We start from the raw sequence: 57,671 nt of genomic DNA on the forward strand, positions 1-57,671 counted from the left end.
TCTTACTCCATAGGTGAATTTTTTAGGGCTATCTTGCGCCAAACTTTTAAAGTATAATAAAGCCAAAAAGGGTAGAAGTAGTTTTGTTTTCATTAAATTAATTTTTGTTAAAAATATGATTTTATTTATTTCCTGATAAATTATTCTTTCAATCGCAATCCTTTTCATAAATTGTACATGTAAAAACAGCGTGGCTTGTTTATTGCTTAAATCCATCCAAAAAAAATCAAACAAGAAAGCATCAACTATAAAATTATTCATGGCAAAAAAAACTAAAGAAATAGATACAACAGAGGTTAAGAAAGAAGTAAAGAAAAAAGCACCTACTGTAAAGAAAAAAGCTGTAGTAGAAAGTGCAGGGGTAGAAAAAGTGAAAAAAACAGCTATAAAGAAAGTTGCTAAAGCCAGTGAAGAGTCATTACCATTTCATGACTTTCAAGTTAAATATTATTCAAAATTTACCGATTTTGATATTAGTTTATTTAGAGCGGGGAAGCATTTTAAGTTGTATGAAAAATTTGGCTCGCATGTTCTAGCGCTTGATGGTGTTGTAGGAACTTATTTTGCTGTTTGGGCTCCAAATGCACAATATGTATCGGTGACAGGTAATTTTAATGGTTGGGACAAAGGTTCGCATCCGTTGATGGTAAGATGGGATGGTTCTGGTATATGGGAAGGTTTTATCCCAAAAATTGGTAATGGCGAAATTTATAAATATTTCATCAGTTCTTTTAGTGGTGAGGAAATGGAAAAAGCTGATCCTTTTGCTTTAAGAAGTGAAGAAGCTCCAAAAACAGCATCTATAGTTTGGGATACTTGGTATGAGTGGAAAGACCAAAACTGGATGAAAAAAAGGCATCAACATAATGCGTTGAATAAACCTATGTCTGTTTATGAAGTTCATTTTGGCTCTTGGGCTCGTGGTCCAGAATCTCCTGATCAATTTCTTTCTTTCAGAGATATGGCACCAAAATTAGTAGCTCATGTTAAAGAAATGGGTTTTACGCATGTAGAATTTATGCCTTTGATGGAACATCCATTTTACCCGAGTTGGGGTTATCAAATAACGGGTTATTTTGCCGCTACTTCCCGTTACGGTACGCCACAAGATTTAATGTTCTTAATAGAAGAGTTTCATAAAAACGATATAGGCGTCATATTTGACTGGGTACCTTCTCATTTTCCTGGAGATGCCCATGGGTTATACAAATTTGATGGTACACACCTTTATGAGCATGCCGATGAACGGAAAGGCTTTCATCCAGATTGGAAATCATATATTTTTAACTATGGAAGAAATGAAGTAAGAGCTTTTCTTATTTCAAATGCCTTGTTTCTACTAGACCGTTTCCATACAGACGGTTTACGTGTTGATGCCGTAGCATCGATGCTATATTTAGATTACTCCAGAAAAGAAGGGGAATGGATTCCTAATGAATATGGTGGAAGAGAAAATCTGGAAGCTATCTCTTTTTTAAAAGATTTTAATGAGGCTGTTTATGCTCATTTTCCTGATGTACAAACCATTGCAGAAGAGTCAACATCTTTTGGTGGCGTAAGTCATCCTACTTTTACAGGTGGCTTAGGCTTTGGACAAAAATGGATGATGGGTTGGATGAATGATACCCTTAAGTATTTTAAAAAGGATCCAGCACATCGCAAATTTCATCATCAAGACTTAACATTTAGTACCGTTTACGCTTTTAGCGAAAACTTTATGTTACCACTTTCTCATGATGAAGTTGTACATGGTAAAGGTTCTTTGATTGATAAAATGCCGGGAGATGAGTGGCAAAAGTTTGCTAATCTAAGAACATTATACGGTTATATGTGGACACATCCGGGTACCAAGTTATTATTTATGGGTGGCGAGTTTGCCCAAACAAAAGAATGGAATCAGCAGTATTCTTTAGATTGGCATTTGTTAGAATATGCTCCGCACCAAGGCATCAAAAAATTAGTTACCGCACTTAATAAACTTTACAAAACAGAACCTGCCATGTATGAACGTTCTTTTACAGGTACAGGTTTCGAGTGGATTGTAAATGATGATGCTGAGAACTCCGTTTTGGTATACGCTAGAAAAGGTAATAATCCTAAAGACGATTTAATTGTGGTCGTAAATTTAACTCCCGTTCCTAGAAATCAGTACAGATTTGGTGTTACCAGACCAGGCAATTGGCATGAAATTTTTAATTCTGATGATGAACAATATTGGGGTAGTGGTTTAAAAAATCCTCATACAATAAGTGAAGCTCATGGTAGCCATTGGAAATCAAATTCAATAAAAGTTAATATACCGCCTTTAGCAGTTGTCGTATTTAAAGCTATTTAATAAAAAGAGGAGCTTGTTTTAAATTACTTTCATATAAATGAGTGCCAACCGCAAGAAGGTACTCGATAAGGTAATACGCTTTCAGGAAACAAGCTCCTTTTGTATTTTAAATCTAATGATAACAGCAAATTTACCCTTAACATTGGATGAGCCCATCTTAACAAAACCATTATTAAAAGTGTAAAAAAAGAGTAGCGCATTTTAATGTTACTAGCATGACTTTTTTAATCTTTTTTAATTTCCGCATTTAGTAAGAATTCATAATTTTGCACACTTATCAAATAGCTTAGATGAGCGACTCTATTAAACACGAATGCGGAATTGCATTCATCCGCCTACTCAAACCATTATCATTTTATCAGGAAAAGTATGGAACATCACTTTATGGCTTAAACAAGCTGTATTTATTGATGGAGAAACAGCATAACCGTGGACAAGATGGCGCTGGTATTGCCACCATCAAACTGGATATTAAGCCAGGAAATAGGTATATCAGCAGGTACAGGTCTATGGAGAAAAATGCTGTTCAAGATATTTTCTCTTACGTGATGAAGAAATTTGCTGCTGTAGAGAAAGAAAATCCAGCTTTACTGAAAGATGCGAATTGGTTAAAAGAAAATATCAGTTTTACCGGCGAAGTATTATTAGGACATTTGCGCTACGGTACACATGGTAATAACAGTGTTGAAGCTTGCCATCCTTTTCTTCGTCAAAATAACTGGATGACACGTAACCTTGTGATAGCTGGTAACTTTAATATGACAAATGTTGATGAATTATTGCAGCAATTGTATGACTTGGGCCAGCATCCAAAAGAACAAGCAGATACTGTTACCGTACTTGAAAAAATAGGTCACTTTTTAGATGATGAAAATCAGGAGCTTTTTGATCATTTCAAAAAAGATGGATATGATAATGCTGAAATTTCTCGATTAATAGCTCAGCATCTTGATGTAGGGAAAATTTTAAGAAAATCTGCTAAAACTTGGGATGGTGGTTATACCATTAGCGGTATTTTTGGTCATGGTGATGCTTTCATATTAAGAGACCCAGCAGGTATAAGACCAGCATTTTATTATCAGGATGATGAGATTGTTGTTGCAGCATCAGAAAGACCTGCATTACAAACGGCTTTCAATATCAAAATAGGTCAGGTTAAAGAAATACAACCAGGACACGCTTTAATTATTAAAAAAGATGGTACTGTAACAGAAGAAATGTTTACAGAGCCAGTAGAGAAAAAATCATGCTCTTTTGAGCGTATTTATTTTTCTAGAGGTAGCGATGCAGATATTTACAAAGAGCGTAAAAAACTAGGCCAGTTATTATGCGATAAAATTCTAGAACATGTTAACCACGATTTGGAACATACTGTATTTTCTTATATCCCCAATACTGCAGAAGTAGCTTTTTATGGTATGGTAGAAGGTTTACATACCTATAACCGTAAAATACAAAGAGATGCCTTGGTAAATAGCCGACATAATCTTACTGATGACGATTTAGATAGGATTTTAAAGACAACGCCAAGAGTAGAAAAGTTAGCAATCAAGGATGTAAAGATGCGTACTTTTATTACTCAAGATGCAGATAGAAGCGATATGGTTTCTCATGTTTATGATACCACTTATGGTTTAATTAAGCGTGATGTGGATACATTGGTAGCTTTAGATGATTCTATTGTAAGAGGCACAACACTAAAACAAAGTATCCTAAGAATTTTTGATAGACTTGGTCCGGTTAAGATTGTTATTGTTTCATCAGCACCGCAAATAAGATACCCTGATTGCTATGGTATTGATATGAGTAGGATGGGAGAGTTTGTGGCCTTTGAAGCAGCGATTAAACTCTTAAAAGAAAGAGGCATGGAGCAATTGATACATGATGTTTACGCAAAATGTAAAGCACAAGCCAATGCTCCTAAAGAAGAGGTTATCAATCATGTAAAAGAAATATATGCACCTTTTACACCAGAAGAAATCTCGGCTAAAATTGCCCAAATTATTACTCCACCAGAAATTGGTGCTAAAGTAGAAGTAATTTATCAAACCTTGGAAAACTTACACGAGGCTTGTCCTAACCATTTAGGCGATTGGTATTTCTCTGGAAATTATCCAACACCGGGAGGCAATAAAGTTGTAAACAGAGCTTTTATGAACTGGATGGAAGGCAAAAATGCAAGAGCATACGTATAGTTTTCTATAAACTTTTCAGGAGAAAGTCGGTTGGAGTAAAGCTCTAACCGACTTTTTTTATTGGCATACATTATGATTTTAAAGGGTATGATTTCATTAACCAAATTTTCGACTATAGTATTTTTTGTGCTGTTGTTTACTGCCTGCACAGAAAATAAACTCAGTCAAATTGATAAAGCAAAGTATGAATCGCTAATAAGAGAAAATGACAGCTTAAAAAAGCTTTTAAATGCTCGAGATAGCTTGATAAAAGTTCAAGAGCATACAAAAATCAAAGACACAATTAGCAAACAAACTTTAAAAGCCGGAAAACATCCTATTACTTTACAGTGGATAAGTTGGGATAAACCTGGTTATGTTGAGGTAACTCCTGTAGCAAATGGTTGGTATCTGATAGCAGGCACTCAAAACAATACAAATGGAGATTATCTTAAAATAGAAGGCAAAATAAGGCGCTTAAATGAAAAAGAACTTGAGTTTGAAGGTAAAATAGAAACTTTAGTAAGCAGTATCAACAATGGCGAGCCTTGTATAAAAGAAGGTAAACAAACCTTTTATGGGAAAGGAAATCGTAAATACTTTAGATTACAAAATATGACCAGCTGCGAAGGCGGTATGGTGGTAGATTATATTGATATCTATCCAGGAACAAGCAGCTTATAATTAAATTAAGGTTTCGGTAAATATCAGGTTATAAACCAATTTTAAAGCAAAGGTTATGATTAAAATACCTGCTATCCTGTTTACTTTTTGGATGGTTTGCTCTCTTATTTTATGCCTTAAACGATGAGCAAAATAGGCTTTTAAAGTATCCATCCCAAAAAGGGTAATTAAGATAGTTCCAAAAAATGGGATAATTTGTTCGCTTTTAAGCTCTCCGTTTAAAGAGTAAATGCCGCTGGTAACACTTATCCAATACAATAAAATAAAAGGATTGAAAATGCACATGAAAAATCCCTTAAGAAAATATCCGGCATTTTTCTTTGAAGAGGGAATATGTTCATAAGTGATTTTAACTTTTTTCAACAAATAATAAAGCCCAATTCCAAAAAGAATGGCACTTCCTAATATCCCGATAGGTAAACGATATTTGTTCTCAAAATTAAGTAAAGAAGAGCCAAATAAAGTTACAGCTACATAAACGGCATCAGAAATGACTACTCCTAAAGCTAAAGAAACGCCTGCATGAAATCCTTTCTCAATACTCGTTTTAATCAACGCAAAAAATACGGGTCCTGTTACAAAAGAGAGCACTATTCCTAATCCTATACCCGAAACAATTAATTCTAACATGTAATAAAGGTTCTTTATGTGATGCTATGATGCGAATATGCAATTTTATTGGTTAAAATTAACTGTAAAATTACATTCGTTACAATTCAAATAAATTTTAGAAGGATAAAAGTATAAGGCGAGTTTGATTATACCAAACTACATAATCTAAAAATTAACGTTAAAGCTTAAGGGTTATTACTATTTTAGCGCATCAAATAAATAAGCAGGAAACATTTAAGTATATATGAAACTAAGTTTTGATTCTATATTCATGAATTTAGCTTCTGATTTAGCAAGGCGTTCGCATTGTGTGAAAAATCAAGTAGGGGCGGTACTTACAAAAGATACACGTATTATATCTATAGGTTATAACGGCCCACCAGCAGGTACGCATAATTGCGATGAAGAATGGCCTCAAGACGGTTGCCCAAGAGATTCTAGAAATAGCTGCTCTTTAGCTTTGCATGCCGAGGAAAATGCTATTTTATACGCTGTTAAAAATGGTACACAAATACAAGATGCTACTTTGTACACCACTTTATCGCCTTGTATTGCTTGTGCTAGATTAATTTTATCATCAGGCATTAAGCATGTGTATTTTAGAGATTCTTATGCAGCTTATAAAGGTTTACCTTCTGATGAAGGCGTAGATTTTTTAAATAAGTTTGGTGTAGTTTGTGAAAAACTAAAAGAATAAAACAGGCAAGTTGTATGATAAACAACTTAACCTGCTTCTTTTGCGGGGTTTAAAGATTTTTATTTGATACTAGCAGGTAATGCAATATCTACATTTTGCAATTGTAAAGTAAAAGTCACAGCCGCACTGGTTGTAATTTTTCCTTTATCATCATAAGCTTTAGCAGTTATAGTATTAGAGCCAGCAACAAATGGAGCACCTTCAACATAAGTGGAATATCTTCTAGAATAATTTATAGCGGTGGTTTCAGTAGCTGAAATGGTTATACGGTCTTTAGAAAAGGATAATTTTCTGCTATCAGGAATAGTTTCTGTAGCTACTAAAGTAGTGCCTCTGTAAAATTCTACTTTAGCAATAGTTCCATCGTTATCATACGCTTCAGCTGTTATCTCAACATAAGGTTGAGAACCAACATAGGTATAAGTTGTGGTAGGTGAAATAATACTTACAACCGGGGCTTGGTTGTTGTCTTCGTCTTTTTTACAAGAAAATAAGCTTAATACTAAAGCTAAGGATAGTGTGGTTTTAAATAAGTTTTTAATCATAACGTTTTTGTTTAAAATGATAAGGCAAACTTATATAGTTAACAAACACGCTGTACTACCCGAAATGGGTAGGTTTTGTTAAATTTTATAAGCTAAAGCTAAAATTAAGCGGTTAGTTAATAATAATTATCATCTTTCATTTGTTAAGTTAAAAGTAATGGCAGCACTGGTAGTAACTTTACCTTTGTCATCATAAGCTTTTGCGGTTATGGTGTTAGGTCCTGTAACAAAAGGCGCACCTTCTATAAAAGTTGAATATCTCTTAGAATAGTCAATCTCTATTACACTTTTTGAAATAGTTATGCGATTTTTAGCTGAAAATGATTTTCTACTATCAGGAACTGTTTCTGTTGCTACTAAAGTGGTGCCTCTGTAAAATTCCACTTTAGCAATTGTTCCGTCATTATCATAAGCTTCTGCAACTATGTCAACATAAGGTAAAGTACTGTCATGATAATATGTATCAATAGGCGAAATAATACTTACAATAGGAGCTTGGTTGTTGTCCTCGTCTTTTTTACAAGAAAATAAGGTTAAAGCCAAAGCCAAAGACATGGCAATTTTTGATAAGTTTTTAATCATAATATTTTTGTTTTAATTAATTAAGCAAAAATATCATGAAGTATTAAACGCTGTACTACCCGAAATGGGTAGGTTTTTTTAATTATAATTTTTAATAAAATGATAATAGAACGTAATCCCTTTTTTAAATTCGGTTACTTTTATTCTTTCATTCACACCATGAAAACCCTCAGGATCTGTAAAAGGAGTAAACCTGAAAACTTGTGTAGTTAAATCGCCAAAGAACCTACTGTCTGTAGCACCCAATACCAAATAAGGTGTTACAACAATATCTTCTTGAAAAGCACTTATGGTTTTTTGTAAATAAGCAAAAGTTTTATCATCAACCTTAGCAATTTGTGCTGTGGCAGAGCTGCCTTGCCTTAAGGTAATTTCAATATCAGGGTTGTTAATTACTTTTTTTACATGATTGATGACTGCCAAAGTATCAACCCCAGGTAATGTTCTGAAATTTATAGTAGCACTAGCCTCACCTGGGATAAGATTTTCTTTTAAACCCGCATTAAAAATGGTAGTAGCTGTGGTTGTTCTTAAAGTAGCACTCCCGGCAGCGGTTTTTTCATAATTACTTTTAATGATAGATGAAAATAGCCAACGGTTGGCCATTGCCATTTTACTAACAAAAGGCATTTCAGGGCCAACATAATCCATAAAGAGATTGGTTACCGGACCTAACTCTAAAGGGAATTGGTTTTCTTTAAGCTTTACCACAGCTTTGGCAAGCTCATCAATAGCGGTTTGTTTTTCTGGCATAGAAGAGTGGCCACCAGCTATTCTTGCTTTTAAATCTACTGTAACATAACCTTTTTCTGCAATGCCAACAACAGCAGCTGGTTTATCTAAACCTGGTACTTTATAATGGGTAATAATACCGCCTTCATCCAAAACCATAGCAGGTTTTATCCCTCTTTGCTTAAATAATGATGCAATAACTTTTACACCTCTTTTGCCTGTAACTTCTTCATCGTGGCCAAACACAAAATAAATATCGTTTTCTGGGATAAAATTATCTTTCAAAAGTAGCTCAACACTTTCCAAAATGGCTATCAAGCTTCCTTTGTCATCAATAGTTCCTCTACCATAAATAAAATCATCTTTTAACGCACCAGAGAATGGGTCGGCATGCCAATTCTTTCTAGTAGCTTCTTCAACAGGTACAACATCTTGATGAGCCATTAAAATGATAGGTTGTAAGGCCTTGTTTTTACCTTGCCAATGTAATATCAGGCTTAAGCCGTTAATTTTTTCTAGTTTTAATTTAGAAAAAGTTAAAGGATAAACTTGCACCAAAAAAGTATGAAAATCTAAAAATGCAGCACTATCTATTAAGTCAGGACGATCATAAGAAATGGTTTTAAATTGAATAGCTTTCTGTAAATTTTGTATACAAGTTTGAGGTATATTTATAAATTCTGCGGGTTCAGTATTTATTTGCTTGCTTTTAAAAGTGAAAGTATTGATTAAAACTACTGCTCCTAGCAAGATAACACCCACAACAAGCATAGATGATAATTTTTTCATTCCATTTAGATTTTCTACAAAATAGGAAATTTTTATTACTATCAAATCAGATAAGGTTTTGGAAAAGCCCCAAATTATAGCTAAACTTATTTACCTTATTTACTAGTTACAAAGCTTTAAATTTTTACCTTTGCGCATGCAAGAGAAAATCCTCATTTTAGATTTCGGCTCGCAATATACCCAATTGATAGCCCGTAGGGTAAGAGAGCTAAATGTTTACTGCGAAATCCACCCCTTTAATAAGGTTCCAGCAATTGATGAATATACAAAAGGTGTTATCCTATCTGGGAGCCCATCTTCTGTAAGACAAGCCGATGCCCCACAAGTAGATTTCAAACAATTTCATGAGAAACTACCTTTGCTAGGTGTTTGTTATGGAGCACAATATATGGCACAACATTCTGGCGGACAAGTAGTAGCATCAGAAATTAGAGAATACGGAAGAGCAAATTTGGAGTACATTCATGCTAATAATCCTTTATTACATGGTATCCCTGCCAAATCACAAGTATGGATGTCTCATGGAGATACCATTAAAGAAATTCCTTCAAATTTTGAGGTTATTGCCAGTACAGATACCGTGAAAGTTGCTGCTTACCAAGTAAAAGGGACACAAACTTATGGTATACAATTTCATCCAGAGGTAACCCATTCTACTGATGGGAAGCAGTTATTGCAAAACTTCTTGGTAGATATTTGTGGCTGCTCACAAGATTGGACTCCACACGCTTTCGCGGATATTACCATAGATGATTTAAAAAATCAATTAGGTGATGATAAAGTGGTTTTAGGTTTATCTGGCGGGGTTGATTCATCTGTTGCGGCATTGCTTTTGCATAAAGCTATTGGCAAAAATTTACATTGTATTTTTGTTGATAATGGCTTATTACGTAAGAACGAGTTTGAATCTGTTTTAGAATCTTATAAAGATTTAGGTTTAAACGTAAAAGGTGTTAATGCTAAGCAGTTATTTTACGATGCACTAGCTGGTTTAACAGATCCTGAGCAGAAAAGAAAAGCCATAGGCCGAGTTTTTATTGAGGTTTTTGATGATGAAGCGCATCAAATTTCTGATGTAAAATGGTTAGCACAAGGTACCATTTATCCGGATGTGATAGAATCAGTATCGGTAAATGGTGGTCCATCTGCAACTATAAAATCTCACCATAATGTGGGTGGTTTGCCAGATTTTATGAAGCTTAAAATTGTTGAGCCTCTAAAATCATTATTTAAGGACGAAGTTAGAAGAGTTGGTAAAGCACTAGGTTTACCAGAGAATATCTTAAACAGACATCCTTTCCCGGGGCCAGGTTTAGGTATCAGAATATTAGGAGAAGTTACTCCAGAAAAAGTAGCTATCTTACAAGAAGCAGACTATATCTACATAGAAAACCTAAAAAAAGCAGGTTGGTATGATAGAGTTTGGCAAGCAGGAACTATTTATTTGCCTATACAATCTGTTGGGGTTATGGGAGACGAAAGAACTTACGAAAACGTTGTAAGTTTAAGAGCTGTAGAATCTGTAGATGGTATGACTGCCGATTGGAGCCATTTACCTTACGAGCTACTAGCTAAAATATCTAATGAAATTATCAATAATGTTAAAGGTATAAACCGGGTAGTGTATGATATCAGTTCTAAACCGCCTGCTACCATTGAGTGGGAGTAGGGTTTATGTATTACTATTTTTAGCTTTCTTGGCGGCTTGTTCGCCAAAAACCACTCCTAAAGTTGTAGAGCGTATAGAGCCCGCACCAGATAGAGAGATTAAATTAAAGCCAAAACTAGAAACAATACCCGAAGATAAACCAGCAGAAAAGCCAGAAATGGTGATTTCGCTGGTTCTTCCTTTTGAACTTTCCAGTATCAACCATCAAACAGCTGGTTTAAATGATATTGCCAAAGCAGAAATTGCGATAGATTTTTATCAAGGTTTTAAGATGGGTTTAGATTCTGTAGCAAACAATTTAGGGGGTAACTTTAAATTACAGGTTTACGATTCTAAAGATGATCCTGCTAATATTGCTATTCTAGCAGCTAAAGCAGGTATCAAAAATTCCGATTTAATTGTTGGACCTATTTTCCCTAACGGGATAAAAGCTTTTGCCACATACAGTAAAAATATGCAGAAACTGGTGGTTTCTCCCTTAGCAGCAACAGGTCCGGAGCAGTTTAACAATCCTTATTTAATTACCATTAACAATTCTTTAGAACAGCATACCTTAAGTGCTGTTAATTTTATAAAATCTGATTTAAAGCCTCGAAAAATCATCATGATAAGAAGTGGCCAAACAGATGAGTTTAAATTTGCAGTTCCGTTTAAGAAATATCGCGATAGCTTATTAAAACAAACTACTTTTTCTGAAATAGGTATAAAAGCTGTTGGTTACGAGAATGTTTTTAAGCATTTAAATCCAGTAGGTTTAAACGTTATTGTTTTGCCAGCTACGGATAGAAACTTCCTGCTTTCTATCACAAAAGAATTATTAAAACTAAGTACAAACTTTCAAATTGCAGTTATTGGGCATCCAGGTTGGGAAAAGTTACAGTTTCTAGATGCCATAACCATGCAAAAACTCAATACACACATTACTTCATCTTATAAAGTAGACTACAAAACCACTAGGGTAGAGCAATTTCTGTCAAAATACAGGGCAAGATATAGTTTAGAGCCTAGTGAGTATGCCATCAAAGGTTTTGATATTGCTTATTATTTTGCTTCTTTAATGAGTAAAAATGGTAAAGCTTTCGCTGATGACTTGATCAAAACATCGTTAGAAGGTTTACACAACCAACTCGATTTTGTGAAGGATGCTAAATTAGGCTACTATAACCAAAGCTTAATGATTTTAAAGTATCAGGATTATCAGCTTAAAAGGGTTAAATAAATGAAAGCTATTCACCAATTGGCTACGGTAGAGCAAATTTTAGCCCATTACCAACAAGACCAACCTTTGCATCGTTTTTTGGCTATATACTATCGTCAAAACAAGCAAATGGGGTCTAAAGACCGTAAAATAGCTAGTAGGTTGGTTTACAATTACTTTAGGCTTGGTCATGCACTTCATCAGGAAACTTTGCTTAACCGCTTAATTATTGCCGAGTTTCTTTGCAATACCATTAGCAATTCTTTTATTGCTTTTTACAAGCCAGAATGGGAAACTGCTGTTAATTTAACTCTTGAAGAAAAGCTTATTATAGTAAAACAAGAGTTTCCTGCTTTCGATGTTTTAGATATTTTTCCTTTTCATAAACATCTTTCAGAAGGGGTAGATTCAACTTTATTCTGTAGTAAAATTCTAGTACAGCCAGATTTATATATCAGAGTTAGAAAAGGCTCAGAAAAACGTTTTACCAGCACTTTATTAAATGCCGAGATTAATTTTCAGCATCTTGGAGGGCAAACCTACGCCTTAGCAAACGGCACAAAACTAGATCATTTATTTCCAGATAAAGGCTTATACGAAGTGCAAGATTTATCCTCTCAGCAAGTAGGACATTACTTTAAACCCCAAAAATGGGATAAGTGGTGGGATTGCTGTGCTGCATCTGGTGGTAAATCATTGCTCGTACATCAGCAGCAGCCAGATATTAAACTTTTAGTTTCTGATATTAGGGCTTCTATTTTAGATAATTTGGATGAACGCTTTTTACATGCAGGCATCGGAAGCTATCAGAAAAAAGTGCTGGATTTAACCTTAGACCAATCCTTATTCTTGCATGATTATGAGTTTGATGGTATCATCTTAGATGCACCTTGTAGTGGTTCTGGTACGTGGGGAAGAACGCCAGAAATGATCAGTCAATTTCAAGAACATACGATACAGTTTTTTCAAGATTTGCAGCGTAAAATTATCCGTAACGTTATATCTTACCTAAAACCAGGTAAGCCTCTTATTTACATCACCTGTTCGGTTTTTAAAGAAGAAAATGAGGCTCAGGTTGCTTGGATGCAAGAAGAGTTTAAATTACAAATAGAGAGTCAGGAACTTATCAAAGGTTATCAGCATAAAGCTGATACTATGTTTGTAGCTAGGTTAGTTAAATAGTTTTATTAATTTTAATAAGAAATTAATTGTTTCTTTTCGATAAGAAAATTAAACCTGCTAAATCATAATATCTCTAGGATAGCGAAAAATACTATGCAAAAAACCACCATGAAAAGAGAGCTAGGGCTGCTAGACTCTACAATGATTGTAGCCGGCTCTATGATAGGCTCTGGAATATTTTTAGTAAGCTCTGATATAGCCAGACAAGTTGGTTCTCCAGGTATTATCCTTTTAATTTGGCTTATTACAGGTGTTATTACCTTAATAGCAGCTTTAAGTTACGGAGAGTTAGCAGGTATGATGCCGCAAGCAGGTGGTCAATATGTTTATTTAAAAGAAGCCTACAATCCCATGATTGGTTTTCTTTTCGGATGGACGGTTTTTACCGTTATACAAACCGGAATTATTGCTGCTGTAGCCATTGCATTTGCTAAATATACCGCAGAGATTATCCCTTTTTTCGATCAAAAAAATATTTTATTCAGTTTAGGAGATTTTAGCTTAAATCATACACAACTGTTAGCTATCATTATGATATGCTTTCTAACCTTTATCAACCTACAAGGAGTGAAAAGTGCCAAGCTGGTACAAACAATTTTCACTATTGCGAAGCTATTGGCTTTATTAGGGCTTATTATAGCAGGTATTTATGTTGGTTTAAATAGCGAAGCTTTTTTTCTAATTTGGATAATTTTTGGGCTCCTTACCAAACTAAAGTGAACGAAGATGGAACAATTTCTACAGAGCTACTTGGAGGTGTTTTACTTTTTGGTGCCATGGGAGCTGCCATGGTGGGTTCTTTATTTTCATCAGATACTTGGAATAACATTACCTATATTGCCGGTGAGGTGAAAAATCCTGAAAAGAATATTCCACTGAGTTTATTGTTTGGAACTTTAATCGTAACCATACTTTATATCCTGGCCAATGTGGCTTATTTGATGCTATTGCCTGTAAGTGGTTTGCCAGATGGGGCTACGGTTTTAGAACGCGGAATCATGTTTGCCTCACAAGATCGGGTAGGTACGGCAGCGGCTTCAGTTATTTTTGGAAGTGCAGCAGCAGCTATCATGGCTTTATTGATTATGGTATCTACTTTTGGTTGCAATAATGGTTTAATACTTTCTGGGGCAAGGTTGTACTATGCCATGGCTCAAGATGGTGTGTTTTTCAAAAAAGCGGCAACTCTAAATAAAAAAGATGTACCAGGTTTTGCGCTTATCCTACAAGCTTTTTGGGCTGCTTTATTGTGTCTATCTGGTACTTATGGGCAGTTATTAGATTATAGTGTCTTCTCTGCTTTATTATTTTACATTATCACCATTGCTGGGATATTTGTGTTGAGGATAAAAAGACCAGATTGGAAAAGACCGTATAAAGCTTTTGGCTATCCTTTTTTACCAGCGCTATACATCTTGTTAGCTTCTGCTATTTGTATTGATTTACTCATTTACAAGCCAGATACTTGTGGCTGGGGTTTAGCTATTGTTGTTTTAGGAATTCCAGTTTATTATGTTTGGAAATATTTTGATAAAAAATAAACTCAATTTACCCTATGAAAAAACTTTTATTGATGTTGGTGATAGCTTTTGCTACAGCCAAAAGTTTTGCACAAACTGAAGCTCCGAAAATTGAAACACCTCCTGTTACTAGAGAGATTACTGTGGTAGATTCTACTGGTTTACCTTATTCTACAGAGTATTGGAATAAAGCAGTAAAATCAGGTAAATATAAATTAGAGCGTAGGTATGAAATGGGACAAAAGCCTGTTTTTTTGCTTAAAGAGCGTACAGAAGATGAGATTGATGCGCAATTAGCAAAAGCTCCAAGACCACGTTTAAGTACTTGTTTTAAAGATGGAGACACCTTTAAATATTCTAATTTAACAGATATTAAAGGTAAGAAAATAGCTGCTAAAGATTTGGTAGGGAAAATTTTAGTGATAAACTTTTGGTTTGTTTCTTGTCCGCCTTGTAGACAAGAAATACCAGAGTTGAATGATTTGGTTAAGAAATTTTCCAACGAAAAAGATGTGATTTTTGTAGCTATAGCCTTAGATCAAGCTGAAAGTGTAGAAAATTTCTTAAAGCTGTTTCCTTTTAATTATTCTCAAGTTCCTGATGGAAGGTATTATGCAGATAAATTTAGAGTTACCCAATATCCAACACATGTGATTATAGATAGAACCGCGAAAGTAAGTTTTCATTCCGTAGGTGGTGGTGCGGTTAATACTTATTGGTTAAAGAAAACCATCAAGAGCTTATTGTAATTCTCATCTTGATATCATCTATGATATAATCTCGTCATAATCCATACATAATTGTTAATTTTGCCGCCTGTTAATAATTTGTGGAATGAATAAAAATGTAAAAGTAGGTATAGTACAAATGTCTTGCACTTCAAACAAGCAAGAAAATCTAGATAAAGCCATCCAAAAAGTCAGAGAAGCAGCTGCAAAAGGTGCTCAAATCATTTGTTTACAAGAACTTTTTACTTCCTTATATTTTTGTGATGTAGAAGATTACGACAATTTTGCCTTAGCAGAATCTATTCCTGGTCCCTCTACAGATGCTTTACAATCACTAGCTAAAGAATTGGGAGTTGTGATTATTGCTTCACTTTTTGAGAAACGTACTGAAGGATTATACCATAATACTACCGCTGTTTTAGATGCTGATGGAGCTTATTTAGGGAAATATCGTAAAATGCATATTCCTGATGATCCTGGTTTTTACGAGAAGTTTTATTTTACTCCGGGTGATTTAGGCTATAAAGTATTCAAAACTAAGTTTGCCACTGTTGGAGTGTTAATCTGCTGGGATCAGTGGTATCCAGAAGCAGCAAGAATTACCGCTTTAATGGGAGCCGAAATTTTATTTTATCCAACAGCTATTGGTTGGGCAACCACGCAAGATGATGCAACTAATGAAGAACAACACAATGCTTGGCAAACCATCCAAAGTTCTCATGCAGTAGCTAATGGTATCCATGTAGTGGGAGTAAACAGAGTAGGAGTAGAAGCCGGAGTAAAATTTTGGGGAGGCTCATTTATTGCTAATCCATTTGGGAAATTATTATATAAAGGCTCTGTAGACCAAGAAGAAGTGCATGTGCAAGAAGTAGATTTAGCAAAATCCGATAGTTACAGAGTTCACTGGCCTTTCTTAAGAGATCGTAGAATTGATTCTTACCAGCCTATTGTTAAAAGATTTATTGATGAAGAGTAGATGTCCGAAGTCGGAGGAACGAAGACGGAAGTCTATAGCGTTTTAAGACTTAATATTATGGCTTTTAAATTTGAAGGGCTCAAAGTTTGGCAAAAAGCAATTGATTTATCATTTGATATTGATTTGCTCACAAAATCTTTTCCAAAAGATGAACTATATGTTTTGACTTCTCAGATTAAAAGAGCTTGTGATTCCATCTCTCTAAATATTGCAGAAGGAAGTACCGACCAATCTAATGCTGAATTTGCAAGATTTTTATCTTATTCAATTCGCTCAAATATTGAGGTAGTAAGTTGTTTGCATTTGGGCAAAAGAAGAAATATCATTAATCAAACTGATTTTGAAAAGCTCTATACAGAGTGTGAACAAATTCATTTTATGCTAGTTGCATTAAAGAAATCCTTAAAATAAATGAGTAAAGAAAATATAAATCAAACTTCATACTTTAGACTTCGGTCTTCGGACCTCAGTCTTCCGACTTCTTACTACTTCCCACCAGAGTGGGCGCCACATGAAGCAACATGGTTAACTTGGCCGCATAAAGAAGCTAGTTGGCCCGGTAAAATAGATAGTATTTATAAGCCCTATGCTCAATTTATCCAAATATTAAGTTTAACAGAAAAAGTTAGAATCAACGTAAGAGATGAGGAGATGAAGGCTTTTGCATTAAAACATATCGAGGCAGCTGGAGTTGATTTATCTCAAATAGAGTTTTATTTTAATCCTAGTAACGATGCTTGGTGCCGAGACCACGGGCCGGCTTTTTTGATTAACCCAAATGCAGAGCAAAAGAAAGTTATTGTAGATTGGAATTTTAATGCTTGGGGTGGTAAATATCCTCCTTTTGATTTGGATGATGTTATCCCAACTAAAATAGCCAAACATTTTAATATTCCCGTTTTTCATCCAGGAATCATTATGGAAGGTGGTTCTGTAGAATTTAATGGTGCTGGAACTATTTTAACATCTAGAAGTTGCTTGTTAAATGAAAATAGAAATCCACATTTAAATCAAGAACAAATAGAAGAATATCTTAAAACCTTTTACGGTCAGGAACAAGTACTTTGGGTGAGTGATGGCATCGTAGGAGATGATACAGACGGTCATATTGATGATACTGTAAGATTTGTGAATGAAAATACTGTTTTAACTGTAGTTGAGGATAATCCGGAAGATGAAAATTACGAACTCTTACAAACCAATTTAAGAGAGTTAAAAGAAATGCGTTTGTTAAATGGTGATGCGCTTAATATTATAGCATTACCCATGCCAGATGCTGTTATTTTTGAGGATACGCGTTTACCAGCTTCTTATGCTAATTTTTATATCAGTAATGGCCATGTAATTGTACCAACCTACCGTTGCGATAAAGATAAAATTGCATTGGACATTATAGCTAAATGTTTTCCAGACAGAGAAACTATCGGGATAGATTCAACAGATATTATTTGGGGATTAGGAAGTTTTCACTGTTTAAGTCAACAAGAACCTTTGGTATAAGATTAACTATAAAAAAGCCTCGAAATGGTGAATTTCGAGGCTTTTTTATGTTGTATCGTATTTTATTTTCTATAATAAGCTGCTGCTTCTGGCAGATATTTTTTAATATCATTGATTCTAGTAGCGTCACTAGGGTGAGTGCTTAAAAATTCAGGTGGTTTTTGACCGTTACTTTTGGCCGCCATTCTTTGCCAAAAATCTATAGCACTTGCAGGGTCATATCCGGCCATAGCCATAAAAGTTAAACCCAATCTATCTGCTTCTGATTCTTGTTTTCTGGAGTTTGGTAATAAAACCCCAGCTTGTGCACCAATACCAAAAACCTGTTGGAAAACACCATATCCAGCTTCTGATTTGGTTACCGCAGCACCAGCTAAAGTACCTAAGCCTTGCGCTATCATAGTTTGTGAGTAACGCTCGCTTGAATGTTTTGCAATAGCATGAGCAATTTCATGCCCCATAACTGTGGCTAAGCCAGCATCTGTTAAAGTTACAGGTAAGATGCCTGTATATACAGCAACTTTACCGCCCGGCATACACCAAGCATTAACATCAGGACTTTGAACCAAGTTAAATTCCCATTGAAAGCCAGCAATTTGATTTCCATAACCATTATCATTCATGTATCGGGTTACGGCTGCCGCTATTTTATTACCAATGTCTTTAACTTTTCTGCTTTCTGCTGTATTGTTAACAACTTTATTTTTTGGATCAGATAAGAACTCGCGGTAGCTTTGTGCCGCCATTTGGTTCATTTCGGTATCGCTTACTAAATTTGCTTGCCTTCTTCCTGTTAAAGGTACTGTAGAACAAGCTGTAAAAATAGCTGTAAATGCAGCTACTGATAAAATTTTGATGGTTTTGTTCATATATAATGAATAAAAATTATTTTTTCTTGAACAGATTTACTTTGGACTCTCGGCCTCGTAATAGTCTTTCTATGTTTTTCTGATGTGTAACCAATATCAAAACACAAATACACATCCCGTAAATAACAATAGCTTTTACTGAAACTTGGTATACGAAAATAACACTCAACGGAAAGGTAAAACCTGCCGAAATAGAGCTTAATGATACGTATTTACTCAATAAAAGTACAACTGTAAAAACCAGAACACAAAGCAATGCTGCTGGCAGGTGAACGGCTAAAATCATACCAAAGAGTGTTGCAATACCTTTACCCCCTCTAAAACCAGCAAAAACAGGAAAAAGATGTCCCATCACAGCAACTATACCTAAAGCTAATTGGTAATTTACGTATTGAACAGAGTGCTCTGGTCCGGTAACAGATAGTCCAATAAAATAGGCAAGATTAGTAGCGGTCCAACCTTTTAAGATATCGATAATCATCACAGGAATACCAGCTTTTTTACCTAATACCCTAAATGTATTGGTTGCTCCGGCATTACCACTACCATATTCTCTAACGTCTATCCCGTAAAAAGCTTGTCCTATCCAAACTGCTGATGGGATAGACCCCAAAAGATAAGCTAATAATATTGCTCCTAAAGAATATATTGATATCATGTATGTGCAATTATATTAAATAGCTTTTTCTTTCTTGTATAAAAATGAAAATCATTTTATGAAATTAAAGCTTTAAGACTCATATCCAGGCTTTTAACAGAATGTGTTAATGCGCCCATAGAGATGTAATCTACACCACAAAGGGCATAATCTATGGCGTTTTCTGGTGTAATACCGCCAGATGCTTCTGTTAAAACACTTTTATTCACCAACTTAACAGCGGTTTTTAAATCTTCAAAACCAAAATTATCTAATAAAATTCTGTCTATGCCGCCGCATGCTAAAACTTCTTCCAGTTCTTTAATATTTCTTACCTCAATCTCAATTTGTAATTTTTTTTGATGTTGTTTGATATAAGATTGTGCTGCTTGTATGGCATTTTTAATTCCTCCGGCATAATCCACATGATTATCTTTAATCAAAATCATATCATAAAGACCAAAACGGTGGTTAACGCCTCCTCCAATTTTAACAGCAAGTTTTTCTAGGTAACGTAAATTAGGAGTGGTTTTTCTGGTGTCTAAAACTTGGGTTGAGCTACCTTTTAATTTTTCTACAATTTGGCTAGTGGTTGTAGCTATACCACTCATTCTTTGCATGGTATTTAAAACCAATCTTTCCGCCATTAGAATAGAACGTACATGGCCACTCACAATTAATACAATATCACCATACTTAACTTTTTCTCCATCTTTAATAAAAACATCTATTATTAAATTTGCATCAACTTCTTTGAAAATTTCTAGGGCAATTTCAACACCAGCTACTATTCCTTCATCTTTAATCAAAAGCTTAGCTTTCCCTTGTGCATCTGCCGGTATGGTTGATAAAGAAGTATGATCTCCGTCTCCAATATCCTCAAATAGGGCTGTTTTTATAAATGTAGTAATGATTTCTTTATCCAGTTCCATAAAATTTTGAAAGCGCAAAAGTATAAAAATTTAAAACTGTTGCTAAGCTTTATTTTCTTCTATCCTGATTTGGTTAATTAAGAATTTACCGCCCATATTTTTAAGCTCATAGCTTACCCTAAAGTTACCTTTCGAAGTATTTAGAACTAACACTCCAAACTTATAATTTGCATTGGAAATTACTTTATGGATAATTTTAGAAGAAATTGGAGGATGTTTAAGAAAGAAATCTTTTAAAATAATTTCGGCTTGTGAGCCAGAGTATATTTCTTCCTCATTTAAGATACTTAATTCTATAGTAGAGGAAAAATACTTTGATAATTCTTTACTATTACCAGTTTTAAAAGCATTAGAAACTTCATCAATAACATCAAAAGAGAGCGCCGTTTTAAATAAAAAAAGTAACAAAATAGTGAATGCTGGTTTCATAAATGTTTGATTAATGAGTTAAAACTACATAAAAGATGCCATAAATATTGTTTCAATATAGCAATTTAAGGCATATATCACTTCCCTTAAAATTATATATTTGCATTGTGAAAAATAAAAAAGTTGCACTTATTATTCTTGACGGCTGGGGATACGGTCGGAAAGATACCTCAAACGCCATTAATGTGGCAAACACTCCTTTTTTTGATTCTTGTCTTCAAAAATACCCAAACAGTACTTTAGAAGCTTCTGGTTTAGCCGTAGGTTTACCCGAAGGGCAAATGGGTAACTCAGAAGTTGGCCACATGAACCTTGGTGCTGGGCGTGTAGTTTACCAAGAGTTAGGGCGTATCAACAAGGCAGTAACTGATAAAGAATTTACTTCTAACCAGGCTATCAAAAATGCTTTTGAGTATGCTAAAAAAGAAAATAAGGATGTTCATTTTATCGGATTAGTTTCTGATGGTGGTGTACATTCGCACATCAATCATTTAAAAGGATTATGTGACACAGCGCAAGATTTTGGTTTGGAGAATGTTTTTATTCACGCTTTTTTAGATGGTAGAGATACAGACCCAAATTCTGGCTTAGGTTTTATAACCGAGTTAAATGATCATTTGCAAAGTACATCAGCAAAATTGGCTTCTGCTATTGGTAGGTATTACGCTATGGATAGAGATAACCGTTGGGAACGTGTAAAACTAGCTTATGATTTATTGGTTAAAGCAGAAGGCAAAAAAGTAGATGCCATAACCAATGGTATTCAAGAATCTTACGAAGAAGGTGTTACCGATGAATTTATAAAACCTTTAGTAGTTTGCGATAAAGAGGGTAATCCTACTGCTACTATTAAAGATGGCGATGTGGTCATCTGTTTTAACTTTAGAACAGACCGTGGACGTGAAATAACGCTAGCCTTATCGCAAAAAGCATTTCCAGAGTATGATATGAAGCCTTTGGATTTGTACTATGTTACCATGACTAGCTACGATGAAACTTTCCAAAAAGTTAATGTAGCTTTTGGTAAAGATGATTTGGTGATGACCCTAGGCGAGGTTATAGAACAAGCAGGTAAAAATCAAATCAGAATTGCTGAAACAGAGAAATATCCGCATGTTACTTTCTTTTTTTCTGGTGGCAGAGAGAAAGAGTTTAAAAACGAAAAAAGATTGTTAATTCCTTCTCCTAAAGTAGCTACCTATGATTTACAGCCAGAAATGAGCGCTCATGGAATTACAGAAGCTATCATCCCTGAATTGGTTGCAGAATGGCCAGATTTTATTTGCTTAAACTTTGCTAACCCAGACATGGTTGGGCATACAGGTGTATTTGATGCCGTTGTTAAAGCAGTAGAAACTGTAGACCACTGTACAGAACAAGTTGTTAAAGCTGGTTTAGCACACGGCTATTCTTTCATCATCATTGCAGACCACGGTAATGCAGATTTTATGGTGAATGAAGACGGTTCTGCCAATACAGCTCATAGTACAAACTTAGTCCCTTGTATTTTAATTGATGAGGATTACAAGCAAGTTAAAAATGGTAAACTTGGAGATATAGCGCCAACTATACTAAAAATAATGAATATAAACATCCCAGCCGAAATGACTGGTGATGTATTGGTATAAATGATTAGGATACTATTGATCATATCCGCATTATGCTTAACAGCTTGTTCTTTTTCTGATAAAAAAAAGGAACAGGCTGTTAACTATTACAATCTGCAAAAATATTTTTTTGAAGAAGCAGGTAGATTAAATCAATCAAAACCAAAAGTTGTAAAAACAGTAAAGCACAATAATGTTTCTGAAACACAAAACATAAAAATTGAAGATTGGACTCAAGAACTTGCTCTTTTTATAGAATCAGATATTAATAAAGCTGCATGGAAAAATAGCTATCAAAAAGATAGTACCAGCACCAAAATCTCTTATATAGCTAAAGAAGAAAATTTAAGAACAAGAAAAATTGTTATTCTACTTAACGGTAATAAGCCAACAAAAATTAGCATTACCAACCAAACAAAAAACAACTTATATCATACCAAAGAAGAACTTACTTATATTCCAGATACGCTTTACCAAATAGAGAAATTTCAGGATGTAAAAGTTCTGGGTATAAATAACTATAAAGTTTCAGGTGTAATAAATTAATTTTTTATATTAATAAGTAGTTGTTTAGATTTTTCTATCTGAGAAACAATATCTTTCCTAGCAGCGTTTTCTGATAAAACTTTCTTTAAATCCGTGATAGAAGAGTTAGCAGCAGCAATAGCCACATTTTTATTGTAAATGTCATTTACTTTTTGACTTTTATAGGCACTGTACTCTTGGTACGCTAAGCCTCTATTCTGGTAGAACTTCATGTCGCTAGGCGTAAGCTCAATACCGCTAGAGAAATCTTTAATAGCACCAAGTAAAAGTTCTTCTTTCTCAGGATTTTTATAATCTTTTATTTGGCTACTTAAAAGCATTTTTGCTTTACCTCTATAATAATAAGCAATAGCTTCTGAGGGTTTGTAAGCAACTAATTTATCAAAAGACTCTATAGATTTTTTATAATTTGAAGAATGGTAATAAGCATAACCCAAAAGATAAAGTGCATTCATATTGCTATGATCTTGTTTAACAGCTTGTTCAAAAAAAGTAGCAGCAGTAATAAAGTCGCCACTCATCATGGCTTTTTGCCCAAGGCGCTCAAATGGAGTTTGTGCCACTATGGTAATGGGTAAAATAAGAGCTAAAACTGTTAAAATTTTATATTTCATGGATATAACTATTACCTTTAAAGATTGTAAATTGTGAAAATATAAACGATTTTAAAACTAAAATATTTCTTTTTCTGCAATTAATTAACTGACTATTTTTCAGTTTACAAAGATGGTAATAAATAAAACTGGCCACATGAAGTAATTATTAACCTAAAATTATCATTGGCATAACTGTTGAACTTTTAAATAATTCAAAAATAATAGACAAATAGGTAAATCTAATCTGCCAATTTGGCTTTATTCAAAACATAAGATAATATGAGCAAATTCGATCCGTTCGATTTTAACCAAGCAATGCCACTAATAAATGAAGATACCGAGTTTTTTCCTCTCATGTCTCAAGAAGACGAGGAAGAAATGAATAATGAACAAACACCAGAAATTCTTGCTGTTTTGCCTTTAAGAAACACAGTTTTATTTCCAGGAGTTGTTATTCCTATTACTGTTGGTAGAGATAAATCTATCAAACTGATAAAAGACGCTTATAAAGGCGATAGAGTTATAGGTGTTGTAGCGCAGTTAGATGTAAGTGTAGAAGACCCAAAATTTGACGAGCTTAATAAAGTTGGTACAGTAGCTGTTATTGTTAAAATGCTACAAATGCCTGATGGTAATACCACCGTAATTATACAAGGTAAAAATCGTTTCGAGCTGGTAGAGCAAGTACAATCAGAACCTTATATAAAAGCTACTGTAAAGAAATTTGAGGAGGTAAGACCAAAGGTAGATAAAGAATTTAAAGCGATGGTTTCATCTGTCAAAGAGATGGCCATGCAAATCATTCAATTTTCACCAAATATTCCTTCTGAGGCTGCCATTGCTATTAAAAATATAGAAAGCGTCCCTTTTTTAATCAACTTTATATCTTCTAATATGAATGCCTCTGTTGCAGATAAGCAGAAGATGTTAGAAGTTGCAAATTTAAGAGATAGGGCTCAAATGGTTCTAAGCCATTTAAGTACCGAGTTACAATTATTAGAGCTTAAAAATCGAATCCAAAATAAAGTAAAGGTTGATTTAGATAAACAGCAAAGAGATTATTTCTTAAATCAACAACTCAAAACCATCCAGGAAGAATTAGGTGGTAATTCTCCGGATATGGAAATTGAGGAGCTGAGGAAAAAAGGTAGTAAGAAGCAGTGGTCTAAAGAAACAGCTAATCATTTTAACAAAGAGCTAGATAAATTAGCCAGAATGAATCCGGCTGCGGCCGATTACTCTGTGCAAATTAACTACTTAGAAGTGTTGTTAGATTTACCTTGGCAGCAATTTACTAAAGATAATTTTGACTTAAAACGAGCTCAAAAAATATTAGATAAAGACCATTATGGTTTAGATAAGGTTAAAAAGCGTATCATAGAATATTTGGCTGTATTAAAGCTAAAACATAATATGAAAGCGCCTATTTTATGCTTAGTTGGCCCTCCGGGAGTTGGTAAAACTTCATTAGGGAAATCTGTGGCAAAGGCTTTAGGAAGAAAATATGTAAGAATGGCTTTGGGTGGTGTAAGAGATGAGGCTGAGATAAGAGGACATCGCAAAACTTATATTGGTGCTATGCCGGGGCGTATTATTCAGTCTATTAAAAAGGCAGGAACCTCAAATCCGGTTTTTGTTTTAGATGAGATTGATAAAGTAGGAAATGATTTTAGAGGCGACCCTTCATCGGCTTTATTAGAGGTTTTAGATCCAGAACAAAATAACGCTTTTAATGATCATTTTGTAGAGTTAGATTATGATTTATCTAACGTGATGTTTATCGCAACAGCCAATTCTTTAAGTAACATACAACCTGCTTTGTTAGACAGGATGGAAATTATCGAAGTAAATGGCTATACGATTGAGGAAAAAATAGAAATCGCTAAAAAGCATCTTTTACCAAAACAAAAAGAACAACATGGCTTAAAAGCTAAAGATGTTAATCTAAAATCGTCAGTAATAGAAAAAATTATTGAAGATTATACTCGTGAATCTGGAGTTAGAGGTTTAGAGAAAAAAATAGGTTCGGTAGTACGAGGTGCCGCTACCAAATTAGCCATGGAAGAAACCTATAATGTTAATTTTACCGCTACCGATATAGAAGAAATTCTAGGCCCTCCAATTTTTGATAAAGATTTTTACGAAGGTAACGAAGTTGCTGGTGTGGTAACAGGTTTGGCTTGGACACAAGTAGGCGGTGATATCCTATTTATAGAAGCCAGCCTAAGCCCTGGAAAAGGTAGAATGACTTTAACTGGTAATTTAGGAGATGTGATGAAAGAGTCTGCTACCATTGCCATGGCTTACATGCGAGCACATGCTGCAAGTTTCGGTATAGATTATCGTGTTTTTGACCAATGGGATATTCATATCCATGTTCCTGCTGGGGCAACACCCAAAGATGGTCCTTCTGCCGGTATAACCATGTTAACAGCTTTAACATCAGCATTTACACAAAGAAAAGTTAAAGAACATTTAGCCATGACAGGTGAAATTACCCTACGTGGTAAAGTTTTACCTGTAGGCGGCATTAAAGAAAAGATTTTAGCAGCTAAGCGAGCAAATATTAAGGATATTATCTTATCTAAAGCAAATAAAAAAGATATTTTGGAGATTAAAGAGTCTTATATTAAAGATTTAAACTTCCATTATGTAACCGATATGACGGAAGTTATTAAACTTGCTTTGTTAGATAAGAAGGTGAAAAATGCTTTAGATATTGTTTATAAAGAACCTGTTAAGCAAAACCAAAACTAATTTCAAAACCCGGTTAAGCCGGGTTTTTTGTTTTAGGGTAAAATAAATGACTTCACTCATATTTTATTCTATATTTAAAAGCTATTTTTACTTTATATAAGCTATTTATCAATTATACCATGATCAAGATTCTTGTTACAACCGATTTTTCTGCCAATTCTAAAGCAGCAATTAAATTTGCAATTAAATTTGCTGAGCAATATCCAGAAGTTTCATTAACTTTTTTCCATTCTTATCATATTTTAAAGCCTACTTCTTATAGCGATGCTAAATTTGAAGCTTATGAAAAAGCTCAAAAAGAAAACATTAATAAAAAGTTAGAAAAGTTTGTTAAAGATGTTTACCATACTTCTGGGATAAAACCTACAGAAATACATTGTGTTTGCAGAGAGTCTGTAGTGGCGCATAGCAATATCATGAATTATGCTAAACAAGAAGGCTTTAATTTTATTTCCATTGGTACAAGAGGAGCGGGTAAAATAGAAAAACTATTTGGTACGCATACCTCTTATGTTATCAGCCAATCATCTATTCCGGTAATTGCAGTACCTAAAACCTATCGTTCAAAAAATATAGAAAAGGTTTTATACGCTTCAGATTTGATTCATTTAGATAAAGAGTTAGATCAAGTCATTGATTTTGCTAAGCCTATTGATGCTAAAATAGAAGTTGTGCATTTTGGTTTTCCTTCTGATATAGAGAAGAAAATAAAATTAGCAGAAGAAAAAGTTAAAAACCATGCTGATTACCCGGTAGATTTTCATGTACAGCCCAGCGACTTCATAAAATCTCTAGTTGATAATATAGAAAAAGCAGTAAAGAAAAATAAACCTTCTATATTGGTAATGTTTACCGATCAAAAAGTTTCTTTTTTTAAAAAGATGTTGTTTTCTGGTAATACAGAAGAATTTGCGTTAAACACTAAAGTTCCTTTATTAGTCTTCCCAAAATAAATTGAAGAAAATTTTTGCTTGTTTATGGAGTCTGCTATTTATTAAAACAATAATAGTTCAAGCTCAAGAGACTAATTATAAATACGAATTTGGCTTTAGAAGCGAAAACGATGCTTATTTAGCTATCGGCCAGGATCAGTATTATACCAATGGTTTGTTTTTAAACTTTAGGTCGGCTATAAATCCTGCAAAAACACAAGATACCAGTAAGCTAGTAAAGAAGATATGGGCTTTAAGCATAGCGCATAAAATGTACAATGCAGCATCAGGAAATATTAGAAATATAGCTAGTGTTGATAGGCCATTTGCAGCTTATGCTTATGGTGCAGCTTCTTTAAATTATTACTTTAAGAAGGAAACTATTTTAGGCGTAGAATTACAAGGCGGTATTCTTGGTCCATCAGCTAAAGGAGAGGAGGGGCAGAAATTTTATCATGAGGTTTTTGGTTTTTATGATATTAATGGCTGGCAATTTCAGGTTAAAGATGAAATAGGTGTAAACCTTCTCCTTAATTATCAAAGTCTTTTATATCGTAACCAAAAACGTACTTCAGATTTTAGCTTACCAGTAGAAGCTAGAATAGGTAATACCTTTACAGGTTTGAAAGCGGGGGTGTTGTTTAGAACAGGTACATTAAATCCGCTTTACCATAGCATGGCAACAAATAGTTTTGTATCTACCTACAAAGAAGCTCAAGCTAAAGAAAAAGAGCTGTACTTCTTTTTAAAACCATCTTTAGATGTAGTTATTTATGATGCAACCATTTCTGGAGGTTTATTTAGGGAAGATAAAGGACCGGTAGTTTATGATGTTAAGCCTTTGGTTTTTTCGCAAGAATTGGGTGTGGCTTTTGCACAAAAAAGATGGACCTTCAATTTCTCTTTGATTTTTAAATCAAAGGAATTAAAAAGTTCAGCCAAAGCACATCAATATGGTGTCATAGATTTGTATTATAGGTTTAATTAATGTATGATAGGAGATTCTACTTATAGAAAAGACATTGATGGGTTAAGGGCTATTTCAATAATAGCAGTAATCTTATTCCATCTTAAATTAATAACTAATGGATACTTAGGGGTAGATATTTTTTTTGTAATAAGTGGGTATTTGATAACAAAGCAAATCTATACGCAAACATTAGTAGGTGAATTTTCAATAATAAGCTTCTTTGAAAGAAGAATAAGAAGGATTGTCCCTTTAGTATTATTTACATCTTTTTTAGCGCTTATCTTAGGCATGTTTACTATGTTGCCCGATGATTTGGAAAATCTGAGCCAATCCGTAATTGCTACAAATTTTTTCAGTAATAATATCCTGTTATTATTAACTTCTGAAAACTACTGGAAACTCGTAAATGATTATAAGCCACTAATGCACACGTGGAGTTTAGGTATAGAAGAACAGTTCTACATTATTTATCCACTCATATTTATAATATTTAAAAAAAGTAGTTTAAGAATTTTAAAAGTATCACTCGTTTTTTTAGCATTATCTTCATTTGTTTTATTTATAGTTATAGATAAAAGTGCTTATAAGTTTTTTTTACTACCCTTTAGATATTTTGAATTAGCTGCGGGCGGTATAAGCTATATTTTATTTAGTGAGAAGAGGTTTTCGAGTAATGTGAAATGGGTTTCTCTGTTAGGTTTATTATTTATTGTTTTCTTTGATTTTAAGCTTGTTAATGAAGTTAAAATTTTGATTATTGTTATTAGTTCTTTAGGTATTCTATTTAGTCAAGATGATAGTGGTTTATCTAAATTATTAGAAAACAGAGTCATGGTTTGCATAGGTAAGCTAAGTTTTAGTTTATACATGTGGCATCAAATAGTATTAGCTTTTTATAGATATTTGTATTCTTCAGAAATAGTTATACTTTCTATTATTAGCTTCTTCGTTATTATAATATTTCTCTCTGTTTTTTCTTATAGGTTTATTGAAGTTCCGTTTAGGGATAAAGATAGAATACCAACAAGATATTTTTTTAGTGCTATTATTTTAATGCTATTTGTGTCTACATTTATTTCTTTAGCTATTTACACACGAGCAGGTATTATTAGAGACGTTCCGGAGCTCGATATTAAAAGTACGAGTATTAAAAAGAACTTCAATATCCTCAATGTTAGAGATAATCCGCATATAAACTATAATTCTAGGATTTATAAATTAGATAAAAATTTTAAAACTCAAAAGATTAGAATCTTAATAATTGGAGATAGCTTTGCTCGGGATTGGGCAAACGTTTTATTAGAATCTAGTTATAAAGATAAAATTGAAATTTCTTATATTGTAAAACTTATTACACATCCTGAAGCAAATATTCGAATTAATAATTCTGATGTAATTTTTTTCTCTCCAATTCTTAAAGAGGATTTTGAACCTTTAAGAAAGCAATATCAAATACCACTAAATAAATTATGGATTATAGGGACTAAGAATTTTGGTTCTAATAATGGTGTTTTTTATAACCAAAAGGGTAAACTAAATTATTGCTTCCAAAGAACAAAGGTTGAAACTAAATATGTCGAAGAAAATATGATATTAAAGAAACAGTGGGGTAATAGGTATATAGATTTATTAGGTTCAACAATGGATACTGATGGTTTAATGCCAGTTTTTACTCCCGATTGTAAATTCATAAGTCAAGATGGGATGCACTTTACTGAAAACGGTGCGAAATACTTTGCAAAAGTATTATCTATAAATAAATATATCAGGAAAAAAATTAATCCCAAGTGATATTCCTATTGATTTTCTTAAGCGCTTGTTTCTTTTTGCTCTCTAATCGTTTATGAACAGCTGCTTTGCTAGGTTTAGTGGATTTTCTTGGCTTTTCTTCTATTAAACTTTCTTTAACCAGCTTAAAAAGTTTTTTAATAGCAAGTTCTTTATTTCTGTGTTGACTACGGTCATCATCAACTACAATATGCAATAAACCTTCTTTATCAATTCTGTTTGCTAGCTTTTGTATGATGAGTTGTTTTTGATGTTCATCGCAGGCAGCTGTTTGGTTAATATCCCAAATCAATTCAACTTTAGAAGAAACTTTATTTACATGTTGCCCGCCTTTACCACCACTTCTAGAAGTTTTAAAGGTAAGTTCTTGAATAAGAATCTGAAAATCTGGTTTCTTCGGCATAACTAAATATCTAAATCTCTTTCAAAGGTTTCGCAATTAATTTAATTTAGCAATTATAAATGCAGAATTTTAAAATATTACTGTTCTTTCTCCTTTTTACTAGCGTACAGCTTTTTGCTCAAAACGGGGGTAATGGCGTATTTCAGTTTCTTAATTTGCCTAACTCTTCCAGAACAGCGGCTTTAGGTATGGGCTATCAGGTTGCACCTATGCAAGACATCAGCGTAAGCTTTATAAACCCTTCTTTATTATCAACCAAACAAAAAAATACAGCTTTGTTAAATTATAGCAATTATGTTTCTGATATTAATTTAGGAGCTTTACAATATAATTTTGCAGTTCAAGATATTCCTTTATCGGCTACGCTATTATATATAAACTACGGTAGCTTTAATGAAACTAATATTTCTGGCGAGCAAACAGGTAATACTTTTTCAGGTGGAGATTACCTCTTAAATATAGGGATTGGACATAACTGGAATAAGCAAATTTACTATGGTTTAAATTTTAAGACCATTTATGGTGCTTATGATATTTATAGGTCTTTCGCCTTAGCAGCGGATGCTTCAATAACTTATCAGGATACTGTTAATAATTTTTCGGGAGGTATCATTCTAAAAAATATGGGCTATCAACTAAAGCCTTTTAATAACCAAAGAGAAAATTTACCTTTTGAGATAGCTTTAGCCATATCTCAAAAGCTTAAATATGCACCTTTCAGATATCATATCACTTACAATAATCTGCAACAATTTGATTTAACTTTTCAGGATTTAGAAAATCCTGAAAACCAAATTGATTTAGTTACTGGGGAGCCTATAGCTGTCCAATATTCAAAAGCGCAAAAGTTAATGAGGCATTTTGTTTTTGGTTTAGAATTAATGCTTTCTGATGCTTTTCAGCTTCAGTCGTCTTATAATGTGCGTAGAAATCAAGAGTTAAGTATCAGCAATACAGGTGGTGCGCCGGGGCTTTCATTTGGTTTTGCTTTGCAATTGAAAAGATTAAGCTTTTCTTATGCACACTCCAGATTAAACGTTGCAGGTGGAAATAATTTCTTTACCCTACAACTAAAACCATCAATTTTTAACACTAAAAAATAATGCTAATTCGGGGGCAATTATATAGCTTTGTCTCCCGGGATGAGTAAAAATATAATTGTAGCTATAGATGGCTATTCTTCTTGCGGTAAAAGTACTTTAGCTAAAGCCTTAGCAAAAAAACTCCATTTTATATATGTAGATAGTGGTGCCATGTATAGGGCCGTTACTTTATATTTTCTACGTAACCAGACTGATTTAAGCAATCACGATTTAATTATTGATGCTTTAGAACATATAGATTTAAATTTCCATTCCAGAGATTATCAATCGCACATTCTTTTAAATGGTGAAGAAGTATCTGAAGAAATTAGACAAATGCCTGTTTCTGAAAATGTAAGTAAAATAGCAGCTATAAAAGAGGTAAGGCAAGCTATGGTAAAACAACAACAGAAAATGGCTAGATCTAAAAATATGGTGATGGACGGACGAGATATAGGTACTACTGTATTCCCTCATGCTCAAGTAAAACTATTTATGACAGCCGACCCAAAAATCAGGGCAGAACGTAGGTATAAAGAGCTGTTGTCTAAAGGCGAAAAAGTAGAACTAGAAGAAATATTTGAAAATATAGCTCACAGAGATTACTTAGACACCACACGTGAAGAAAGCCCTTTGGTAAGAGCCGATGACGCCATAATTTTAGATAATACCAATTTGTCAGAAGAGCAACAGTTAGATTTTGCTTTAGAGAAAATTAAGCCTTTTCTTCATTAGTACTGCTTATTTATCAGCCTTCCTTTCATATTGCTGTTCATCAGAAGGGATATTTTGTATAGATTTTACGCCTTCATTTTCTTTAGCCAAAATCTTTCATAGAAACCGCGTTTTTATGCTTGTATTTATCTTTTAAATCAAATTCCGCAGTAATTTCATCTTGACTTTCTTGTTTAATTTGAGTTTCTTTTTTGTTTTTCATAACCTTATATTGAATGATGTAATACTGTACAAGTACTATACCCAAAATGCAAATGCTTAAAAATCAATAAAAAAAGCTTTTTATTTCTTTTTCTGTAAGAATATATTCCTACCTTTGCAGTCCCCAAAGCGGGAAAAAAGGAGACAAATTATTTAATGGCAAAAAAACAAGTAGCAGAAAAGGAGTTAAAAGCAAAAGAAGCAGAACTTCAAGAGACTGTAAAAAGAGAAAAAGAGGTATTTGAATCAGAAGCTGATTCATTATCTATTGAAGACATTAAATCTTCATCACTCGTAGCAGACCCTAACGATTTTGATTGGGATGCAGACGATAAAGTGTTTGGTAACTACAACCAAGCAGACAGAGAAAAAATGGAACAGATGTATGCTGGTACATTCAACTCTGTAGAAAAAGGAGAAATTATTTCTGGTACTGTTGTAACCATCAACAGTAAAGATGTGGTTTTAAACATCGGTTTCAAATCTGATGGTTTAGTTCCTTTAAACGAATTCCGTGATACACCAGATCTTAAAGTTGGTGATTCTGTTGACGTATTTGTTGAGCAAAGAGAAGATGCTAACGGACAGTTAGTTTTATCTCGTAAAAGAGCAAAAACCCAACGTTCATGGGAAATGATTAATGAAGCGTTAGAAAACGATACCATCATCAATGGTTATGTGAAGAGCAGAACTAAAGGTGGTTTAATCGTAGATATAATGGGCGTAGAAGCCTTCTTACCAGGTTCACAAATTGATATTAAACCAATTCGTGATTACGATATTTACGTTGGTAAGACTATGGAATTCAAAGTTGTTAAAATCAACCACGAGTTCAAAAACGTTGTTGTTTCTCACAAAGTTCTTATCGAAGACGATTTGGAAAGCCAAAAAGTTGAGATTGTTTCTAAATTGGAGAAAGGACAAGTTCTTGAAGGAACTGTTAAAAACATTACAGATTTCGGTGTATTCATTGATTTGGGTGGTGTTGACGGTTTACTTCACATTACTGATATCTCTTGGGGTCGTATCGAGCATCCAAAAGAGGTATTATCTTTAGATGAAAAAGTTAACGTTGTTGTTCTTGACTTTGATGACGAGAAAAAACGTATCGCTTTAGGTTTAAAACAATTAACTTCTCACCCTTGGGAATCTTTAAATACTGATTTAGCTATCGGTTCTAAAGTAAAAGGAAAAATCGTAACTGTTGCAGATTACGGTGCATTCTTAGAAATCATCCCTGGAGTAGAAGGTTTAATTCACGTTTCAGAAATGTCTTGGTCTCAAAACTTACGTAACCCGCAAGAGTTTATGAAAGTAGGAGATGAGATTGAAGCAGTAGTTTTAACCTTAGACAGAGATGAGCGTAAAATGTCTTTAGGCATTAAACAATTAACTCCTGATCCTTGGGAAAAAGCGGCAGAAAGATATCCAATCGGAAGCAAGCACAAAGCAGCTGTTAAAAACATGACTAACTTTGGTGTATTTGTTGAAATCGAAGAAGGTATTGATGGTTTAATCCATATTTCTGACTTATCATGGTCTAAAAAAGTTAATCACCCTAATGAGTTCACTAAAGTTGGTGAAGAATTAGACGTGGTAGTTTTAGAGCTTGATGTAGATAACCGTAAATTAAGCTTAGGTCACAAACAATTAGAAGAAAACCCTTGGGATACTTTTGAAACTATCTTCACTTTAGATTCAATCCACGAAGGAACTGTAACTAAAGTAACTGACAAAGGCGCTTTAGTAGCATTACCTTACGGTGTTGAAGGTTTTGTACCAACAAAACACTTAAACAAAGAAGACGGTTCTGTATTGAAAAATGATGAGACTTCAGAGTTCAAAATCATTGAGTTCAATAAAGATTCTAAGAGAATTGTAGTATCTCACGCCCGTATTTGGGAAGAGGTAAAAGCTGAAGCTGTTGCCGAAGAAAGAGCTACTAAGAAAAAAGAAGCAAGCGCAGCAAGCAATGCAGTTAAAAAAGTTAAAGAATCTGTAGAGAAATCTACTTTAGGAGACTTAGACGTATTGGCACAATTGAAAGATAAGATGGAAGGCGATGCCAAAAAAGCTGCTAAAAAGAAAGAAGAAGCTAAGTAGTTAGCAATTCTATCATAAATGAAGCCCCTTTGTGTAAACAGAGGGGCTTTTTTGTTGGTGTACTGATTCGGGCATAAAAACGAAATTTAAAAATTTCACCTCTTTTATCTTATTTTTTCTATTTTTGACCAAACCAAAAGACTGATGCAAAATTTAACCCTTCTTGACGGTCAAAAATTTCAAATTACTTTAAAACGCCTTTGTCATCAGTTAATAGAAAATCATAATGATTTTTCAGATTCTGTTATCATTGGTATACAACCACGCGGACCTTATTTATCCAATAGAATTGCTAGTGAGCTAAAGCAAATCATCCCTAATGCTACTATCAATCATGGTAATTTAGATATTACTTTTTATAGAGATGATTTTAGAAGAAGTGATTCTCCTTTACTACCCAATAGCACACATATAGATTTTATTATTGAAGGAAAGAAAGTGATTTTGGTAGATGATGTTTTATGGACAGGAAGAACCATTAGAGCTGCCATGGATGCCATGTTAGCTTTTGGTAGACCCGCAAAGGTAGAATTACTGGTTTTAGTAGATAGAAGATACTCTAGACAATTACCAGTAGAACCAGATTATATAGGTATACAGGTAGATTCCATATCATCACAAAAAGTGGTTGTAAGTTGGAAAGAAGCAGATGCAGAAGATAAAGTTATTTTGATATCAGACAATAAAAAGTAAAATGCCAGAACAAGCACATAGATTAAGCAGTAAGCATCTTTTAGGAATTAAAGACCTTAATACAAAAGATATTGAACTGATTCTTGAAACTGCGGATACTTTTAAAGATGTCATTAACAGACCGATTAAAAAAGTTCCATCTTTAAGAGACATCACCATAGCAAATATCTTCTTCGAGAATTCTACCAGAACAAAGCTTTCTTTTGAGTTGGCACAAAAAAGGCTATCGGCAGATGTTATTAATTTTGCTGCCTCAAGCTCGTCTGTAAGTAAAGGCGAAACTTTGATTGATACGGTAAACAATATTCTATCCATGAAAGTGGATATGGTAGTCATGAGACACCCTTACGCTGGTGCTGGTGTTTTTTTAAGTAAACATATCAATGCACAAATTGTAAATGCTGGTGACGGAGCGCATGAACACCCAACCCAAGCATTATTAGACGCTTTCTCTATCAAAGAAAAATATGGCGATGTAGCTGGTAAAAAAGTAGTTATTGTTGGCGATATTTTACACTCACGAGTAGCTTTATCTAATATACTATGTTTACAAAAACTAGGAGCAGAAGTTAAAGTTTGCGGTCCTACAACGTTAATCCCCAAATATATCCATACCCTAGGTGTAAAAGTAGAACACAATTTAAGAAAAGCATTAAACTGGTGTGATGTTGCCAACATGTTGAGAATACAACTAGAAAGACAAGATATTAAGTATTTTCCATCATTAAGAGAATACTCTATGATGTATGGACTAAATAAACAAATTTTAGACTCTTTAGACAAAGAAATCACGATTATGCACCCAGGCCCTATCAATAGAGGGGTAGAGATAACCAGCGATGTAGCAGATAGTAAACAGTCTATCATCTTAGACCAAGTAGAAAACGGTGTTGCCGTAAGAATGGCAGTTTTATACTTATTAGCTAGCCAAAAGCAATAAAATCATGGATGCAGAAGAATTAGCTTTTTTAGAAAGTTGGGAAATTAGAAGAAGAAAATGGAGGTGGGGCAGAGTTTTTTTTAATACCATTTTATATATAGCTGTTCCTGTAGTGCTAACTATAGACTTTATTAATTTTTTCATCATCGCTGATACAAATTTTGGTTTCTTTAGTTTAGAACATTTATGGGAGTTTTTAAAAACACTTTTAGTTTTCTCTCTTATTATTGGCTCGTCTTTTGGAGTATTTTATTGGTATTCTAACGAGCTAAAATTCCAAAGACTTACCCGAAAGCAAGAAAAAGAGAATAAAAACATAATTTAAATTAATGTTATTAGTTTTTATATTAAATGTCTGTTAAATTCGTTTCAAACATTTAATAATTAAATTCTGGTGCATTTGTTTAAATACACAAATAACCTTTTAGAATGTTAAATTACTATGCTTAAAAAAATTACTGTATTTACATCATTCCTATTTTTTGGTTTACAAATTCAGGCACAAATTCCACTTCAATATGATTTAAATAATCAGTATAAAAAAGGTTTAGAGTTACTAGAGCAGAAAAAATATGTAGCTGCCTCTTCTATTTTTCAGGAGGTTGAAAAATTACGATACACCACATCTACACAAGTTGATAGCAGATTAAACATCTCTGAAATAAAAATAAATGCTCAATATTATAGAGCTTTATGTGCATTAGAGCTTAAAAATGAAGATGCTGAGGAATTATTTCTAAAATTTATCAGGCAACATCCAGAAAATGCTAAAACAAAACAGGCATATTTTCAGGTTGGTAAATCATACTTTCAACAAGGAAAATATCAAGATGCTTTAAATTGGTTTACTAAAGTAAGCTCAATAGATTTGGTTGGAGATGATGAAACAGAGTATAAATTTAAAACCGCGTACGCATATTTTGAAACTAAAGATTATGCAAATGCCAAACCACTATTTGGTTTAGTAAAAGATCGTCCTTCGGTGTATCAAGAGCAGTCTATTTATTACTACGCTTATATTTCGTATTTGGATAAAGATTATAAAGTTGCTTTAACTAACTTCGAGAAGCTAAAAAATGCTAAAAATTACGAGTCTAGCTATCCATATTATATCTCTGCTATTTATTTCTTAGATAAGCGTTATGATGATGTTTTAGCCTATACCATCCCTATTTTAAACACCACTAAGCAGCAATACGAGACAGAAATGTTCAGGATTGTAGCCGCTTCTTATTTTGCTAAAGAAAATTACAATGAAGCGCTTAAATATTATGAGCGTTTTATGGCAAATGATAAAGGCAAAACTCAAAACAACCAAGACTCTTACCAAATAGGCTATACTTATTATAAGCTTAAGAATTATAATAAATCTATAGATCAATTAATCAAGCTTAATAAAGACTTGAATAATTACAGTCAGTTTGGTTTATATACTTTGGGTGATTCTTATATCCAAACCAATAATAAACAAGGCGCAAGAAATGCCTTTTTAGAGAGCTCAAAACTTAATTTTGATAAACAACTCAAAGAAGATGCTTTGTTAAACTTTGCTAAGCTATCTTACGAATTACAGTTTCATAACATCGCATTAGATGCAACTCAAGAATATATCAAAACCTATCCGCGTTCTGCTAAAATTAACGAGGCTAAAACATTATTAGCAAATGTGTTATTAAGTACCAAAAATTATCGTGATGCGATTGATATCTTAGAAACCATCAACAATAAAAATGAAGATGCACAGGAAGCTTATCAAAAAGTAACTTATTACAGAGGCCTAGAGCATTTTAATGAAAGAGCTTTTGAGAATGCTATTGGGATGTTTTTGAGGTCTAATAATTTCCCTTTAGATAAAGACATACATGCTTTAGCCACTTATTGGTGTGCAGAAGCTATGTACGAAGTGCGTAAATTTGGAGAATCTGTAGAGTATTTTGAGAATTTCTTAAAAATGCCAGCTGCCAGAAAAACAGATTTATTTAATTACGCCAATTATGCCTTAGGGTATGCCGCTTTAGAAGGAGAGAATTATCCCAAAGCAGTAACGCACTATAATAGATTTTTAAATGGAAGCGAGAAAGATAGTAAAACTATTAATGATGCTACATTAAGACTAGCTGATGCTTATTTTGGAGCCAAAAATTACGGCAGTGCATTAACTTATTACAACAGAATTATAGCACTTAATACTAGCAGTAAAGATTATGCTTTATTTCAAAAAGGGATTATTGAAGGCTTACAAAATCAGCCTCAAGCAAAAATTGCAACTCTACAATCTCTGTTAAATCAGTTCCCAAATTCTAACTATGCAGATGATGCAGGTTTTGAAATTCCTTATACTTATTTTTTAATAGGCGAGGGCGAAAAAGCTAAAGCAGATTTAACCGTCTTTATTGCTAAATATCCTAGAAGCGCTTATGTTTCCAGAGCACTTATTACTATTGGTTTGGTGCAGTATGATCAAAAGAACGATAATGAAGCTTTAGCCACTTTTAAAAAGGTAGTTAGCGATTATAAATCAACTGATGAGGCTCAACAAGCTATCAAATTAATAGAAAGAATTTATGTTGATATGGGTAATGCATCAGCATTTATAGATTACGCCAATTCAACCTCTATAGGGAATTATACTTTAGCAGAGCAAGATAATATCATGTTCCAGGCAGCAAATAACATGTATTTAAGAGGAGATTGGGCGGGTGCAGTAGAATCCGTAAATGCTTATTTTGATAAGTTTCCTAAAGCCATCAAGGATAAACATGCAAAATTCATCAGGGCAGAGAGCTATAAAAACCTAGGTAAATTTGCTCCAGCTATTATTGATTATGAATATATCCTTAACGATTGGACGAGCGAGTTTACAGAAAAAGCCTTAATCAGTATTTCTAATATCTACTTAAAAAATAAGCAGTATAATGAGGCTATTGTACACCTTAAAAAGTTAGAAATTGCCTCAGAATATAAATCAACCTATCAGTTTGCCATCAATAATTTAATGGTAGCTTATGAAGGCTTAGCCGTTCCGGATCAAACTTTGAAGTATGCTCAAATCATAAAAGAGTACGAAAAATCATCAGAACAGGATAAAAATCTAGCTACTTTATATGCTGGTAAAGCTTATTTGCTTACCGCAGATACAACAACGGCTGTTAAAGAGCTAAATATCTTATCCAAAAATGCTAAAACCATTCAAGCAGCAGAAGCAAAATATCTCTTGGCAAATATTCAATATCTGAAAAGGGATTATAAAGAATCTCAAAAAACATTATTTGATTTAATCAATAATCTTCCAAACTATGATTATTGGGTGGCTAAGAGCTTTATTCTTTTAGCCGATAATTATGTGGCTTTAAAAGACACTTTTCAAGCTAAAAGTACCTTGCAAAGTATCATAGAAAACTATGAGGGAGATGATGACATCCTGCCAACAGCTAAAGAAAAACTTCAAGCTATAACCAGTAAATAAAGAATTTATTTTATCAGCATCTCTATAATAAGAAGTACAATTAGATGATAAACATGATATTAAAATATAAGATAAAAGCATTTTTAAGTTTAGGATTGATGGTTTCTTTGCCTGTTTTTTTACAAGCACAGGTTAAGCCAGAGGAGCAAAAACCTAAAACCACTCAGCAGCAACCTACAGAAGAAGAAAGCAAAACATCTGTAACAGAGGAAATAGAGGTTGTTAGAGAATATAAACCCATTTTGGCTGATGCTGTTAAAATAAGACGTAACCCAGATTTAAATAGCAATAAAGCTTTTAATCCCAGAGTGAGGTATAATCTATTGGATAAAAGATTAGAGCTCAACTCAGAAATCAGGACTTTAGAAGCGCAGCAATTAAAACCTATTAAAGATGAAGATTTGCAAAATAATTACGCAAAAGCTGGCTTAGGTAATTTAGGGACTACTTTAGGTAGTTTACATTTAGGTACTGGCAGAGACCAAGCGCTACAAGCCGGGTTTAACTTTGACCATTGGAGTATGAGTGGGAAATTAAATCAACAAAAAATGTCTGAACAAGATTTAGGTATTTATGGCAGAAGCATAGGCGACCAAATTGTGTTAGATGGAAAGATTAATTATAACCGCAGAACCAATTATTTTTATGGATTAGACCCGGCGGCTTCTTTTGCCAACCCTGATCCGGTTAAGCAAAGATTTAATTTTATTGAAGGTAAAGGCGAGCTTTACAATCGTGTTGATGCTTATGACGAAAATAAGCTGGCTTACGCTGCTCAATTGTACGGTTATTTATTTAATAATATTTTTGAGGGCAAAGAAAACACCATCATTGTTTCTGGTGGTTTAAGTAAAAACATCAATAAATTTCAAATTGGTGCAAATGCTAATCTAGATTTTACTACTACCAGAGATAGAGCTTATGGTTCCTTAAACAATCATATTTTAAAGTTAAATCCTTTTGTAAAGATAGACGGCGAGCAATTTAAAGTTGTAGCAGGTATCAATTACGTGAATGAATTTGGTGGTGATAACCAACGTATGAACTTATTTCCTGCTGCCAGTTTAGATTTTACACTGATTAAAAATTACCTATCTGTATTTGGTGTTTTGGGTGGTGATGTTCATAAAACCCGTTTGAAAGATTTAAGCTACAACAATCCGTTTTTAAACGAGAATATCAACATCAGAAACCAAATAGAAAAATTTAGTATTGAGGGTGGTGTAAAAGGTACTTTATCTGCTAATATTGGTTATAAAGCATCTGTACATTATAAAACCATCGGAGATTTTAGCTATTTCGTAAACGATTCTACAAGACTGCAAACTTTCCAAGTTGAATATCTTACAGATAACAGTAATATCTTAGGTTTAACTGGCGAGCTTAATGTTCAATTTTCTAAAGCCTTTAGGTTAGATGGTAAACTAGAGTTAAATCAATACAACTTAAAGAACGAATTAAACGCTTGGTATTATCCTGGTGTTAGATTAAGTTCTACAGCATCATTCAACATCACAGAGAAACTGAAAATAGATGCTGATGTTTACTTACAAGGAGAAACTAAAGCAAAGCTGTATAATACATCATCAGTAGATCCTAATGATTTTCAGGTAAGAACTATTAAAGCTTTTGCCGATTTGGGTGCAGGTGCATCTTATCAAATAAATAATAAATTTGGTGCATTTTTAAAGGTTAATAACCTTTTAGGCACAGCTTATGAGCGCTATTTGTTTTATCCAAACTACGGATTTAATATCTTAGGTGGTTTAAGTTATGGTTTTTAAAGGCAATATTTTTTGGTAGGATAAAAAAGACTATTTTTACAACATCAATGGATATTTCCTTTAATATAAAAGATATTTTAGACAAGAATAGTCTGGTTATTTTGCCAGGTTTAGGTGTGTTTTATAAAAAAAGACAGAAGGGTTTTTTTGATGATCAAAAACAGGTTTTCTGTCCACCTAAAGAGATTATTGGCTTTTCTAACATCATCCCAGAAGAATCCCAAAATCCAGCTATAGAATATATTTGCAAAACCAGAAAGGTTTCAATGGCATCTGCAGATTATTTATTAAACCAATTTGTATCTGAGCTCCGTAATATCTTAAACCAAAAAAACGAGTTGCCCTTACAAGGTTTAGGTAAATTAATCAAAAAAGATGAAGTATTGGTTTTTGAAGAAGAAAAAGCAATAGAAACCAATTTGGCTTACTTTGGGCTACCTTTAGTTAGTTTAACTACTCCTAACTATACTGAAAGCATAAACGATAAATACCAGCAAGAAGAGCTGTCTTTTTCTTTAGCAGAACAGGCTTTGCAAGCTTCTTTACCAATAACAGATGGTACACATAAAAGAAAATCTAACAGGTGGATTTTTATATTTATCCCGGTAATAGTAGTTTTAATAACAGCCTTATCACTTTATTTCATTAGACCTGATTTATACAACCAATATTTTAATCCTAACCTTTACAGTAAAGACAATAAGGTAGTAGTTCCAATTGGTTTGCCACAAGAAAATAATCGTAAAGGTATTAGTCAAAAAGATGCTACTATAGCAGACTCTGTTTATAATGAGATAGAAAGAAATGCAAAAGCACAAGGCTTAGAAATAGAGAAAATTAAAGATTCTACAAGTGTAACAATCAGTAACACTGCTGTACCAAATAAGTCTGATATACGTTATGAAATTATCATTGCTGCATGGCAAACCAGAGCTAAAGCAGAAGATCAGGTTAAAAAACTTAAAGCAAATGGTATAAATGCTTTTATTGTAGAAGATGCCGATGGGCCTATGATTAAAATAAGTGCTGCTACTTTTTATAATAAAGCAGAAGCAGAGGCCGAATTAAAAAGAGTAAGAGAAGAATTAAATCCAGAGGCTTTTATTAAGCCTATAAAACCTTTAAAATAAATTATATATGTTTTTACAAGATATCGGAGTAGATACTTTATCCAATACTATCCAGGCCATGCAAGCCCCACAACAGGCAGAAGAATTAAGCTTATTTGATTTGTTAACAAAGGGTGGCTGGGTAATGATTCCCTTAGCCTTGTTAGCTTTTTTAGGTTTGATTATCTTTTTTGAGCGTTATTTTACCATCAGAAAAGCAGCAAAAGACGAGTCGCAGTTAACCATGCAAGTACGCTCTAGTATCAAAAGTGGAAATCTGGATGCAGCCTTAGCTATTTGTAAAAGTAGTAACTCTCCTCTGGGTAGAATGTTACAAAAAGGCTTGTTAAGAATTGGCAGACCCATAAAAGACATAGAAGGCGCCATAGAAAACGTAGGGAAGCTAGAAGTTTCTAAGCTTGAAAAAAACATTGGTATTTTGGGTATTATAGCAGGTATTGCGCCTATGTTAGGTTTCGTAGGTACAATTATTGGAGTAATCACCATTTTTCATGATGTATCCGTAAAAGGAATTATAGAAATTGGTACCATTTCTGGAGGTTTGTATGTGAAGATGATTTCATCTGCCACAGGTCTTATCATCGGTATTATCGCCTATATTTTTTATAATATCCTAAATATTATGGTAGATAAGGTAATCCTTAAAATGGAGACAGATTCTATTGAATTTATTGACTTGTTAGAAGAGCCAGGAAGATGAATTTAAAAAAAAGAAAAAGACCACATGTAGAAGTGCATACAGCAGCGTTAAACGATATTATGTTTTTCCTGTTATTGTTTTTTCTATTGGCTTCTGCGGTTGTAAATCCAAATGTGGTGAAATTATTTTTACCCAGATCTAGTTCTGGACAGGCTGTTCCACAAAAAACCATAAATGTCTCTATCACTAAAGAATTAGAATATTTTGTAGAGAAAGAGCAGGTACCTTTTGAACTTCTGGAACAAAAGATTTTACCCTATCAGCAAGCTAACCCTGATTTAACTATTATTTTGTTTGCCGATAGAAGTATTGCCATTGAAAATATCGTTAGTTTAACAGATATAGCCAACAAACTTAAAATAAAGCTTGTTTTAGCAACAGAAACTAAAAAATGATTAACCTCTTAAAATCAAATCCTGATAACAATTACCCAAAAGCCATTGCTTGTGCTTTAGGGCTGCTTATTGGTTTTTTATTGTTAAGCATTTTTTACATCATTAACACGGCTCAGCCACCAGAAGAGGTTGGCGTGGGCGGAATTATTGTTAACTATGGGACTTCTGATGAAGGTATGGGCAGTGATTATATGAGTATCGAGGAACCTTCTGTAGATCCTAATGCTAATTTAACCGCCCCAGACAAAATTGTACCCGATGCTAATACAGCCGAGACACCTACCACGCAAAATAATGCTAACGATATTGTAACGCAGGATATGGAAGATGCGGTGGCTGTTAAAACTAAAACAAATGCTAGTAGTACAGCTCCTAGTCAAAATACAGATGTTAAAGAAACAAAGCCAACCGTTAACCAAAACGCTTTATACAAGGGTAAAAAGAATAATGGTTCTGGTGCTGGCGATGGTATTACAGGTACTCCAGGGAACCAAGGTAAACCAACTGGAGATCCTTTAGCTAATAATTATGATGGTACTGGCTCTGGCAATGGAGGTGTGGCGCTGTCTTTAGCGAGTAGGAGATTTGTGAGCAGCCCGGTTATTAAAGATAATGGGCAAAAGTCAGGTAAAATAGTTGTTGAGATTAGGGTTGATAAAAACGGAGTGGTTACCAGTGCAAAAGCTGGCGCAAGAGGCACAACCTTAACAGATGCTGATTTATGGGATAAATGTGAAGCTGCCGCTGTAGGTTCAAGATTTAATATTTTAGATTCTGCACCAGAAACTCAGATTGGTTACATCACTTTCAATTTCAAAGTCAAATAATATGAATTCTTAACACGGCATATAGGTGTCTCAAATCTCATATCGCAATACGCATATCTAAAAAATCATCTCAATACGCATATCTAACAAAAGTGACTCCACACTCAAATCTAAAAAATTATCAGCAAACGCTGGACTATTTATACGCTAAGTTGCCGATGTTTACTCGTATTGGAGCTGAGGCTATTAAAAAAGATTTGACTAATACATTAGCTTTCTGCAAGGTTTTGGGTAATCCTCATCAAAAAATTAAAACCATACATGTTGCGGGTACCAATGGAAAAGGTTCCGTATCACACATGCTAGCGGCTGTTTTACAAAAAGCTGGTTATAAGACGGGTTTATATACTTCGCCACATTTAAGAGATTTTAGAGAGCGTATTAAAATAAATGGGGAGATGATACCTGAAGAGGATGTTATCCATTTTGTTAATCTCCACAAGCAAGTTATAGAGGATATATCACCTTCTTTTTTTGAGGTCACCGTTGCTATGGCTTTTGATTATTTTGCTCAGCAGCAGGTAGATATTGCCGTTATAGAAGTAGGTTTGGGTGGGAGATTAGATTCTACCAATATCATCACTCCAGAGCTTTCCGTTATCACCAATATTGGGTATGACCATATGAATATCCTAGGTGATACTTTAGCCCAGATAGCAAGCGAAAAGGCAGGTATCATCAAGCAAAATATACCTGTGGTAGTTGGCGAATATCTGGATGAAACATTGCCGGTTTTTACGGCAAAAGCTAAGAAAGAAAATACCAGTATACGTTTCGCTTCTGATGAGCTAAGTGTTGATGTTGTCAATCAAACGGCTCAAAAAATGGAAGTAGAGGTGAAAAGTAAATTTATCAATAGTCAATTAAGTTTAGATTTAGCTGCTACCTATCAACTAAAAAATATTAAAACCGTTTTATTAGCTGTTGATGAACTTCAAAAGAAAGGCTTTAACATTACTTTAGCCGATTTAAAAGAAGCGCTTTCTGCTGTAAAGAAAATAAGTGGTTTAATGGGGCGTTGGCATGTTTTACAACAAAATCCATTAGTTATTTGTGATACGGGTCATAACGAAGATGGTATAAAAGAAGTACTCAAGAATATAGCGCTAACACCCCATCAAAACCTACATTTGGTTATAGGAATGGTTAAAGACAAAGATATTGCTAAAGTTTTAAGCTTATTACCAATTAATGCTACTTATTATTTTTGCGCACCTCAATTAGAAAGAGCCAAGCCTGCACAAGAACTCGCCGATGAAGCTATTTCTTTAGGTTTTAAAGGCAATGTATTCCCTTCTGTTTTGGATGCCTTAGAAGCCGCTAAAAATGAAGCTAAAGAAGATGATTTGGTTTTTGTAGGAGGCAGTACTTTTGTTGTAGCGGAGGTGGTGTAGATTTTAATCAATTTTCACACTTCCATTAACACTTGCTAACATAGCACTAATTTTTAATAGACATTCTTCATATTCTTTTTCTGCATCGGCGTAAAAAGTGATGGCACTACCAGCATGAAAAGATAGGTATTTAGAACTTTCATTGTACAGAACACTTCTAATGACCACATTAAAATCAAAATCCTGATGGGGAGTGATATAGCCTATAGCGCCAGAATAAATGCCCCTTTTACTTTTTTCATACTTTTCCATCAGCTGCATAGCTTTTATTTTTGGAGCACCTGTCATACTTCCCATAGGGAAAGTATTTTTAATGATTTCTGTTAAACTCAATTTTTCGTCTACTTCACAAACAACGGTAGAAATCATTTGATGTACTTGTTTAAAGCTATAAATACCAAAAAGCTCTTCAACAGCTACAGTACCTTTTTTTGCTGATTTTGTTAAATCATTCCTCACCAAATCAACAATCATGACGTTTTCTTGCTGCTCTTTTGGATGATTAGCCAAGGCTTCCTTAATAGCATTATCTTCTTCCAGATTTTTTCCTCGTTTGGCAGTTCCTTTTATAGGTTGCGAAATGATTTTATTACCTCTTTTTGCTAAAAATCGCTCTGGACTTGCACACAAAACATACTTATCTTTCCATTTAAAAAAACTAGAAAATGGGGTTGGAGAGACTTGACTTAACCTTTCATAAACTTGTACAGGGTTTAAACTGGTATCCTCCTTGTAAAACTCAATGCAAAAATTAGTTTCGTATATGTTTCCGGCAGCTATTTCTTTCTGAATTTGCTTTACAGTGTCTATGTATTCGTGTTTAGAGAATTTACAATTGATCTCAATAGGAGGTAGGCTTTGCTCTTCTTCTATGATGGTTTTAGAAATAGCTGCTAAAACTTGCTCAGCATCATCACTTATGATACTCAAATCATCGCCTTTTACAAGAATAAGATGTTTGGGTACAAAGAAAAATAAGTCTGGAAAAGCTAATGAATCTTTGTTGCGAGATGTTAAATCCTCTACCTCATTTTTTAAATCGTAAGCAAAGCCCCCAATTAACCAGCTTTGGTGTTTGTTTTTAAATGCTTCTAATTGCAAGAAAGCATCCCCGTAAGGAGTTTCTAAGCAATCTATAGCGTCTACCGCAATTAATAAATCGAAAGTAGAATAGGGGTCTTGATATTGATGCGAGTCAAAAACGGTACAGTATTCATGCTGATTTGCCCATCTTAAAGCTTGTTGTTTAAATGCAAACTTATCCTCTATTTTTAACTGCATCATTTGCTGCAAACTTAGGCAAGAAAATAAAAAATCCGAAGGCTTGGCTTCGGATTTTTTTATTTAACACATGGTTAGTGTTTGTGTTCTGTCTGGTCCTACAGATAAATATTTAATAGGAACCTCCAAATGCTTTTCTAAGTAAGCTATGTAGTTTTTTAATCTTACAGGCACTTCCTCTGGCGAGCGTATGCCTGTTAAATCTTCATTCCAACCTTCTAATTCTTCGTAAACAGGTTCTGGCTGTATACTGCAAATATCGTAAGGCATATAATCTATAGTTTCGCCATTATAATTGTAATGGGTACAAGCGTATATTTTATCAAAACCGCTTAAAACATCGGCTTTAGTCATCACCAATTGGGTAACACCATTTAATAAAATCGCATATTTTAAAGCAGGTAAATCAATCCAACCGGTTCTTCTTGGTCTACCAGTAGTAGCGCCAAACTCATTACCAATCTTTCTTAATTCTTCACCCATTTCATTGTCTAGCTCGGTAGGGAATGGTCCGCCACCAACACGTGTGCAGTAAGCTTTAAAAATACCAATTACATCGCCAATATTTCTTGGTGCAACACCTAAACCTGTACAAGCACCTGCTGTAGTGGTGTTAGATGAAGTTACAAATGGGTAAGAACCAAAATCAATATCCAACATGGTACCTTGTGCACCTTCTGCTAATACTGTTTTTCCTTGTTTTAGATAATCATTCACCAAATGTTCGCTATCTACAAAAGGGAATTTTTTAATCAATTCTATGGCTTCAAAAAAAGCAGCTTCTTTTTCAGAGAAATCTTCAACTTCTCCGTAATGTGCTAAAATACTTTTATGCTTTTCTACTAGTTTTTGGTAACGTTCTTTAAAATCAGGTAAACCAATATCACCAATTCTTAAGCCGTTTCTACCTGTTTTATCCATATAGGTTGGTCCAATCCCTTTAAGGGTAGAACCAATTTTACCATCGCCCATTTTCTTTTCAGATGCAGCATCTAAAAGCTGGTGTGTAGGCAAAATTAAATGAGCTTTACGACCAATAAATAGGTTTTTCTTTGCTAGTAAATCATGCCCAGCATCTTTTAATTTATCTAGTTCTCTTTTCAGGATGATAGGGTCTATAACCACACCATTACCTATAAGATTTAAAGTGTTTTTCTCGAAAATTCCGGAAGGGATAGTATTAAGAACGTATTTTTTGCCATCAAACTCTAAAGTGTGCCCGGCATTAGGGCCACCTTGGAAACGAGCGATTAGGTCATATTGAGGTGCTAAAACATCAACAATTTTTCCTTTACCTTCGTCGCCCCATTGAAGGCCTAATAAAACATCAACAGCCATTATAAATTAATTAGTTTTTATTGTTGTAAGATTCGCAGTAACCACTACTTAGTCTGGTACAATTACCATAAAGATTTAAAGAGTGGTGCTGGATATTAAATTTAAGTAAATCGCCCATCATGGTTTGTATTTGTTGAACGCGAGGGTCGCAAAACTCAACTACTTTACCACAATCTAGGCAAATAATATGGTCGTGTTGTTTGTAACCATAAGATTTTTCAAACTGAGCCATGTTTTTACCAAACTGGTGCTTGGTAACTAGATCACAAGATAACAAGAGTTCTAGCGTGTTATAAACAGTAGCCCTGCTTACACGGTATTTCTTATTTTTCATGTGTATGTAGAGAGATTCTACATCAAAATGATCTGTTCTGGAGTATATTTCTTCGAGTATGGCAAACCTTTCGGGAGTTTTTCTAAGATTTTTATTCTCCAGATAAGATTCGAAAATTTTTTTTACCATCTCAATGGTTTCTTGTACAGCCATAGCGATTGTTAGAGTGTCAAAGTTATCAAAATTTACAATATAGCTAAATGCTTTTTAGTTTTTTACTGATATTGTTTCTTCCGAAGAGTCAAAACGTAAAACATCTGTAATGCCTTTCACCTCTTTTATCTTCTTAATTAAGTTCTCAAGGTGCTGAGTATCATTAACATATATCATAATAGTACCTTGGAAAATACCGTCCTCAGTATCCATCGTAATAGAACGCATGTTTACCTTAAAATCATTAGAAATAACCTGTGTTAAGTTATTTATCAGGCCAACCTCATCAATACCTGTAATTTTAAGTCCGGTAAGAAAGGCTAATTGCTTCTGACTGTTCCATTTAGCTTTTACAATTCTGTAGCCAAAGCTCGACATTAATTTGGTTGCATTAGGGCAGTTTGTACGGTGTATTTTTATGCCATCTGATACGGTTACGAAACCAAAAACATCATCACCTGGGATAGGATTGCAGCAATTAGATAGCTTATAATCTATCTTTTGCATATCCTCACCAATTAATAAAACATCACTATCATTAGATTTAACTTGTTTAATGATATTTTGGATTTTCTCTGAATCTATATTTTGCTGAGGTTTTTGCTCAACAACTTTCTCTGATGCAACAAACTCTTTAAGGTCTTTTAAATCTATAATGCCTTTAGCCACATTGTAGAACAAATCTTGCGTAGATTGTAGCTTAAAGAAATAGCTCAGTTTATAAATATTATCAGAGTTATAAGTGATTTTTAAAGATTTCAACTTACGTTCTAAAATCTCTTTACCATCTTCTGCTATTTTGCGTTTTTCTTCTTTTAAGGATGATTTAATTTTGGCTTTAGCTTTTGCTGTTACCACAAAATTTAGCCAGTCTTCTTTAGGTGTTTGTTTACCGGATGTGATAACCTCTACTTGGTCTCCGTTTTGGAGTTTATAAGATAAAGGAACCAGTTTATGGTTTACTTTGGCACCAATGCAACGGGCACCAATATCAGAGTGAATTTCAAAAGCAAAATCTAACGCGGTAGCTTCTATTGGGAGTTGAATCAGATCGCCTTTAGGGGTAAAGATGAAAATCTCATCAGAGAATAAGTTCATCTTAAAATCATCTAAGAAATCTAAAGCATTAGCTTCCGGATTGCTTAGAAGCTCTCTCACTTTTTGTACCCATTGGTCTAAACCGCTGTCTGATGATGATTCTTTATATTTCCAATGTGCAGCAAAACCTTTCTCTGCAATCTCATTCATACGTTGTGTTCTTATTTGAACCTCAACCCATTGCCCCTTAGGGCCCATTACAGTAGTATGTAAAGATTCGTAACCATTTGCCTTAGGCGATGAAATCCAATCTCTTAAACGGTCTGGATTTGGGCGATATAAATCCGTAACAATAGAATATGCCTTCCAGCTATCTGCCTTTTCATTTTCGGGTTTGCTATCTAAAACAATGCGTATCGCAAATAAATCATAAACTTCTTCAAAAGGAATACCTTTTTTCTTCATCTTGGTCCATATAGAATGGATAGATTTTGGTCTTCCTAACACGTTGGCATGTAGGTCTTGTTCGGCTAAAATTTTATTAATAGGGCCTATAAATTCTTTGATAAATAACTCTCTTTCTGCCTTTTTTTCATTAAGCTTTTGAGCGATGAATTTATACGTTTCTGGCTCCATGTATTTCATGGATAAATCTTCTAACTCAGATTTTATGGCGTATAAGCCTAAACGATGCGCTAGTGGAGCGTATAAATAAACGGTTTCAGAGCAGATTTTAAGCTGCTTGTCTCGCGGCATAAAATCCATGGTACGCATATTATGTAAGCGGTCTGCCAGCTTAATCAAGATCACCCTAACATCATCAGCTAAGGTTAATAACATCTTTCTGAAGTTTTCTGCCTGCATAGAGCTGTTAGCATCAAAAACTCCTGAAATTTTGGTTAAGCCATCAATTATTTTAGCACATTTTTTTCCAAATTCTCTTTCAATATCTTCTAAAGAAATGTGAGTATCTTCCACTACATCGTGTAACAAGGCGCAAACAATAGAAGTAGTACCCAAGCCAATTTCTTCTGCGGCTATTTGTGCTACAGCAATAGGATGATAGATATAAGGCTCGCCAGATTTACGGCGCATATCTTTATGATTTTCAACAGCCATGTCAAAGGCCTGTCTAATCATCTTCTTATCGCCCTTCTTCATGGTTGGTTTACAGGCTCTTAGCAGAGCTCTGTAACGTTTCAATATCTCTGATTTCTCTGCTTCTAAATCTATTATGTAGTCTTTCATCTAAAAATTATCTGTAGCACAAACGATTTTACTTTCCTCTAACAATTATTGGGTTACTTATTATGCAGAAAGGTAATTAATAAGTGATAAATTTGTATATTAAAATTATGAAAATCAAAGGTTTTTTTCTAGGATTCATTTTCTCCTTAATGTCATTTTACGCAATGGCACAAAAACCTGTTTTACCTATTACAGGCAAAAACGATACAATTAAAGTAGCCCTAACAGATGTTGATGGTATCTTAGTCCCTTGGATAGTTCTAAATGAAGTTTCTATTGTGAACAGAAGGATATTTAGATCTCCTGAGGATTTGGCAAAATACAGAAGACTAAAGTATAATGTTCTAAAAGTTTTGCCTTATGCTCGTTTTGCAGGACAAAGATACAGACAACTAGAGAAAGATTTAGCACTCACTTCCAATAAAAGAAAACAAAAAGAGTTAATTAAGAGTTGTGAGAAAGAGATTAAAGATTTGTTTAATCGTGAGATTAAAAATATGACCATCACACAAGGTAGTATTTTAATTAAATTGATTGATAGAGAGACAGGTAACTCTAGTTTTGATCATTTAAAAGAAACCAAAGGAAGAGTCCCTGCATTTTTTTTACAATCTGTAGCAAAAATGTTTGGCCATGATTTAAAGGCCAAATATGATGTAGAGCAGGAAAGAGACATTGAAGCTATCATATTAGCTTCAGGATATTACACTTATCAGTAATGAGCGAAAAAACAGTTTATCAGTTCCGTGTAGAAGATATTAAAGGAACTGAGGTGAGTATGGAGGCCTATAAAGGTAAAGTTTTATTGATTGTTAATACAGCATCCGAATGCGGTTTTACTCCTCAGCTAAAAGATTTAGAAGAGCTTAGGCAGACCTTTGAAGGCGAAAGATTTGAGATTTTGGCTTTTCCAAGTAATGATTTTGGCCAGCAAGAGCCCTTAGAAAATGATGCTATAGGTAAATTTTGTAGCATTAATTACCATACTAGATTTTCTATTTTTAAAAAAGTAAAAGTAAGAGGTCCTTATGCTCATCCCTTATTTAAATTCTTATCAAATAAAGAATTAAATGGTAGGGTGGGCTCTACACCAAGATGGAACTTTCACAAGTTCTTGGTAAATTCTAAAGGTGAAGTGGTAGACTTTTTCTATCCTTTTACCAAACCCAATACTACTCGGGTGAAGAAAAAAATCCAAAAGCTATTAAGCGTTACCAAATAAGCATGAAGTTAGATTTATTATTTATTGCCGTTCATCCTGATGATGTTGAATTGGGTGCTGCCGGAACTATCCTCAAGCATAAAGCTATGGGTAAAAAGGTAGGTGTGGTAGATTTAACTCGAGGAGAATTAGGTACGAGGGGTTCTGCCGAAACAAGGGATGAGGAAGCGGCAGCAGCAGCTGAAATTTTAGGTCTTGATATCCGTGAGAACCTACACATACGAGATGGTTTTTTTAAAAATGATGAGCAGCATCAGCTTCAAATTATTGAAGTGATCAGGAAATATCAACCAGAAATAGTGGTAACCAATGCGTATGATGATAGGCATCCCGATCATGGGAGAGCTTTTCAACTGGTTAATGATGCTTGTTTTTTAGCAGGCTTACCAAAAATTAAAACCACTTATCAGGATGCGGAGCAAAAGGCATATCGCCCAAGATTATTACTTTCTTTTATTCAGGATACTTATATAAAACCTGATATTGTTATTGATATTTCGCTTTATCACCAACAAAAATTGGAGGCTATAAGGGCTTATAAAACTCAATTTTATGTTCCGGGAGTAACACTTGATGAACCCCAAACTTATATCTCAAATCCAGATTTTTTAGAAGTTATCATAGGAAGAAGCAGAGAGATGGGTAAATCTATCCAAGTACCTTTTGCGGAAGGTTTCCTTTCTAAGAAGATTTTAGGAGTAGATAATCTCTTCGATTTAAAATAATTGTCAATTTATCATTCTTAGCCTTTTAAAAAACAACACAAACTGTATCTTGTTAATCATAAAACCAATTATCAAGATATGTCAAACGTTTTTTCAAAAGTCAAAAATATTTACCAGCTGTTTAAATCTGTTGATTTTAAGCAATTAGAAGTGCTTTCTCAAAAAGTAGATTTAAAAGAAGTTATGACTCAATTTAGCAAGCTTGATGAAAAGCAGCTTGCGAGTCTGATGAAAATGGTTGGTGGAAATAAAAAAGTAAAAGAATTACCACCCATAAATGGTGATTTTTATGAGCTCTCTGACTCTTTATCTCCAGAAGATAGAGCATTACAACTAAAGGTAAGAGCTTTTATGGAGACAGAGATAAAGCCCATTGTTAATAAATATTGGAACAGGGCAGAATTTCCTCATGAAATTATTCCTAAAATGGCCGAGTTAAATATTTGCGGATTAACTTATGAAGGTTATGGTTGCCCTAATCGTTCTTTTTTAATGGAAGGGATTTTAGCTACCGAAATGGGTAGGATAGACGCTTCTATTGCTACATTTTTTGGTGTACAAAGTGGCTTGGCAATGGGCTCTATTTACATTTGTGGTTCTGATGAGCAAAAGCAGCGCTGGCTTCCAAAAATGCAAAAAATGGAATTGATAGGCTCTTTTGGTTTAACTGAACCTGAAATTGGCTCTGCAGCAGCAGGAGGACTAACCACAACTGCTAAAAGAAATGGTGATACATGGATTTTAAATGGTCAGAAAAAATGGATTGGTAATGCCACTTTCGCTGATGTTAATATTATTTGGGCTCGAGATTTAGATGATAACCAAGTAAAAGGTTTTGTTATTGAAAAAGGCAATCCTGGTTTTTCTGTAGAGAAGATAGAAAATAAAATGGCTTTAAGAATAGTACAAAACGGCCTTATTACCTTAAAAGATTGTGTAGTAACTGAAGAAAACAGACTACAAAATTGTAATTCTTTTAAAGATGTTGCTAAAGTTTTACAGATGACCAGGGCTGGTGTTGCTTGGATGGCTGTAGGATGCGCAAGAGGAGCTTACGAGAGTGCTTTAAAATATACCAGAGAACGCGTTCAGTTTGGAAAGCCGATAGCTTCTTTTCAGTTGATTCAAAATCATTTGGTAGAGATGCTTTCTAACCTAACAGCTATGCAAACCTTGGTTTTTCAGCTTTCAAAACTGCAAGACGAAGGTAAATTAACAGATGAACATGCGTCTTTAGCTAAAGTATTTTGTACCATGCGTACCCGCGATGTAGTAAGCAGAGCGAGAGAAGTAATGGGTGGAAACGGAATTTTACTAGAATACGATGTCGCCCGTTTTGTTGCAGATGCTGAGGCTATTTATTCTTACGAAGGAACCAAAGAGATAAACTCTTTAATAGTAGGCAGAGCCATTACTGGTTTTAGTGCTTTTGTTTAAATTGAGCATATTTTAGCGCAGGTATAAATGCCTGTGCTAAAATTCTTTTAAAGCTCTTTTAATACTTTTCTCATCACCTCCATACCCTCGTCTATATGATGTTTTTGTATAATAAGTGCAGGTCTAAACCTGATGGTGCTATGCCCACATCCTAAAAACATTACTTTATGTGCCATGCCTTTACTTACAAAATGGTTTCGTTGTTCTGGCGTATCAAAATCAAAAGAACATAATAAACCTTTTCCTCTTACATTTTTAATGCGTTCATCTTCACTTGCTATTTCTTGAAGTTGTTGATAGAGGTAATTCCCAACATCGGCAGCGTGGTTACAAAGTTGGTCTTCTTCTATAATTTCTAAAATTTTTGAAGCCCTTACCATATCTACCAGATTACCTCCCCAAGTAGAATTAATTCTGGAAGGCACTGTAAAAACATTATGCTCTATTTCGTCTAGTTTTCTACTTGCTAAAATTCCACAAACCTGCATTTTCTTACCAAATGCGATAATGTCTGGTCGGGCATTTTCTCCAAAATGTTCATGACACCAAAATTTACCTGTTAAACCAACGCCAGTTTGTACTTCATCATAAATTAATAAAGCTTCATTTTCATCACAAAGTAGGCGTACTTGTTCTAAAAACTCTTTTCTGATATGGTTATCACCGCCTTCTGCTTGTATAGGTTCAATGATGATAGCACATATATCATCTTGATACTTTTTAAAAGCATCTTTTATCTCTTGGATAGATTTTGCTTCTCGTTGAATTAAATCTTGCAGATTTTCATCTGTTAAAGGATATTTTACTTTCGGATTTGATACCCGAGGCCAATCAAACTTGGCAAACCATTTTGTTTTATTGGGTAGGGTATTGGTTAAACTTAATGTATAGCCTGTTCTTCCATGAAAAGCTTGTTCAAAATGTAAAACTTTAAAGCCTTTTTCTTGCTGATAGCCTTTGGAAAAATTCTTTTGTACTTTCCAGTCCATAGCTGCTTTTAAAGCATTTTCTATAGCTAAGCCACCGCCAGCAATAAAAAAGGCATGTGGTAAATAATCTGGAATACCAACTCTAGAGAAGGTATCTACAAACTGCGCATATTGTTCTGTATAAATATCAGAATTTGATGGGTTGGTTAATGCCGCAAGCATAAGGTTTTGTTTAAAACTTTCATCTGCTAACATTTTTGGATGATTATAGCCTAAAGGAACAGACGCAAAACAGGTGAAAAAATCTAATAAGGTTCTGTCATGCTTACTATCATAAATGTGTACGCCTTTACTTTTTTCCATATCAAATAGTAAGTCATAACCATCCGTTAAAACATGCTTGCCTAAAACCTTTTCTACTTCTTTTGGGGCTATATCTATTTTATACATAACACTATGATTTGGTTTTAATATACAAAAAACACCCTGTAAAGCCAAAATGATTTAATGTAGATGAAGATGTTACCTTGAATAAACTAGAATTTATCTAGCATACCTAATATTCCAAAAATGCCACCTGTATGTATCATCAATATTTTACTGTTAGATTTAAAGAAGTCTTGCCCAGCTAAGTCTTGTATAGCAAACATGGCTTTTCCGGTATAAACTGGATCTATTAAAATGCCTGTTTTGGAGGTGAAATCTTTGATGAACTGAATCAATTCTGGAGTAGTTTTAGCATATCCACCAAAGTGGTATTGGTCTAGTAAAAGATAATTTGAGTTATTTATCAGTAAAGGTTTAATATCATCTTTTAAGAAAGCGCCACCTTTTAATACAGGTACCATGGCAAATGTGCTAGCTAATTTGTTTAAGTCTATAGCGTTAATAATACCTGCAGCAGTTGTACCCGTACCCGCAGCACAAAAAATATAATCGTAAGATTGTTTTAATTCCGTAATAATCTCTCTACAGCCTATCTCTGCCTCTTTGCCAGCACCACCTTCATCAATAAAATAGGCTTCTGGATGATCATTAAAGTGTTCATCAAAAAGTTGCTTTTTGTTTTTATAGGCATCTCGGCTGGTAAAAATTAAATCCATGCCATGTATTTTGCATAAACCTAATAAGCTATTATTTACCTCTTCGCCTCTCACAAAAGCAGTAGTTTTGAAGCCAAATTTGGCCCCTGCCGCTGCTGTGGCTAGTAAATGATTAGAATAAGCTCCACCAAAAGTTACCAGATGGTTTTGTTGGTTTGATAATGCTTTTATGAGGTTATATTTTAATTTACGCCATTTATTGCCTGAAATAAAAGGGTGTATTAAATCGTCTCTTTTAATAAAGAGCCTGATATTTTGCTGCTTAAAAATAGGATAGGATACTTCTTCCTCAGGACTATAAAATTGTAGGTTAAGCATCATGCAAAATAAAAAAAGCCATCCTAATTAAAGAATGGCTTTAAATTTTTTATGGATTGAATTACTTTCCTATACCAAATCCAATACCCGCAGTTGCTGCATTATAATCTCCAATGCTGTAAGCTCCGTAAAGTCTGAAAAATGCAAGATGCAAAGAAAAACCTGCACTCGCCCTCATTCCAGAAATACTTTTTTCATTGATTATAACAGGGTCTTTGATGGTTTGAGTGTCATTTGGACCAAGACCTGATTTTACGATATAATCGCCCAAAATACCGAGTTCTGTCTTAGCTGTATTATAACCTACACTAACAAAAGGCGTAAAAAGAGCTAGTTTTTTCGATAAAATTGCATCTACAGTAAAACCTGATAATTTAGACTCTATTCTTTGATTTAAATCAGCATTTTGATTAGGACCTTCATTAATTTGGTCTTCAATAGCAAATTTATAATCTACATTAATTTGATTATAACCAAATGCTAGTGAAATATCTACAGGGATAATTTTTTCTGATTTACCTGGTAAGAAAGAGGTAATTTCTTTTTTGATACCTACTCCCCATGAATTTACTTGTCCACCATCACCAATTTTAACCGATGGTACAAATCTTACAGAAACATCGGTATTTTTAATCAAGCCTACTGTTAATTGTACTTGTGGTGAGGGTACAATATCATGACCTAAACCTTGAGGTAAATCAAG

Annotated in this window: 54 protein-coding genes (2 of these 54 cut by a window edge); 36 read left to right on the top strand and 18 right to left on the bottom strand. The window is 34.0% G+C overall.

The window, feature by feature from the left end; translation table 11 throughout:
* Positions 1 to 261: the beginning of an outer membrane beta-barrel protein gene (locus tag B2745_RS06820; RefSeq protein ID WP_304064600.1), read on the bottom strand. It extends 612 nt beyond the left edge of the window; the window shows 261 of its 873 coding nt (coding positions 1–261); its start codon is at positions 259 to 261; the stop codon falls past the left edge of the window.
* Here B2745_RS06820 and glgB point away from each other — a divergent pair.
* The 3 genes from glgB to B2745_RS06835 all read left to right on the top strand — a co-directional run bounded on the left by glgB (position 260) and on the right by B2745_RS06835 (position 5,193).
* Positions 260 to 2,335, top strand: a complete 2,076-nt coding sequence (gene glgB / locus B2745_RS06825; protein ID WP_304064602.1) for a 1,4-alpha-glucan branching protein GlgB — start codon at positions 260 to 262, stop codon at positions 2,333 to 2,335. The two genes, B2745_RS06820 and glgB, sit on opposite strands and share 2 nt — an antisense overlap.
* Positions 2,336 to 2,745: 410 nt before the next feature.
* Positions 2,746 to 4,530: an amidophosphoribosyltransferase gene (locus tag B2745_RS06830; RefSeq protein WP_304064605.1), complete on the top strand. Its 1,785-nt coding sequence runs from the start codon at positions 2,746 to 2,748 to the stop codon at positions 4,528 to 4,530.
* A gap of 87 nt (positions 4,531 to 4,617) precedes the next feature.
* Positions 4,618 to 5,193, top strand: a complete 576-nt coding sequence (locus B2745_RS06835) for a hypothetical protein (RefSeq protein WP_304064607.1) — start codon at positions 4,618 to 4,620, stop codon at positions 5,191 to 5,193.
* Here the strand turns inward: B2745_RS06835 and B2745_RS06840 are convergent, their stop codons facing one another.
* Positions 5,194 to 5,823 (bottom strand): LysE family translocator, encoded by a 630-nt coding sequence (locus B2745_RS06840; RefSeq protein WP_304064609.1) that lies wholly within the window; start codon positions 5,821 to 5,823, stop codon positions 5,194 to 5,196. It lies immediately after the preceding gene.
* Positions 5,824 to 6,049: 226 nt separating this feature from the next.
* Between B2745_RS06840 and B2745_RS06845 the strand changes: the two genes are divergently transcribed.
* A complete protein-coding gene (locus tag B2745_RS06845) occupies positions 6,050 to 6,502 on the top strand; it encodes a deoxycytidylate deaminase (RefSeq protein ID WP_026902628.1) in 453 nt (150 codons plus the stop codon).
* Positions 6,503 to 6,561: 59 nt separating this feature from the next.
* On the opposite strand, the gene B2745_RS06850 is transcribed toward B2745_RS06845, so the two are convergent.
* The 3 genes from B2745_RS06850 to B2745_RS06860 all read right to left on the bottom strand — a co-directional run bounded on the left by B2745_RS06850 (position 6,562) and on the right by B2745_RS06860 (position 9,150).
* Entirely contained in the window at positions 6,562 to 7,047 is a 486-nt protein-coding gene (locus B2745_RS06850; protein ID WP_304064611.1) for an Ig-like domain-containing protein, read from the bottom strand.
* A 129-nt stretch (positions 7,048 to 7,176) separates the two neighbouring features.
* The gene (locus tag B2745_RS06855) at positions 7,177 to 7,629 is read right to left on the bottom strand and encodes an Ig-like domain-containing protein (protein ID WP_304064614.1); all 453 of its coding nucleotides are present in this window, start codon (positions 7,627 to 7,629) and stop codon (positions 7,177 to 7,179) included.
* Between the two features lie 78 nt (positions 7,630 to 7,707).
* Positions 7,708 to 9,150, bottom strand: coding sequence for a M20/M25/M40 family metallo-hydrolase (locus B2745_RS06860; RefSeq protein WP_304064616.1), 1,443 nt, complete (start codon positions 9,148 to 9,150; stop codon positions 7,708 to 7,710).
* Positions 9,151 to 9,286: 136 nt separating this feature from the next.
* On the opposite strand from B2745_RS06860, the gene guaA reads away from it, so the two are divergent.
* The 9 genes from guaA to B2745_RS06905 all read left to right on the top strand — a co-directional run bounded on the left by guaA (position 9,287) and on the right by B2745_RS06905 (position 17,926).
* The gene (guaA, locus tag B2745_RS06865; protein ID WP_304064618.1) at positions 9,287 to 10,819 is read left to right on the top strand and encodes a glutamine-hydrolyzing GMP synthase; all 1,533 of its coding nucleotides are present in this window, start codon (positions 9,287 to 9,289) and stop codon (positions 10,817 to 10,819) included.
* The gene (locus B2745_RS06870; protein ID WP_304064621.1) at positions 10,776 to 12,038 is read left to right on the top strand and encodes an ABC transporter substrate-binding protein; all 1,263 of its coding nucleotides are present in this window, start codon (positions 10,776 to 10,778) and stop codon (positions 12,036 to 12,038) included. The genes guaA and B2745_RS06870 overlap by 44 nt, the downstream gene beginning before the upstream one ends.
* Positions 12,039 to 13,199: an RsmB/NOP family class I SAM-dependent RNA methyltransferase gene (locus tag B2745_RS06875; protein WP_304064624.1), complete on the top strand. Its 1,161-nt coding sequence runs from the start codon at positions 12,039 to 12,041 to the stop codon at positions 13,197 to 13,199.
* A 108-nt stretch (positions 13,200 to 13,307) separates the two neighbouring features.
* Positions 13,308 to 13,919 (top strand): amino acid permease, encoded by a 612-nt coding sequence (locus B2745_RS06880; RefSeq protein WP_304064626.1) that lies wholly within the window; start codon positions 13,308 to 13,310, stop codon positions 13,917 to 13,919.
* Positions 13,883 to 14,740 carry an APC family permease gene (locus tag B2745_RS06885; protein ID WP_304064628.1) on the top strand — a complete coding sequence of 286 codons (858 nt, stop codon included), beginning with the start codon at positions 13,883 to 13,885 and terminating at the stop codon, positions 14,738 to 14,740. The genes B2745_RS06880 and B2745_RS06885 overlap by 37 nt, the downstream gene beginning before the upstream one ends.
* A 14-nt stretch (positions 14,741 to 14,754) precedes the next feature.
* The gene (locus B2745_RS06890) at positions 14,755 to 15,468 is read left to right on the top strand and encodes a TlpA family protein disulfide reductase (RefSeq protein ID WP_304064629.1); all 714 of its coding nucleotides are present in this window, start codon (positions 14,755 to 14,757) and stop codon (positions 15,466 to 15,468) included.
* An 85-nt stretch (positions 15,469 to 15,553) separates the two neighbouring features.
* On the top strand, positions 15,554 to 16,426 hold the full coding sequence (locus B2745_RS06895; protein WP_304064632.1) for a carbon-nitrogen hydrolase: 873 nt from the start codon (positions 15,554 to 15,556) through the stop codon (positions 16,424 to 16,426).
* A gap of 57 nt (positions 16,427 to 16,483) precedes the next feature.
* Positions 16,484 to 16,837, top strand: a complete 354-nt coding sequence (locus tag B2745_RS06900; protein ID WP_304064634.1) for a four helix bundle protein — start codon at positions 16,484 to 16,486, stop codon at positions 16,835 to 16,837.
* Entirely contained in the window at positions 16,838 to 17,926 is a 1,089-nt protein-coding gene (locus B2745_RS06905) for an agmatine deiminase family protein (protein WP_304064636.1), read from the top strand. It begins immediately after the preceding gene.
* Positions 17,927 to 17,988: 62 nt separating this feature from the next.
* Here the strand turns inward: B2745_RS06905 and B2745_RS06910 are convergent, their stop codons facing one another.
* Genes B2745_RS06910 through B2745_RS06925 form a run of 4 tightly spaced genes read right to left on the bottom strand, consistent with a single transcriptional unit; the run spans position 17,989 to position 20,793 of the window.
* Positions 17,989 to 18,795 carry a M48 family metallopeptidase gene (locus tag B2745_RS06910; protein WP_304064638.1) on the bottom strand — a complete coding sequence of 269 codons (807 nt, stop codon included), beginning with the start codon at positions 18,793 to 18,795 and terminating at the stop codon, positions 17,989 to 17,991.
* 16 nt (positions 18,796 to 18,811) lie between these two features.
* Positions 18,812 to 19,453, bottom strand: coding sequence for a glycerol-3-phosphate 1-O-acyltransferase PlsY (gene plsY, locus B2745_RS06915; protein ID WP_026902617.1), 642 nt, complete (start codon positions 19,451 to 19,453; stop codon positions 18,812 to 18,814).
* A gap of 56 nt (positions 19,454 to 19,509) precedes the next feature.
* On the bottom strand, positions 19,510 to 20,364 hold the full coding sequence (gene nadC, locus B2745_RS06920) for a carboxylating nicotinate-nucleotide diphosphorylase (protein ID WP_304064639.1): 855 nt from the start codon (positions 20,362 to 20,364) through the stop codon (positions 19,510 to 19,512).
* A 42-nt stretch (positions 20,365 to 20,406) separates the two neighbouring features.
* The gene (locus B2745_RS06925; RefSeq protein WP_026902615.1) at positions 20,407 to 20,793 is read right to left on the bottom strand and encodes a DUF4783 domain-containing protein; all 387 of its coding nucleotides are present in this window, start codon (positions 20,791 to 20,793) and stop codon (positions 20,407 to 20,409) included.
* A 107-nt stretch (positions 20,794 to 20,900) separates the two neighbouring features.
* Between B2745_RS06925 and gpmI the strand changes: the two genes are divergently transcribed.
* Together gpmI and B2745_RS06935 are read left to right on the top strand one after the other, a co-directional pair.
* Positions 20,901 to 22,421 (top strand): 2,3-bisphosphoglycerate-independent phosphoglycerate mutase, encoded by a 1,521-nt coding sequence (gene gpmI, locus B2745_RS06930; protein ID WP_304064642.1) that lies wholly within the window; start codon positions 20,901 to 20,903, stop codon positions 22,419 to 22,421.
* On the top strand, positions 22,422 to 22,946 hold the full coding sequence (locus B2745_RS06935; protein WP_304064645.1) for a hypothetical protein: 525 nt from the start codon (positions 22,422 to 22,424) through the stop codon (positions 22,944 to 22,946). It begins immediately after the preceding gene.
* On the opposite strand, the gene B2745_RS06940 is transcribed toward B2745_RS06935, so the two are convergent.
* Positions 22,943 to 23,560: a tetratricopeptide repeat protein gene (locus B2745_RS06940; RefSeq protein WP_304064647.1), complete on the bottom strand. Its 618-nt coding sequence runs from the start codon at positions 23,558 to 23,560 to the stop codon at positions 22,943 to 22,945. The two genes, B2745_RS06935 and B2745_RS06940, sit on opposite strands and share 4 nt — an antisense overlap.
* A 261-nt stretch (positions 23,561 to 23,821) precedes the next feature.
* Between B2745_RS06940 and lon the strand changes: the two genes are divergently transcribed.
* The 4 genes from lon (at position 23,822) to B2745_RS06960 (ending at position 29,992) form a co-directional block, all read left to right on the top strand.
* The gene (lon, locus tag B2745_RS06945; RefSeq protein ID WP_304064648.1) at positions 23,822 to 26,299 is read left to right on the top strand and encodes an endopeptidase La; all 2,478 of its coding nucleotides are present in this window, start codon (positions 23,822 to 23,824) and stop codon (positions 26,297 to 26,299) included.
* A gap of 119 nt (positions 26,300 to 26,418) precedes the next feature.
* Entirely contained in the window at positions 26,419 to 27,252 is an 834-nt protein-coding gene (locus B2745_RS06950) for a universal stress protein (RefSeq protein WP_304064650.1), read from the top strand.
* Position 27,253: 1 nt separating this feature from the next.
* Positions 27,254 to 28,219, top strand: coding sequence for a lipid A deacylase LpxR family protein (locus B2745_RS06955; protein WP_304064653.1), 966 nt, complete (start codon positions 27,254 to 27,256; stop codon positions 28,217 to 28,219).
* A gap of 3 nt (positions 28,220 to 28,222) precedes the next feature.
* Positions 28,223 to 29,992, top strand: coding sequence for an acyltransferase family protein (locus B2745_RS06960; RefSeq protein ID WP_304064656.1), 1,770 nt, complete (start codon positions 28,223 to 28,225; stop codon positions 29,990 to 29,992).
* Here the strand turns inward: B2745_RS06960 and arfB are convergent.
* Positions 29,979 to 30,392, bottom strand: a complete 414-nt coding sequence (gene arfB / locus B2745_RS06965) for an alternative ribosome rescue aminoacyl-tRNA hydrolase ArfB (RefSeq protein ID WP_304064659.1) — start codon at positions 30,390 to 30,392, stop codon at positions 29,979 to 29,981. The two genes, B2745_RS06960 and arfB, sit on opposite strands and share 14 nt — an antisense overlap.
* A gap of 59 nt (positions 30,393 to 30,451) precedes the next feature.
* Here arfB and porQ point away from each other — a divergent pair, with 59 nt between their 5' ends.
* The 13 genes from porQ to B2745_RS07030 all read left to right on the top strand — a co-directional run bounded on the left by porQ (position 30,452) and on the right by B2745_RS07030 (position 45,842).
* On the top strand, positions 30,452 to 31,495 hold the full coding sequence (gene porQ, locus B2745_RS06970; RefSeq protein ID WP_304064661.1) for a type IX secretion system protein PorQ: 1,044 nt from the start codon (positions 30,452 to 30,454) through the stop codon (positions 31,493 to 31,495).
* A 39-nt stretch (positions 31,496 to 31,534) separates the two neighbouring features.
* A complete protein-coding gene (gene cmk, locus B2745_RS06975; protein ID WP_304064664.1) occupies positions 31,535 to 32,209 on the top strand; it encodes a (d)CMP kinase in 675 nt (224 codons plus the stop codon).
* A 357-nt stretch (positions 32,210 to 32,566) separates the two neighbouring features.
* Entirely contained in the window at positions 32,567 to 34,513 is a 1,947-nt protein-coding gene (gene rpsA, locus B2745_RS06980) for a 30S ribosomal protein S1 (RefSeq protein WP_026902603.1), read from the top strand.
* A gap of 144 nt (positions 34,514 to 34,657) precedes the next feature.
* Complete coding sequence (gene pyrR, locus B2745_RS06985; protein WP_026902601.1) at positions 34,658 to 35,206, top strand: bifunctional pyr operon transcriptional regulator/uracil phosphoribosyltransferase PyrR; 549 nt, start codon at positions 34,658 to 34,660, stop codon at positions 35,204 to 35,206.
* A gap of 1 nt (position 35,207) precedes the next feature.
* Complete coding sequence (locus B2745_RS06990) at positions 35,208 to 36,146, top strand: aspartate carbamoyltransferase catalytic subunit (RefSeq protein ID WP_304064666.1); 939 nt, start codon at positions 35,208 to 35,210, stop codon at positions 36,144 to 36,146.
* A 4-nt stretch (positions 36,147 to 36,150) separates the two neighbouring features.
* Positions 36,151 to 36,471: a hypothetical protein gene (locus tag B2745_RS06995; protein WP_026902599.1), complete on the top strand. Its 321-nt coding sequence runs from the start codon at positions 36,151 to 36,153 to the stop codon at positions 36,469 to 36,471.
* A gap of 117 nt (positions 36,472 to 36,588) precedes the next feature.
* Positions 36,589 to 39,612 (top strand): tetratricopeptide repeat protein, encoded by a 3,024-nt coding sequence (locus B2745_RS07000; protein ID WP_304064669.1) that lies wholly within the window; start codon positions 36,589 to 36,591, stop codon positions 39,610 to 39,612.
* 53 nt (positions 39,613 to 39,665) lie between these two features.
* Entirely contained in the window at positions 39,666 to 41,396 is a 1,731-nt protein-coding gene (locus tag B2745_RS07005) for a TonB-dependent receptor (RefSeq protein ID WP_304064672.1), read from the top strand.
* Positions 41,397 to 41,443: 47 nt separating this feature from the next.
* Positions 41,444 to 42,526 carry an SPOR domain-containing protein gene (locus B2745_RS07010; RefSeq protein WP_304064675.1) on the top strand — a complete coding sequence of 361 codons (1,083 nt, stop codon included), beginning with the start codon at positions 41,444 to 41,446 and terminating at the stop codon, positions 42,524 to 42,526.
* A 7-nt stretch (positions 42,527 to 42,533) separates the two neighbouring features.
* A complete protein-coding gene (locus B2745_RS07015; protein ID WP_026902595.1) occupies positions 42,534 to 43,226 on the top strand; it encodes a MotA/TolQ/ExbB proton channel family protein in 693 nt (230 codons plus the stop codon).
* Complete coding sequence (locus B2745_RS07020) at positions 43,223 to 43,621, top strand: ExbD/TolR family protein (RefSeq protein WP_304064678.1); 399 nt, start codon at positions 43,223 to 43,225, stop codon at positions 43,619 to 43,621. The genes B2745_RS07015 and B2745_RS07020 overlap by 4 nt, the downstream gene beginning before the upstream one ends.
* Positions 43,618 to 44,448, top strand: coding sequence for an energy transducer TonB (locus tag B2745_RS07025; protein WP_304064680.1), 831 nt, complete (start codon positions 43,618 to 43,620; stop codon positions 44,446 to 44,448). Before B2745_RS07020 ends, B2745_RS07025 begins: the two co-directional genes overlap by 4 nt.
* Positions 44,449 to 44,606: 158 nt before the next feature.
* Entirely contained in the window at positions 44,607 to 45,842 is a 1,236-nt protein-coding gene (locus B2745_RS07030) for a bifunctional folylpolyglutamate synthase/dihydrofolate synthase (RefSeq protein WP_304065140.1), read from the top strand.
* A 3-nt stretch (positions 45,843 to 45,845) separates the two neighbouring features.
* Here the strand turns inward: B2745_RS07030 and B2745_RS07035 are convergent, their stop codons facing one another.
* From B2745_RS07035 to B2745_RS07050, 4 genes are read right to left on the bottom strand one after another with little or no spacing between them, the layout of a single operon-like run.
* The gene (locus B2745_RS07035) at positions 45,846 to 47,126 is read right to left on the bottom strand and encodes an anthranilate synthase component I family protein (protein WP_349681776.1); all 1,281 of its coding nucleotides are present in this window, start codon (positions 47,124 to 47,126) and stop codon (positions 45,846 to 45,848) included.
* Positions 47,127 to 47,186: 60 nt separating this feature from the next.
* Complete coding sequence (locus B2745_RS07040; RefSeq protein ID WP_304064683.1) at positions 47,187 to 48,461, bottom strand: adenylosuccinate synthase; 1,275 nt, start codon at positions 48,459 to 48,461, stop codon at positions 47,187 to 47,189.
* 10 nt (positions 48,462 to 48,471) lie between these two features.
* Entirely contained in the window at positions 48,472 to 48,948 is a 477-nt protein-coding gene (locus B2745_RS07045; RefSeq protein ID WP_026902589.1) for a Fur family transcriptional regulator, read from the bottom strand.
* A gap of 54 nt (positions 48,949 to 49,002) precedes the next feature.
* Positions 49,003 to 51,234, bottom strand: a complete 2,232-nt coding sequence (locus tag B2745_RS07050) for a RelA/SpoT family protein (RefSeq protein ID WP_026902588.1) — start codon at positions 51,232 to 51,234, stop codon at positions 49,003 to 49,005.
* A 164-nt stretch (positions 51,235 to 51,398) separates the two neighbouring features.
* On the opposite strand from B2745_RS07050, the gene B2745_RS07055 reads away from it, so the two are divergent.
* The 4 genes from B2745_RS07055 (at position 51,399) to B2745_RS07070 (ending at position 54,618) form a co-directional block, all read left to right on the top strand.
* Entirely contained in the window at positions 51,399 to 51,953 is a 555-nt protein-coding gene (locus tag B2745_RS07055) for a DUF4294 domain-containing protein (RefSeq protein WP_304064686.1), read from the top strand.
* Entirely contained in the window at positions 51,953 to 52,456 is a 504-nt protein-coding gene (locus B2745_RS07060) for a glutathione peroxidase (protein WP_304064689.1), read from the top strand. Before B2745_RS07055 ends, B2745_RS07060 begins: the two co-directional genes overlap by 1 nt.
* Positions 52,457 to 52,458: 2 nt before the next feature.
* Positions 52,459 to 53,181, top strand: a complete 723-nt coding sequence (bshB1, locus tag B2745_RS07065) for a bacillithiol biosynthesis deacetylase BshB1 (RefSeq protein ID WP_304064693.1) — start codon at positions 52,459 to 52,461, stop codon at positions 53,179 to 53,181.
* A 78-nt stretch (positions 53,182 to 53,259) separates the two neighbouring features.
* A complete protein-coding gene (locus tag B2745_RS07070; protein ID WP_304064696.1) occupies positions 53,260 to 54,618 on the top strand; it encodes an acyl-CoA dehydrogenase family protein in 1,359 nt (452 codons plus the stop codon).
* A 47-nt stretch (positions 54,619 to 54,665) separates the two neighbouring features.
* Here the strand turns inward: B2745_RS07070 and lat are convergent, their stop codons facing one another.
* From lat to B2745_RS07085, 3 genes are all read right to left on the bottom strand, one after another.
* On the bottom strand, positions 54,666 to 55,997 hold the full coding sequence (gene lat, locus B2745_RS07075) for an L-lysine 6-transaminase (protein WP_304064699.1): 1,332 nt from the start codon (positions 55,995 to 55,997) through the stop codon (positions 54,666 to 54,668).
* Between the two features lie 86 nt (positions 55,998 to 56,083).
* Positions 56,084 to 56,971 (bottom strand): 1-aminocyclopropane-1-carboxylate deaminase/D-cysteine desulfhydrase, encoded by an 888-nt coding sequence (locus B2745_RS07080; RefSeq protein WP_414691923.1) that lies wholly within the window; start codon positions 56,969 to 56,971, stop codon positions 56,084 to 56,086.
* Between the two features lie 58 nt (positions 56,972 to 57,029).
* Positions 57,030 to 57,671, bottom strand: the 3' portion of a protein-coding gene (locus B2745_RS07085; RefSeq protein WP_304064703.1) for a DUF6588 family protein. The gene runs 450 nt beyond the window's last position; 642 of the gene's 1,092 nt are visible here — the last part of the coding sequence; the start codon falls outside the window, past its right edge — the gene reads right to left on this strand; it ends in the stop codon at positions 57,030 to 57,032.

Source organism: Pedobacter glucosidilyticus (genome assembly GCF_002483235.1).
Lineage (GTDB): Bacteria > Bacteroidota > Bacteroidia > Sphingobacteriales > Sphingobacteriaceae > Pseudopedobacter > Pseudopedobacter glucosidilyticum_B.

Bases quoted from the DNA above. Each gene is read 5' to 3' on its own strand.
- B2745_RS07060 (WP_304064689.1), top strand. From the start codon at position 51,953: ATGAGCGAAAAAACAGTTTATCAGTTCCGTGTAGAAGATATTAAAGGA.
- B2745_RS07025 (WP_304064680.1), top strand. From the start codon at position 43,618: ATGATTAACCTCTTAAAATCAAATCCTGATAACAATTACCCAAAAGCC.
- B2745_RS07080 (WP_414691923.1), bottom strand. From the start codon at position 56,971: ATGATGCTTAACCTACAATTTTATAGTCCTGAGGAAGAAGTATCCTAT.
- B2745_RS07055 (WP_304064686.1), top strand. From the start codon at position 51,399: ATGGCACAAAAACCTGTTTTACCTATTACAGGCAAAAACGATACAATT.
- nadC (WP_304064639.1), bottom strand. From the start codon at position 20,364: ATGGAACTGGATAAAGAAATCATTACTACATTTATAAAAACAGCCCTA.
- B2745_RS06935 (WP_304064645.1), top strand. From the start codon at position 22,422: ATGATTAGGATACTATTGATCATATCCGCATTATGCTTAACAGCTTGT.
- porQ (WP_304064661.1), top strand. From the start codon at position 30,452: ATGCAGAATTTTAAAATATTACTGTTCTTTCTCCTTTTTACTAGCGTA.
- B2745_RS07010 (WP_304064675.1), top strand. From the start codon at position 41,444: ATGGATATTTCCTTTAATATAAAAGATATTTTAGACAAGAATAGTCTG.
- glgB (WP_304064602.1), top strand. From the start codon at position 260: ATGGCAAAAAAAACTAAAGAAATAGATACAACAGAGGTTAAGAAAGAA.
- B2745_RS06830 (WP_304064605.1), top strand. From the start codon at position 2,746: ATGGAGAAACAGCATAACCGTGGACAAGATGGCGCTGGTATTGCCACC.
- B2745_RS06910 (WP_304064638.1), bottom strand. From the start codon at position 18,795: ATGAACAAAACCATCAAAATTTTATCAGTAGCTGCATTTACAGCTATT.
- guaA (WP_304064618.1), top strand. From the start codon at position 9,287: ATGCAAGAGAAAATCCTCATTTTAGATTTCGGCTCGCAATATACCCAA.
- B2745_RS06905 (WP_304064636.1), top strand. From the start codon at position 16,838: ATGAGTAAAGAAAATATAAATCAAACTTCATACTTTAGACTTCGGTCT.
- B2745_RS06900 (WP_304064634.1), top strand. From the start codon at position 16,484: ATGGCTTTTAAATTTGAAGGGCTCAAAGTTTGGCAAAAAGCAATTGAT.
- B2745_RS07020 (WP_304064678.1), top strand. From the start codon at position 43,223: ATGAATTTAAAAAAAAGAAAAAGACCACATGTAGAAGTGCATACAGCA.
- B2745_RS07030 (WP_304065140.1), top strand. From the start codon at position 44,607: ATGTTTACTCGTATTGGAGCTGAGGCTATTAAAAAAGATTTGACTAAT.
- B2745_RS06960 (WP_304064656.1), top strand. From the start codon at position 28,223: ATGATAGGAGATTCTACTTATAGAAAAGACATTGATGGGTTAAGGGCT.
- bshB1 (WP_304064693.1), top strand. From the start codon at position 52,459: ATGAAGTTAGATTTATTATTTATTGCCGTTCATCCTGATGATGTTGAA.
- lat (WP_304064699.1), bottom strand. From the start codon at position 55,997: ATGTATAAAATAGATATAGCCCCAAAAGAAGTAGAAAAGGTTTTAGGC.
- B2745_RS07050 (WP_026902588.1), bottom strand. From the start codon at position 51,234: ATGAAAGACTACATAATAGATTTAGAAGCAGAGAAATCAGAGATATTG.
- B2745_RS06845 (WP_026902628.1), top strand. From the start codon at position 6,050: ATGAAACTAAGTTTTGATTCTATATTCATGAATTTAGCTTCTGATTTA.
- B2745_RS06990 (WP_304064666.1), top strand. From the start codon at position 35,208: ATGCCAGAACAAGCACATAGATTAAGCAGTAAGCATCTTTTAGGAATT.
- B2745_RS07040 (WP_304064683.1), bottom strand. From the start codon at position 48,461: ATGGCTGTTGATGTTTTATTAGGCCTTCAATGGGGCGACGAAGGTAAA.
- B2745_RS06870 (WP_304064621.1), top strand. From the start codon at position 10,776: ATGATATCAGTTCTAAACCGCCTGCTACCATTGAGTGGGAGTAGGGTT.
- B2745_RS07035 (WP_349681776.1), bottom strand. From the start codon at position 47,126: ATGATGCAGTTAAAAATAGAGGATAAGTTTGCATTTAAACAACAAGCT.
- B2745_RS07015 (WP_026902595.1), top strand. From the start codon at position 42,534: ATGTTTTTACAAGATATCGGAGTAGATACTTTATCCAATACTATCCAG.
- B2745_RS06835 (WP_304064607.1), top strand. From the start codon at position 4,618: ATGATTTCATTAACCAAATTTTCGACTATAGTATTTTTTGTGCTGTTG.
- plsY (WP_026902617.1), bottom strand. From the start codon at position 19,453: ATGATATCAATATATTCTTTAGGAGCAATATTATTAGCTTATCTTTTG.
- B2745_RS06940 (WP_304064647.1), bottom strand. From the start codon at position 23,560: ATGAAATATAAAATTTTAACAGTTTTAGCTCTTATTTTACCCATTACC.
- pyrR (WP_026902601.1), top strand. From the start codon at position 34,658: ATGCAAAATTTAACCCTTCTTGACGGTCAAAAATTTCAAATTACTTTA.
- B2745_RS06925 (WP_026902615.1), bottom strand. From the start codon at position 20,793: ATGAAACCAGCATTCACTATTTTGTTACTTTTTTTATTTAAAACGGCG.
- B2745_RS07005 (WP_304064672.1), top strand. From the start codon at position 39,666: ATGATATTAAAATATAAGATAAAAGCATTTTTAAGTTTAGGATTGATG.
- B2745_RS07045 (WP_026902589.1), bottom strand. From the start codon at position 48,948: ATGGCTGTACAAGAAACCATTGAGATGGTAAAAAAAATTTTCGAATCT.
- B2745_RS07000 (WP_304064669.1), top strand. From the start codon at position 36,589: ATGCTTAAAAAAATTACTGTATTTACATCATTCCTATTTTTTGGTTTA.
- B2745_RS06880 (WP_304064626.1), top strand. From the start codon at position 13,308: ATGAAAAGAGAGCTAGGGCTGCTAGACTCTACAATGATTGTAGCCGGC.
- B2745_RS06855 (WP_304064614.1), bottom strand. From the start codon at position 7,629: ATGATTAAAAACTTATCAAAAATTGCCATGTCTTTGGCTTTGGCTTTA.
- B2745_RS06875 (WP_304064624.1), top strand. From the start codon at position 12,039: ATGAAAGCTATTCACCAATTGGCTACGGTAGAGCAAATTTTAGCCCAT.
- rpsA (WP_026902603.1), top strand. From the start codon at position 32,567: ATGGCAAAAAAACAAGTAGCAGAAAAGGAGTTAAAAGCAAAAGAAGCA.
- B2745_RS06995 (WP_026902599.1), top strand. From the start codon at position 36,151: ATGGATGCAGAAGAATTAGCTTTTTTAGAAAGTTGGGAAATTAGAAGA.
- arfB (WP_304064659.1), bottom strand. From the start codon at position 30,392: ATGCCGAAGAAACCAGATTTTCAGATTCTTATTCAAGAACTTACCTTT.
- cmk (WP_304064664.1), top strand. From the start codon at position 31,535: ATGAGTAAAAATATAATTGTAGCTATAGATGGCTATTCTTCTTGCGGT.
- B2745_RS06850 (WP_304064611.1), bottom strand. From the start codon at position 7,047: ATGATTAAAAACTTATTTAAAACCACACTATCCTTAGCTTTAGTATTA.
- B2745_RS06840 (WP_304064609.1), bottom strand. From the start codon at position 5,823: ATGTTAGAATTAATTGTTTCGGGTATAGGATTAGGAATAGTGCTCTCT.
- B2745_RS06860 (WP_304064616.1), bottom strand. From the start codon at position 9,150: ATGAAAAAATTATCATCTATGCTTGTTGTGGGTGTTATCTTGCTAGGA.
- B2745_RS06890 (WP_304064629.1), top strand. From the start codon at position 14,755: ATGAAAAAACTTTTATTGATGTTGGTGATAGCTTTTGCTACAGCCAAA.
- B2745_RS07070 (WP_304064696.1), top strand. From the start codon at position 53,260: ATGTCAAACGTTTTTTCAAAAGTCAAAAATATTTACCAGCTGTTTAAA.
- lon (WP_304064648.1), top strand. From the start codon at position 23,822: ATGAGCAAATTCGATCCGTTCGATTTTAACCAAGCAATGCCACTAATA.
- B2745_RS06950 (WP_304064650.1), top strand. From the start codon at position 26,419: ATGATCAAGATTCTTGTTACAACCGATTTTTCTGCCAATTCTAAAGCA.
- B2745_RS06895 (WP_304064632.1), top strand. From the start codon at position 15,554: ATGAATAAAAATGTAAAAGTAGGTATAGTACAAATGTCTTGCACTTCA.